This is a genomic window from Snodgrassella sp. ESL0323 (genome assembly GCF_013346865.1).
Taxonomy (GTDB): domain Bacteria; phylum Pseudomonadota; class Gammaproteobacteria; order Burkholderiales; family Neisseriaceae; genus Snodgrassella; species Snodgrassella alvi.
The window spans coordinates 115,343-173,013 of the sequence record NZ_JAAEDT010000015.1 but is presented as its reverse complement, the minus strand read 5'-3'; the positions used below and the strand labels follow the sequence as shown (position 1 = coordinate 173,013).

The following is a 57,671-nucleotide window of genomic DNA, read 5'->3' as shown; positions in this document are numbered from 1 at the left end:
AGGCATTAGGATTTAACGGGCCTGATGTAGATGCCGAACTGATTGCTATGACTGCAAACCTCTGGGAACGGCTGGGTATTAGGGAATATCTCACACTTGAATTAAATACTCTTGGTAATCAGCAGGAGCGTGCTGCTCACCGTACTGCACTAATTGCTTATTTACAACAGCATGAAGCCATTCTGGATGAGGATAGCCGGCGTCGTATGCATACTAATCCGTTACGTGTGCTGGATACTAAGAATCCTGATTTACAGGCAATGGCGAATGCTGCGCCACGTCTTATAGATTATCTGGGTGCAGAATCACTTGCACACTATAATACTTTAAAAAATATGCTGGACGGGCTCGGTATCACATATGTAGAAAATCCGCGTCTGGTTCGCGGTTTGGATTATTATAATCTGACCGTATTTGAATGGACGACAACTAAACTGGGCGCACAGGCAACAGTATGCGGTGGCGGACGTTATAACGGGCTGATCGAAGAGCTTGGCGGTAAACCGGCGCCGGCCATTGGCTTTGCTCTGGGTATTGAACGTTTATTACTGCTTGTTCAGGAATTCGGTAAACTACATGTGAATAATGCGCCTGATGTTTATGTAATACATCAGGGAGAAGGAAGTAGTCTCAAAGCTATGCAGCATATAGTATTATTACGGGCAGCAGGGCTGAATGTTTATTTACACTGTGGTGATCAAAGCCTGAAAGCTCAATTAAAGAAAGCTGATGCCAGCGGTGCGGCAATAGCAGTTATCGTGGCTCAGGACGAGCAATTAAACAATACGCTGACGCTTAAAAATCTGCGTACTCATGAACAACAGACTGTTGCTGCTGAGGCAGCTTTACAGTTAATCCAACAATGGAAGAATGCATAATGGTTGTACATATTCAGGATGAACAGGAAGTTGCGAATTTCAAATATTTCTGGCAACGCTGGGGACGCTGGATTTTTGCTATACTAGTTATATTGTCATTGGCATATTTGGGGTATGTGCTGTATCAGAGTCATTTACGCAGCAATGATGAAAAGGCAGCCGTTATATTTGAAACATTTGTTACTCAGGCTGGTGCTAATAATATGGCTGAAAGTAAAAAGGCACTCATACAGCTACAGGAAAAATATCCTGAGACTATGAATACTACCCAGGCAACACTGATGATGGCCGGTTCTGCATTTGATGATGGCAAATATGATGAAGCTATCCGTCATTTGCAATGGGTTAAAGCCAGACAGCACGATGACTTATTGCAAACAATCGTTGCGCAGCGACTGGCTAGCGTATATTTACAGCAAAGTAAATATAATGAAGCATTACAGGCACTGGATGTGAAAGTTACTGATGCGTTTAAACCAGTTCTGCTGGAAACTAAAGGTGATGTTTTACAGGCACAGAAGAAAAATGCCGAAGCTGTTGCTATTTACCAGCAAGCTTTGAATTTATTATCAAAAGATTCAGTACAACGCGAATTCATTCAATTGAAAATAAGCAGTTTGAGTTAACCAATGCTTAATAAAACCTGAAGTTCCGGCCGGAAAAATCGGCAGGAACTTCAGGTTTATCAGTTGTACTGAAAAGCTTGCCGCTGGCAGGCTATTGCTGTTTTAGAGCAATAGAAATTATCTGAAAGAATAAATATGAAACCAACGATTGTTCTGGTTGGTCGCCCGAATGTAGGCAAATCAACATTATTTAACCGCCTGACCCGTACACGTGATGCACTGGTTGCCGATTTACCCGGCCTAACCCGCGACCGGCATTACGGGCACGGCAGAGTAGGAAGTAAACCTTATCTGGTTGTTGATACCGGTGGTTTTGAGCCGGTAGTAGATAGCGGTATCTTATATGAAATGGCTCGCCATACTTTGCAAGCCGTAGATGAGGCGGATGCAGTTATCTTTCTGGTAGACGGACGTACCGGTCTGACGCCACAGGATAAGATTATCGCCAACCATTTGCGCCAGAGTTCCAGGCCTGTATATCTGGCAGTGAATAAAGGTGAGGGCACTAACAGACCGATTCTGGCAGCAGAGTTTTATGAATTAAGTCTGGGAGAGCCTATCGTTATATCAGGGGCGCATGGTGACGGCGTGTACGGGCTGATAGAAACTGTACTGGAAGACTTTCCCGAAGAAGAGGAACAGGTAAACAGTCATCATCCGGTTTTTGCAGTTATTGGTCGGCCAAATGTCGGCAAATCAACTTTAGTTAACGCAATCCTGGGTGAGGAGCGGGTTATTGCTTTTGACATGGCCGGTACCACACGTGACTCAATTCACATTGATTTCGAGCGCAACGGCAACCCTTTTACCATTATCGATACTGCCGGAGTACGTCGTCGTGGCAAAGTAGATGACGCCATCGAGAAGTTTTCCGTTATTAAAGCAATGCAGGCTATCGAAGCGGCTAACGTAGCTGTACTGGTACTCGATGCACAACAAGATATAGCCGATCAGGATGCAACTATTGCCGGCTTTGCATTGGAAGCTGGGCGTGCTTTAGTTGTTGCAGTAAATAAATGGGACGGAATAACCGAAGAGCGTAAGCAACAGGTTAAGCGTGATATAGCACGTAAACTGTATTTTCTTGATTTTGCCAAATTTCATTATATTTCGGCATTGAAAGAAAAAGGAATTGACGGGCTTTTCAGCTCAATTCAGGCCGCCTATGATGCTGCAATGATTAAACTGCCTACCCCGAAAATTACCCGCGTATTGCAAAGCGCACTGGAACGGCAGCAGCCTCCGCGCGCCGGCTTAATTCGCCCTAAAATGCGTTATGCCCATCAGGGCGGCATGAATCCGCCAGTTATAGTCATACATGGTAATGCCTTACAGCATATCAGCGATGCTTATACCCGATATCTGACACAAACATTTCGCAAAGCATTTCATTTACAGGGGACACCTTTACGTATTCAATATAATGTAAACGAGAATCCATATCAGGAAAATGACAGCAAACCAGCGCAGCCATTGCGTCGTGTCAAACTAAGTAACCGAATTGCCAAGCGTGAACAGATAAAACAATCGAAAAAGCAGGTAAAGCGTAAAAATAAAGTCAGTTCAAAGAAAACAAATGCCCATTAATGTGATAGCATTGACACTGCTTTCTAAATCGCTGTACGCAGGTGCAGCTAAGCGATAACATAATCAAAAAAACAGGAGTAGCCAAATGAGCGCCAAAGGACAAATGTTACAAGATCCTTTCTTGAATGCACTGCGAAAAGAGTATGTGCCAGTTTCAATTTATCTGGTAAACGGTATTAAACTACAGGGTCAGGTGGAATCATTTGACCAGTATGTTGTACTTTTGCGTAATACTTCAGTAACACAAATGGTATACAAACATGCGATTTCCACAATTGTGCCTGCTCGTGCAGTAAGCTTGCAGCATGAACCGAAATCTGCATCAGCAGAATAATACAGTCATACTGCATTAGCAAAAAAACCGTGGATTTCCACGGTTTTTTTGCTAATGAGTCATCGATTTGGAAAACAGATTAATCACAATAACACCCGCCAGTATCAGACCGATGCCAATAATTGCCGGCATATCCAGCTTTTGTCCGAATTTGATCCAGGCTATGACTGACACACAAACAATGCCCACACCGGACCACACTGCATAAGCAATGCCTACAGGCATAGTTTTCAGAGTTTGTGCAAGCGAATAAAACGAAATAATATAGCCCAGAACAGAGCAAATACTGGGCATCAGCCGGGTAAAACCATTACTCAGCTTAAGCATACTGGTTGCAAATATCTCAGCCAGTATAGCGATGGAAAGAAAAATCCATTGATTCATGTTTATCCTTCTCGTTACTGCATTAGTTTCCTTGTGCAGCTATATTACGTATGGTTTGTATAAACTGAGTACAAATTTATCGAGTTTTACATAATGTTCAACCAAAAAATTTCAATATCAGCTTGAATGAAAATAAAGCCATTCCTGAAAAATTTAACCTGAACACTTTCCACTTTCTCATATAAAAACGGATTCAAGTCTGAATCCGCTTTTAGAGAGTAATACTGATGAAGTGACTCAAAATACAACCAATGATTAGCAAAAATACTTAAGCCTTTTCTTCAGTACCATAAAATTTCGTTCCAATTTTAATGCTTTCTCTGCCATGCTCACGCCGCCAGGCATTGCTGTCACGTAAAGAATAAGCACAGCCACAGTATTCCTGCTGATAAAACTGCTCACGCTTACTAATCTCAATCATACGCTGACTACCGCCGCCTTTACGCCAGTTATAATCCCAGTAAACAAGATTAGGATATTTTTCTGCCGCACGTTTGCCGCAATCGTTTATTTGCTGCATATTTTTCCAGCGGGAAATCCCTAATGAGCTAGTAATAACCGAAAAACCGTTTTCATATGCGTACAATGCTGTGCGTTCAAAGCGCATATCAAAACACATAGTACAGCGAATGCCGCGTTCCGGTTCAAACTCCATCCCTTTAGCGCGTTCAAACCAGTTGTCCATATCATAATCAGCATCAATAAAAGGAATATTAAATTTTTCCGCAAATGCCTTGTTTTCATCCTTGCGGATTTCATATTCTTTTTTCGGGTGAATATTAGGATTATAGAAGTAAATCGTATAATCAATACTAGAGGCCAGCATTGCTTCCATAACCTCACCAGAGCAGGGCGCACAGCAAGAATGAAGCAATACTTTATTTTCCCCGTTGGGAGGAGTTAATTTCGGGCGTTGTATATCGGTAGTCAGTTTTTGTGGGTTCATTGATGTGATTTCCTGTTATTCTAGTTAAATATCTTTATCAGTAGATTTTAACAAAGCTGCCAGCGCAACGACATAGCCCGAAAGAAAAAAAGCGTTCAGATATCTGAACGCTTGTATAAAAAAGCCATTTTAAAGAGCGGCTAATGCCTGCTCATAATCCGGCTCTGTCGTAATTTCAGCCACTAACTGACTGTATAAAACTTGATTATTTTCATCCAGTACAATAACCGCACGGGCACATAAGCCGGCTAAAGCACCGCTGCTCAGTTTAACCCCGTAGTTTTCCTTAAATTCAGGATGACGGAATGTTGACAGAGTTTTTACCTGATCCAGCCCTTCTGCACCACAAAAACGAGCCTGCGCAAATGGCAAATCGGCAGAAATACACAACACAACAGTATTAGAAAGATTGGCCGCAGCTGCATTAAAATGGCGTACAGATGCAGCACAAACACCCGTATCTACACTAGGGAAAATATTCAGTACTTTACGTTTACCGGCAAAATCGGTAAGCGATAATTCATTTAAACCGGCATCAGTCAGCGTAAAAGCTGGTGCTGTACTGCCTGTTTTTGGAAACTGACCACTGACTTCAACAGCGGTACCTTGCAGAGTTACTTTACTCATGACTGCATCCTTCTGATGTTTAATTTGATTAACAATGTGCAGACTTATTGTGGGGGATTGGCAGGGAACTGTCAAAGATTATCTATGCTGATTATATGCAGTAAATAGCAGCAAATATAGCGCCTGCATAAACGCAGAAAACCAACATTTTTCTGACAATTCAGCAAAAACGTAAATCTTAGAAAATACTACTAAGAAAATTTACAGCATCATCAATCAGCCAGTTTGCATTACAGTCTCTGATTTCAGAGCAATCGGACTGAATACAAACTGGCTTGCGCAATAAAACTTACTCAACACCAGGCCGGCGTACATAATGCTGTAAATCATAAGCAATATTATTTTTACTGCTTACATGACTGCTGCTTTCAGTTTGCTGCCAGATATTCGTATCAATTGCCGGAAAAAAAGTATCTCCGGCAACATCAACATGAATTCTGGTTAACTGCAAATCGGTAGCCAGAGGCATCGCCTGAGTATAAATTTGTGCCCCGCCCATAATAATAATTTCAGGGCAACCGGCTAATTGCCTGAGCGCTTCTTCAACACTGTGACACAAAATTGCTCCGCTGAATGTCTGCGCATCCTGCCGGCTGATAACATAATTGGCGCGGCCTGGAAGCGGTTTTCTGGGCAGCGACTCCCACGTTTTACGTCCCATAACAACCGGCTTGCCCATAGTGTAACTTTTAAAAAATTCAAAGTCTTCGGGTACATGCCATGGAATACGGTTATTTTCGCCAATACAGTTATTATCTGAAAGAGCGGCAATCAACGTAATTTTATTCAGAGTATTCATACAGCTACTGGTGCTTTAATGTGGGCATCCGGATGATAATCAGTAAGCGTAAAATCTTCAAACTGAAAAGAAAACAGATTTTTTACATCAGGATTCAGATGCATTTGCGGCAGTTTTTTCGGTGTGCGGCTTAACTGCAGTTTAGCTTGTTCAAAATGATTACTATATAAATGAGCATCACCCAGCGTATGAATAAATTCCCCCGGCTCTAAATCACATACCTGAGCAATCATCATCGTAAGCAGAGCATAGCTGGCAATATTAAAAGGCACACCCAGAAAAATATCAGCACTGCGCTGATAAAGCTGACAGGAAAGCTTGCCTTCAACCACATAAAACTGAAACAGAGCATGGCAGGGCGGTAAAGCCATCTCATCTACCAGTGCCGGATTCCATGCAGAAACAATCAGGCGACGGCTGTCGGGATTGTGTTTAATCTGTTGCAGCAGATTACTGATCTGGTCGATATGGCGGCCATCCGGTGCCGGCCAGCTGCGCCACTGATAACCGTATACCGGCCCCAGATTACCATCAGCATCTGCCCATTCATCCCAGATAGAAACATTATGTTCATGCAAATAGCCGATATTAGTATCGCCGCGCAGAAACCAGAGTAACTCATAAATAATTGAACGTAAATGCAACTTTTTAGTAGTCAGTACAGGAAAGCCATCAGCCAGATTAAAACGCATCTGATAGCCAAAAACTGAGCGCGTACCCGTACCGGTACGGTCTGCTTTATCTGTGCCACGGTCTAAAACGTGTTGCATTAAGTCAAGATACTGTTGCATGCGGATTTATCCAAATAAAAACGGCCTAATTGTAACTTAAATCAACTCAGACTGGCTTGCGGCACTTTCTTTTACCGCCTGCCATGCTTCCGTAATCAGGCTGGCATCGTTATTTTTTAATAACGAAGCATCAGACAGCATCCTCCGCCACTGGCGCGCACCGGGTAAACCATGCATCAGCCCCAGATAGTGCCGAGCCATATGGCGCAATGAAATATCCGGATTAGCCAGCTGCCGACGAGCATAGTCAATTAACTGATTAACCAGGTCTTCATATTCAACAGCCGGCTGGTGACTGGCGTAAAATTCAGCATCCCAGCTGCGCATCAGCATCGGATTATGATAAGCCTCACGTCCGACCATTACCCCGTCAACATGCTGCAAATGCCGGTGAATTTGTGCATTATCAGTAACCCCGCCATTAAGAATAATTTCCAGATCAGGAAATTCCTGTTTCAGACGATAAACATAATCATAACGCAAAGGCGGAATATCACGGTTATCTTTCGGCGATAACCCATCCAGCCATGCATTGCGTGCATGAACAACAAAAATACGGCAGGGCGTTTTTTCACGTAGTGTACCGACAAAATCAGCCAGAGGCTGATAGGCTGTTTCCTTATCCAGACCGATGCGATGCTTAATCGTAACCGGAATATTAACCGCTTCCTGCATGGCATTTAAGCATTGTGCTACCAGTTCAACTTCACGCATCAGGCAGGCACCAAAAGCACCTTGCTGTACCCGCGGGCTAGGGCAGCCGCAGTTAAGATTAATTTCATCATAGTCATAACCGGCAGCAATTTTAGCAGCCTGTGCCAGAACTGCCGGCTCACTGCCGCCCAGCTGCAAAGCAACAGGTTGCTCCTGCGGATGATAGGCCAGTAATCTGTCACTGTTGCCATGGATGATTGCATTAGCATTAATCATCTCTGTATACAGCCACACATTTCTGCTAATCAGTCTGGCCATATAGCGGTAATGCCTGTCTGTCCAGTCCAGCATCGGCGCTACGGATAAAGTTCTTTTCGGTTTGGCATTTTGCCGGAGCTGGTGTGCATCACTCCCGGCTGAATATTCTGCGGCAATAAACTGTTTATGTTCCTGCATAATCCGGCACTCATATAACACCGCCAAAGAAATACCGAACGGATATTTCCGGCCGGTATTTAGTCGGTTAAATTTCTGATACAGGCAGATTATACATGGGATAACCGAACTGCTAGTTTAGCAATAGCAGTAAAGCTGATATTTTAATCAATCCTGCTGTTTTAGCCTGAATCAGCGCAACGGCATTTCAGATTTAATCAGCTTGATTTCTCTTTCACGCCGTTTCTTTTTAAAATGATTTTGCAGCCATATTTTATGCTGCATCTTACATTGCGGCCCCAGATAAATATTATCAATATATTCTTCTACATGCGTATATTCGACATACAAACTGTTAGCAGACTGATAATCTTGCGGTTCAACAATATTATCATCTGCGATATGAGTAATATAAATCATCCGGCACTCATCTTCATCTTCAAAAGCAGCATGTTTTATCAGGCAGGAAATGGGTAATACAGCCAGACTGAGTAGTTCGTCCAGATTGGAAATTTTTTTTAACTCGGAATTATTCGAAAGTTCTGCAATCAACTTTTGTATTGCTTCTAATTTAGTACGAATTTTACTAATTTTATCAGACTCATTTAATGAATTAATATATTCATCCCATTCACTATCAATGGCTTTTGCTGTTTTTTCATTTTTGTTTTCCAGATAAAAGGATTGTTTATTGCGTTTGGCTAACGCTAAATATCCTGTTTCTGGATCAAAATATAGGCAGCGGTATAAAGGCAAAGGATAAAGAGTATTGGCACTTTTAATCTCGATTTGCTCAGTTTCAAATTTTACTTGTTTATTTTCGAATGATTTGATTGATTTAATACTGTGGGATGAGATTATTTCGTTATTGATACTGCGTTGTGTATCCAGACCAAAAAAATTTTTATTAAAAGCAATACTGACACCGGAACCAACAATGTTATCTTCATTACCGTATAAACGAAACTGATTCAGACAATTATGATTAAAGGAAAAACTGGCTAAAAAGCTTTTAATTTCATTATCTGGATGATTGCTGATATTCAGCCAGCTGGTTAATACCTGATTTTCACTGGGATCATTCATAAAATCTACAATATTAAGCCGGAATTTACTGGGGTTTTCTCCTTTCAGCAGACTAAATAATACAGCTGGCTTGGTATAATGAGCGACCCGTCGTTCTTGCTCATTATTATCAAATGAACTAAAAACTAATAAATTATATTTTATATCATCAGTCAAATCACATATATTTTCAATTTTATCAAAGATTGTTTCATTAAGCTTTGCAAATTTCTTCTCATTAGAAATTAGACTGGAATTGCTTTGCATTAATTTTAAAATAAATTGAGCACAAATATAATAATATGGCTGACAATTAGAATAAGTAGCTATTTTGGCAGCTTCAAAAAAACAGCTTTGAGCTTTAGTGAAATTTTTAAGACTATTATTACTACTATATATTTTGCCTAATTCGAATTTAGCTTGAATATATGCTTTAGGACTATCTTGTTCAGAAGCATTGAGATAACGGGCTATAGCATCATTATATTTATTTTCTATTTTATAATAATAGCCTAAATTAACCTGAGCGTTGGCATAAGCTTCGGGATTATCTTCTTTAGTGATCTTTAAAAAAAATGTTTTAGCCTGATCATAATCGTTTTTTATTTCATCATATATACATCCTAAATTAAGCTGAGCATTAGCATAAGCTTCAGGATTATCTTCTTTAGTGATCTTTAAAAAAAATGTTTCAGTCTGATCATAATCGTGTTTTATTTTAAAATATATATTTGCTAAATTATACTGAGCTTTAGCATAGGCTTCAGGATTATCTTCTTTGTTGATATTTAAATAAAAAGCTTCAGCCTGATCATAATCGTGTTTTATTTTAAAATATATATTTGCTAAATTATACTGAGCTTTAGCATAGGCTTCAGGATTATCTTCTTTGTTGATATTTAAATAAAAAGCTTCAGCCTGATCATAATCGTGTTTTATTTTAAAATATATATTTGCTAAATTATACTGAGCTTTAGCATAGGCTTCAGGATTATCTTCTTTGTTGATATTTAAATAAAAAGCTTCAGCCTGATCATAATCGTGTTTTATTTCTTGATATATATATCCTAAAGCAAATTGAGCTTCGGCATAAGCATCAGAACTATCTTCTTTGTTGATATTTAAATAAAAAACTTCAGCCTGATCATAATCGTGTTTTATTTCTTGATATATATATCCTAAAGCGAATTGAGCTTTAGCATAAGTATCAGGATTAACTTCTTTGTTGATATTTAAATAAAAAGCTTCAGCCTGACCATAATTGTGTTTTATTACTTGATATATATATGCTAAATTAAATTGAGCTTGAGCATAAGCATCAGAACTATCTTCTTTGTTGATATTTAAATAAAAAGCTTCAGTCTTAGCATAATCGTGTTTTATTTTATCATATATATATCCTAAATTAAGCTGAGCATTAGCATAAGCTTCAGGATTATCTTCTTTAGTGATCTTTAAAAAAAATGTTTCAGCCTTATCATAATCGTGTTTTATTTCATCATATATATATCCTAAATTAAGCTGAGCATTAGCATAAGCTTCAGGATTATCTTCTTTGTTAATATTTAAATAAAAAGCTTCAGCCTGATCATAATCGTGTTTTATTTCTTGATATAAATATCCTAAATAAACCTGTGCTTCAGCATAGTTTTCAGGATTGTCTTTTTTGTTAATATTTAAATAAAAAGCTTCAGCCTGATCATAATCGTGTTTTATTTCTTGATATATATATCCTAATTTAACCTGTGCATAAGTATAAATTTCAAGATTATTTTTATTAGTAATATTTAAATAAAAAGCTTCAGCCTTATCATAATCATGTTTTATAAAATAATATATATATCCTAAACCAAACTGAGCTAGAGCATAACGTTCTGGACTATCTTCTTTGTTGATATTCAAATAAAAAACTTCAGCCTTATCATAATCGTGTTTTATATCTTGATATAAATATCCTAAATTACACTGGGCTAGAGCATAAAGTTCAGGATCATCTTCTTTGTTGATATTTAAATAAAAATCTTCAGCCTTATCATAATCGTGTTTTATATCTTGATATATATTTCCTAATTTAAACTGAGCTTGAGCATAAGTTTCCTTACCATCCTTACGGGTAATTTTTTCTAATCTTTTGATTTGTTGATCAATATTTTTTTCTTCCATTACTATTCCTGATTATTTATGGCTAAGCAATTAATTTGTATGCTATTTCGTAATACTGTTTGATAGTAATCAAATAAATTGAAAATTTTAAATTTGTCGAAAAAGGAACAAATTTATTAATTTACAATTTAACTAATAATAACAAATATTAAATTTAATATCATAAAATTCATAATTATCTACAGCTATATTTAACCAGATAGATTTTTATTTCTAGATAAAGAAAATTGTAAATAAATTGATATTAAGTTAATTAACTGCATGATTTACCAATAAATTATTTTTATATGTAATTAGCTGCAAATATTGGCGTTTTCCATTGCTTACTGCTAATTGTCTCTCTAAGATAAATCATTGAAGGATAAGAATTTACTTGTGTTTAATTGAATACTGTTGCATGCAGTAGACATACAGAATGGAGATGGTTATGAGCGATAACGGATTTGTAGATAAAGCCAAAGGCGAAGTAAAACAGAACGTGGGTAAAGTAGTGGGTGATACTAAAACCCAGTCTGAAGGAATGGTAGATAAGGCCGTTGGCGGCGTGAAAGAAGCTGTGCATGATGTGGCTAATGCTATAGATGGTGCAGTAGATTCAATCAAGAAAAAATTTCAGGATTAATTCTGAAAAATGTGCACAAGGCCGCTTATTTCAGCGGCCTTTGATTTGAGTTTATATTTCTTTTAAATCAGACAAATTAGCTACAGCTTAAATTTTTCTGCATTGGCGGCATTAGATATAGAAATGTATAAGTGAAATATATTGGTTTCACTGCGCCGGCTTATGCTTCGTTTTGCTGATTAGTAACTGCAACAAACTGAATAAAGTGATCAAAGAGGCAATTAAATAAAGCATTTTCATATTGCCGAAATCAATAATTCCTGCGCCGATAATTGCCCCAATGCCTACGGCTCCATTAAAAATAGCTGCATAAATAGCAGAAGCGGGTAAAGCGTTATCGTTTCCTGCCAGCCGAATTACCCATGCCTGAATACCAACAAATAATATGGCTACACCTAAACCCCACGCAAACACTAATACCATCAGCATGATTGGATTATGTGACAAGACTGCACTCAGTAGAATCAGACTGCCACAAATCAGCACTAAGCCTGCACCAAGTATACTTTTCAGATATCTGTCTATAAACAGACCACATAACAGATTACCAGCTACACCGGCTATACCGAATACAAACAGACAAACAGCAATCCAGTTGGCAGAAATAGCCATTTCTGCGGCCATAAATACTTCAATATAGGTAAAAGCAGCAAAATGGGCGATGATGGCAGCAGTAGCAATCAGATAAACTTGGCGTAACTGCTTAATCTGAAGAACTGCTGAAAATTGTTTTCTCCCCATTCGGGAAGTACCGGATACAGCCGGCAGGGTAAAAGCCAGAATAATTGCGGTAATTATGGCTAATACGCTCAGCAATAAAAAAGATAAACGCCAGCCAATGGTGCTGCTAATCCAGTTAATAAGGGGAACACCGAGTATACTGGCTATCGAAACACCGCTGAATATAATTGCTGTGGCTCTGCCGGTATATTTGTCTGATACCAGTTGCGCCCCCATAGTGCCAGCCATCGCCCAGAATGCACCATGTGCAACTGCACCGGCCAGACGAGCGATTAAAAGTACAGAAAAATGCTCACTAATAGCCGCAATACCATTCGATGCAGCCATCAGCAACATTAATACAATTACTGCTAGTTTACGAGGCAGATGGCTGAATGTGGTAACTGAAACAAGGGCAGCAACAGCCCCCAGCCATGCATACAGCGTCACAACCAAACCGGTAGTGCCGCTGTTTTGTCCCATAGATGAGGCTATAGCGGATAACATACCAATCGGTGCCAGCTCGGTACTCACCACAATAAATGACGCTATTGCAAGCATGCAAACAGCCATCCAGTTACGCCATTGTGTCTTATTTTCTAAATTATTCACTAAATCATTTCCTCTTTTGCAATCAATTTTTCAAACAGATAGAGTTCGGCCTGATATACAAACCTAAAAAGGTCGGCAATTGTTCACAGCCGGCTGAAAACAGATGGTATTGAGTTGTTATAAATCTGCTTTTAAACATAGTTATTAGCTTGGTGAAAGCAGCGTTAATTCAGTATACTTTGCGAAAATTGACAGATATATAGCTAAATCTGGTAACTGGTTTTCCAGAATCGGAAATCAAATATGAACAAAAAACTATGCTGGGATGATACTAAAGTATTTCTGGCAATCGTACGTGAAGGCACATTGAGTGGTGCTGCAAAGACATTAAAACTTGGCATTGCTACAACTTACCGCCGTCTGGAACGTATGGAAGAAGTGCTGGGATATAGGTTATTTATCCGCGATCAGCAAGGGTATAAATTAACAGATGAAGGCAGAATACTCGTTTCGCAGGCAGAAATACTGGAACAGGCCGGACACGCGTTTGATGCCATGGCTACCGGAGTCAATGCCGGTGTCACTGGGCACGTGCGTTTGGCTACGGCTCAGGGGCTGGCTGATCATCTTATTATTCCGGCTTTACCCAAGCTCTATTCAGCACATCCTAATTTGACCCTGGAACTGGTTACCGGAGTATCAACTATCAATTTGCAAAGAAGAGACGCTGATATGGCCTTGCGTCTGGTTCGCCCGGAGCAGGGTAAAGTAACCATCCGCCGATTAGGCGAGCTTGGTTTTGGTTTGTATGCCTCTGAAAGCTATTTACAGCGCAAACCGCTAAACAGAGAAGAAACAATGTTAAAAAACGCTGATTTTATCGGCTGGCCGGAAACACATCAGAACTTGCCGGCAGCAAAGTGGATAGAAAAAAACAGCCGTGGCAAATGTTGTCTGAGAGCCGGCAGCATGTCTGCACATATCAGTGCAGTTGAAGCATGTATCGGAATGGGTGTCTTACCGAATTTTATTGCCTTAACCAAAAATCTGATTTGTATTCACAACGATATTGGCTGTAATCAACCCATTTGGCTAGTCATCCACTCCGACCTTACTAATTCCGGAAGAATAAGGGTGGTAGCTGATTTTCTGAGTAATTTGGTGCAAGAAAATCAAACTCGGCTTGCTTGAGTGGTTTTGTAAAGCTTTCTTTAGTACAAATCATTTTATATATTAAAATTTTGCGTAGTTAATTGCACATTAAAAATGTATATATTCTGTTTCTTCTGTTTCTTCTGTTTCATCATCAAGTTGCAAGTCATCTTCCTTTACTTCTCCCTGATATGCTTTTTTACCCATTGCTTCTTCTATAAGTGCTAATAGTTGTTTTTGTCTATCTTCAATAAATGCAGTGAAATTATCTTCCCTAAGTAGTACAGGGTTAATACAATGTGATTTTAAATATATATCTAAATCAGCTGGTTCTATTTTAAATTCTTTTTCTATTTTTTTTAAATAAATGGAAGGAGCAGAGCTACCAATAATACGGTTGGTTTTATAGCTTAAAGGAGTTTTATTAATAACAGAATCAAAAATCTTAGAGCTAAAGTTCTGCTTTCTACACCATTCTTTAGGAAAGATATGATGGATATCTACATTTTCGCCAAAAAACACAGTATGGCTATACTCTTGGCTTGAGATAAAATCTTTTGCACCTTGTTTCATTAAAAGTGCATTAATCCCTTTATATGCCGCAGATAAACGGGTTTTCATAGTTTTTAATCTGTCTGGTCTGAACAATGCCTCGCTAACCGTCGATGGTTCTGTAGCACCCTTTAACCATGCTGGTACTTCCATGAAATCCCTTGCAATGCGTGTATCTACAGCAGATCCGTAAAGCTCACCAAATACACCATTCCAGTACCATTGAGTTAATTTTCGTCTATTAGTTTCATGTTTCCATTCATCGCCTATATCTGCTAATATAGCTGCTAAAGGAACTATTTGTGATTGATAAGGTAGGTCACTTACTTGGTAAATATGCAGCATATGTAAAAATTTAGCTGCTTTTTTAAAGCCTTCTTCTACTTGTTCTTCATACTTTAGATAAGCTGATAAGGGAAGATCTAGTAAGGCGTGGCGATTACCAGATACTGTTGGTAATTCATTCCCTTGTTTACCTGTTTGTTCTGCTTCTCGTCTACGTTCTCTTGTATAGAACAAAGAGATCGCTTGTAAAAAATCTGTATTGGAAACTTTACTAATAATACCTTTCTTGTTTTCTGAAATACTGCAAGCATTATTAAAACGTATTTGTCGACCTGTATTTTCATCATTATCATACCAGTCTTTACGCAATTCATACCCTTGAGCTGCATAAATTGCTGTAACTAATTCAAAAGCTTCAAGTGCTTTTCCTTTGGTATTTACTTTTTCGAATACCACACATACAGCTTCTTTACTGGTTTCTCTGTCTAAAGCGATAACAGGTACACGATAAGATTTAAAATTCTCTAAAATTTCTCGTTTAAATTGTCTGAATATTTCTCTTTGGTGCTTATTATTATCACCTGCCCAGTAGCTATCAAAACCATCTTGCCATTCATCCCAGTCAAAAACTTCAGTCATCGGAAAAATAAAATTAGCATATTCTTTTTCAGGTGAAGATATATCTAACACTATTTCTCGTCCAAATTGACTAGTTACTTTTTTATCTTCGGGGATACTTAAAATAGCTTCATCTCTGTCTATCTTAGGATCTAATGCTCTTTTTATATCAATGTAAAACCAGCGTTTAACCTTTTTATTTTTAGGCGTCACTGTCTCAACAACTTTTTTGCGTAAAGTTACTAGATACATTGAAGTAATACGTTGTTGACCGTCTAATAGTAAGGATTGAGGTGTTTCCGTTTTAGCACTTTCTGGCACTCCCTCTATTAATCTAGGTTGAAATTCTACAGATCCCCCTGTATAGAGCGTCATCAATGCTCCTATTGGAAATGATCGGGATATAGAGGCAATAAGACTTTTTATTGTATCTTCATCCCAAACCCAACTTCTTTGGAAATCAGGTAATTGAATTACGCCATTGTGACAATCGTTAAGAAGTTTCGAAAGATCAATCGGATTTGTTTGAAATGTTGGGCCAGACATATCTAAATATCCTTTGTTAATATTAGTTTAACTTAAACAGTATTATTTACTATTTATTATATTAATATCAAGTTGTATGTAATTTTTAATTATGAGTAAATAAATTGTTTGCATCTTGCTCAATTCATTAAGAATTGGTTTTAGTTTATAAATTTATTAAAATGTGGTTTTATATCTTAAGTAATGTTTGTAATCATATTAATTAATTATAAGCATTAAAAAATTAAAAATTATGGCACAAGTTTTTAATTTATAATAAAAAGAAAAAATATTTAAACTTTTTTATTTAAATAAATGTTTTTTATTTCGTACACCAACAACCACACCCTAACCAATATCTCTTTAAACAATCCAGCAGCGCATAGAAAATGCATTTTTAATGCATTTTTAACAAAAAGAAAGTTACAAATCCCCAGTCTTGATAACAAAATTCAATCTATTTGTCTAATTATAAATATGTTAAATTTATAATATGCTTTCTTACTACAATAAGAAAACTAATTAGGTATAGCTTCTATTCCTTTGTTATCTTGTTCGCATAATGGCTTAATTCCCAAATATTTAGCGTAGATATGTTATAGAAACAAAGCCCAGCTGATCTATGAATTCTTACACAACAAGGACACAGTTCAGAAAATTTAGCTGTAAGATTTTAATAAATTGTGTAAGCTATTCTACTTTGATACTGGGGAATTGTAAAAGCAAGCGATGAAGTTAATCCTCAGATAAAAGTGCGCTGCACAAACTAATAAGCAGGGATGTGAAAGCATGGTCAATCAGAATCCAGAACAAAAAGCCCGTGATCAAATAGATGCATTGCTCGCGTAAGCGGGATGGGTAGTACAAGACAAACAGAAAATCGATTTTTCTGCTTCTACTGGTATTGCAGTTCGCGAATTCCCGACAGATACAGGACCTGCTGATTATGTATTGTTTGTTGACAAGAAAGAAGTAGGCGTAATTGAAGCTAAACCTGAAACTTGGGGTGAGAAAATCACTATAGTTGAAGAGCAATCACAAAAATATGCTAACTCTACTTTAAAGTGGGTTAATAATAGCCAGCCTTTGCGCTTTGTTTATGAAAGCACTGGTATCATCACTCGCTTTACAGATAGACTAGACCCGCGCCCACGCTCCCGCGAAGTGTTTAACTTCCATCGTCCGGAAACTATTGCAAAATGGAGCAAAGAATCTAAAAGTCTGCGAGGACGCTTACAAGATTTTCCACCGCTGATAAAAGAAGGTTTGCGTAATTGCCAGATTACGGCTATTACTAATCTGGAAGAATCGTTGAAACAAGATAAACCTCGCGCTTTGGTACAGATGGCTACAGGTTCTGGAAAAACTTTTACCGCGATTACAGCCTGTTATCGCCTGTTACGCGAACCAATAAGTGTTAGTCGCATTTTATTTCTGGTAGACACTAAAAATCTTGGAGAACAAGCAGAACAAGAGTTCATGAGCTTCATGCCGAATGATGATAACCGCAAATTTACTGAGCTTTATAATGTTCAGAGATTGAAAAATCAATACATCGCCAAAGATACTCAAGTCTGTATTAGTACCATTCAACGTATGTACTCCATTTTAAAAGATGAGCCATTGGACGAATCTCTTGAGGAACAAAACCCAGCAGAGCACCAATTTACCAAGCCTAAAAAACCATTGCCAGTGGTATACAATAAAAAAATTCCACCTGAGTTTTTTGATGTAATCATCATTGATGAGTGCCACCGCTCTATTTACAATCTGTGGCGGCAGGTTCTGGAGTATTTTGATGCTTATCTGATTGGACTAACCGCTACACCAGACAATCGTACCTTTGGTTTTTTCCGTAAGAATGTCGTAAGTGAATATAACCATGAAAAAGCTGTGGCCGATGGTGTTAATGTTGGTAATGAAATTTTTATTATTGAAACCGAAAAGACTACGCGCGGGGGAAAGATTGAAGCAAAACAGCTTGTGGAGCGTCGCGAGCGTACAACCCGGCACAAACGCTGGGAGCAACAGGATCAGGATGAAATTTATACGGCGAAGCAGCTCGACCGCAATATTGTAAACCCAGATCAAATTCGCACAGTTATCCGTACGTTCAAAGAATCACTGCCAACCATCTTTCCCGGCCGTAAAGAAGTGCCCAAAACCCTGATCTTTGCCAAAACCGACAGTCATGCCGATGACATTATACAAACCGTCCGCGAAGAGTTCGGTGAAAGTAATCAGTTCTGCAAAAAAGTTACCTACCGAGCCGCCAATGACAAAACCAACTCTGAAGGCAAAGTAACTGAAAAAGGTGAAGATCCCAAATCCGTGCTCACCCAGTTCCGTAATGACTATTATCCGCGTATTGCAGTCACTGTTGATATGATTGCTACTGGTACTGATGTCAAGCCGCTAGAATGTCTACTGTTTATGCGTGATGTAAAAAGCAAAAACTACTTTGAACAAATGAAAGGGCGCGGTACCCGCACACTGGATAAAGACAGTTTGCAAAAGGTCACGCCCTCCGCGCAGAGTGCTAAAACACACTATGTTATTGTCGATGCTATTGGCGTCACCAAGTCGGTTAAAACTGCAAGCCAACCTTTGATTACCAAACCTAGCGTGTCGCTTAAAGACTTAGCGATGAGCGTCATGTTGGGTGCGAGTGATAGTGATACTGTTTCATCGCTAGCTGGACGCCTGGCACGATTAGACAAACAACTTAATGACAGAGAGCGTGCCCGCATTACTGAAAAAGCCGGTGGCACGACACTCCTTACGATTGTGAGTGATCTTTTCAACGCTATTGATGGTGACAGTGTAGAGCGAAAAGCCTTGGAAATCGTTGACCAACCTGTCGGTACCGATCCTGGTGATGATGCCCGTAACCAAGCTCAACAACAGCTGGTTAGTGTGGTCGCAAACGTGTTTAACGGTGACTTGATAGAGCTAATTGATTCTATCCGTCGGGATAAAGAGCAAATTATTGTTCATGATGACTTGGATACAGTACTTAAAACTGGTTGGGGTGGGGAAGTAACCGAAAACGCCAAGGAACTAGTACAAGAATTTACCGATTATTTGAAAGATCATGCAGACGAAATTGATGCGCTTACCATCTATTTCCATACTCCTGAACGGCGTTCTGAGGTCACATACTCACAAATTAAATCCCTGTTAGAAAAGCTCAAACAAGATCGCCCTAAGCTGGCACCACTGCGTATCTGGCAGGCTTACGCCCATTTGGATAACTACCAAGGTGAAAATCCGCTTACGGAACTCACTATTTTAGTAGCACTGATTCGCCGGGTGTGCGGTATTGATAGTAAAATTAAACCTTTTAATAGCACTGTAAGAAAAAATTTTCAGGATTGGATTATGAAGTACCACTCAGGAAACTCTGAAAAATTTAATGAACAGCAAATGCAATGGTTGCAAGCCATTCGCGACCATATCGCTAGCTCTTTTCACTTTGAGCGAGATGATTTAGATATGACACCTTTTGATGCCAAAGGTGGTTTGATGGGCATGTATCAGCAATTTGGTGACAGGATGGACTGGGTGATTGAAGAATTAAATCGGGAGTTGGTGGCGTGATAAATCATTTAAAAAGCATGCTACCACCCTCTTGGGAAAGCGTTACGCTTGGAGAATTTGTTGAAAATGAAAAAGGGAAAAAACCTAAGAAGCAAGCAATAGAAAAAAATGCCGAGTGTAATCTTCCTTATATTGATATAGAAGCTTTCGAAGAGGGAAAGATTAAGTCTTGGACTAATGGTGAAGGCTGTCGAATTTGTTATGAATCTGATTTTTTAATGGTTTGGGATGGTTCACGTTCTGGTTTGGTCGGAAAAGGAATGTATGGTGCGTTGGGAAGCACACTTGTCCGTATCAATTTCCCTAATATGAATAACCAGTATGCGTATTATTTTCTTCTGTCTAAATATCAGGAAATCAATACAAGAGCTAAGGGCAGCGGAACACCTCATGTGGATCCAGCTCTTCTTTGGAATTATCAATTTCCTATTGCTCCTTTCAACGAACAAAAACGTATCGTCGCTAAAATCGAAGAACTGTTCTCTGAGCTGGATAACGGCATTACTGCGCTAAAAATCGCCCGCGAACAACTTAAAGTCTACCGCCAGTCTGTGCTTAAACACGCCTTTGAAGGTAAGCTTACTGCGAAATGGCGTGAGGATAATGCAGATAAACTGGAATCCCCAGAACAACTTCTCGCCCGCATCCAACAGGAACGCGAAGCCCGCTATCAAGAACAACTGGAAGATTGGAAGGCGGCAGTAAAAGAGTGGGAAGCTAATGGTAAAGAGGGGAAAAAACCGGGTAAACCTAAGAAATTGATTCAACTTACTCTGCAGTCTGAAACATCAAATCTAAAGCTTGCTTTCCTACCATCTGGCTGGTTTCACATCAAACTGGGAAACTTAATTGACGAACCAGTTTACGGTACATCAGCTAAATGTGATTATGAAACTGGCGAGCAAAGTGTACTTCGTATTCCTAATATTTCAGCGGGAATAATAGATGACACTGATTTGAAGTTTGCTAACTTTGAAAAAGGTGAGGTCGACCATCTTCGCTTAATGATTGGTGACATATTAGCTATACGTTCCAATGGGAGCATATCACTAGTTGGCAGTTGTGGGCTTGTCAAAAAAAAGGATACAAAACACATATTTGCTGGCTACTTAATCAGATTGAGACCCAATAAAAAAATGATAAAATCAGAATATTTATTGGCAGCCATGAGTAGTCATCTTATTCGCCAACAAATAGAGTCAGCTGCAAAATCAACTAGTGGTGTCAATAATATCAATAGTAGTGAATTGCAAAATCTAATTATTCCTCTGACTTCAATACAAGAACAAGAAGTTTTGATATCATTGTTGGATTCTATACTTCCGATGATTAAATCAACTGAAATTGAAATCGATAAGCAGCTAGCAAAAGCCGAAACCCTACGTCAATCCATTCTGAAAAAAGCTTTTTCTGGTCAATTGGTACGACAAGATCCAAGTGACGAACCAGCTAGTAAACTGCTGGCTCGTATTCAGGCGGAAAAAGAGTTTGTCAACACTCAGAAAACCTCAAAATCAAACAAGAGACATTCAGTGTCCAGCCATTAGATGACAGGAAAAATCAATTTTTATATAAAAGCCACATTGATGCGCTTTTTATTTATCCAGTTAGAAATATATAATTATGAACACATCAACAATCATTTCCAAAGTCTGGAGTTTCTGCACCACTCTGCGTGATGACGGTGTAGGTTATGGCGACTATCTTGAACAGCTAACCTATTTAATCTTTCTTAAGATGGCGGATGAATACGCCAAACCACCTTACTCTCGTGATGTGGGTATTCCGGAAAAATACAATTGGCAGGCGCTTACTAGTAAGAAAGGTGCAGAGCTTGAAGTAATTTACGTGGAATTGCTACGTGAATTAGGTAAGCAGAAAGGGATGCTCGGCCAGATTTTTACCAAAGCACAAAACAAGATTCAAGACCCGGCCAAGTTATACCGTCTGATCGATATGATCGACAGTACCCAGTGGATCATGATGGGGGCAGATGTTAAGGGTGACATCTATGAAGGGTTACTAGAAAAGAACGCTGAAGATACCAAGTCTGGTGCAGGACAGTATTTTACACCGAGGGCATTAATCCGCGCGATGGTTGAGTGCATTCGACCAGAGCCGGAAAAAACTATTGCTGACCCTGCCTGTGGTACAGGTGGATTTTTTCTCGCTGCTTATGACTTTCTAACAAATCCAGAAAATACCGCTCTCGACAAAAAGCAAAAGCAATTTCTAAAGCACCGCACATTTTACGGTAATGAAATCGTTGCCAATACCCGTCGCTTGTGTTTGATGAATATGTTCCTGCATAACATTGGTGAAATCGATGGCGATACACTGATTTCTCCTAATGACGCGCTAATAGCAGCCAACCCTGTTAGTGTAGACTATGTGCTTGCCAATCCACCCTTTGGTAAAAAAAGCTCAATGAGCTTTACTAACGAAGAAGGAGAGCAGGAGACGGATGAACTCACTTATAACCGGCAAGACTTCTGGGCTACGACTTCCAATAAGCAGCTTAACTTTGTTCAGCATATTCGCAGCATGCTGAAAACCACCGGTAAGGCCGCCGTAGTGGTACCGGATAACGTGCTGTTTGAAGGGGGTGCAGGCGAAACAATTCGCAAAAAGCTACTAGAAAACACCACTCTGCATACCATTCTGCGCTTACCCACAGGCATATTTTATGCACAAGAGGTTAAAGCGAACGTTTTATTTTTTGATAACCAGCCCGCCAGCCCAGAGGCATGGACAAAAGAAGTGTGGTTTTATGATTACCGTACCAACATTCATCACACCCTGAAGAAAAAACCAATGCGTTTTGACGATCTGGCCGACTTTATCGAATGTTACAACCCGAAAAACCCTGCCAAGCGCAAAGAAACTTGGCATCCTGAAAATAATCCAGAAGGTCGCTGGCGTAAATACAATGTTGAGGAATTGCTTACACGAGACAAAACTAGTCTGGATATTTTCTGGTTGAAAGATAAAAGCTTAACCGACCTTGATAATTTACCAGAACCAGATGTAATCGCAGAAGAAATTATCGAAAATTTGGAGGCCGGTTTAAATAGTTTCAGAGAAGTACTTAGCGCACTATCTAAACAATCAACATAAATAGTAAAACCTATTTGGACAGGATGCTTCTGGTATCCTGTTTAAAAAAGCTTCATGAATTCATAAATAGACTGAGCTGGCAAAATCCAGCTTTTCTAATTCAATTTTATTTTCTGTCAGTTTTAAATTATTAAAAATAACTTTTAATAAATTTTTTAATAAATAAAAACAGTTAATTTGTTAATATAAATGGTTTCAATAAAGAAATTTTAGAAATCGATAAAAACTAAAATTTTCCCAATAATTCTGGTACCGACATACTGGATATAATTCTGCTATTGCTAATTGTTCGAAAAATTTTAGTCAAAATACTTTAAGCTCTGTATTACCTTTCTCAAGCTGAATAGACATTCAAAGATTATAGCTATAATTTATGCCTTTTAAGACATGAATTTCTTTAAGTTGGTTACAAATCAGGTAGTATTTTATTTATATAAAATATTTCTAATTAATCAATTTATAGTAAAAATATAAACAACATATCATTGGTTTAGTTAATGCTGTTTACTTATAATATTGAGTAAACTATGTTATATTTTAGGTTAATGCTCTTAACTATAAACGATGTATGGATATTAAACTTGGCAAAAACGATAAGCGTTATATAGAAGGTTCAGATGATGTATTCAGCATCATGCAACGCGTACTTCTTCGTGAAAATAAGATAGACAAAGAAAAAGAGCATTTCTGGATTATTGGCATGAACGAAGCAGGGTATATCCTCTATATCGAGTTAATTGCCTTAGGTTCAGTAAAGGCCGTTAATATAGAGCCTATGAATGTATATCGTGTTGCCGTGATGAAAAATGCGACACGTGTTATTGCTATTCACAACCATCCTTCAGGGCGTCTTGTTCCTTCCAAAGCAGACTTAGATATCACTGACCGTCTTATCCAGGTAGGCCGTATACTTAATATTGCACTCGTTGATCATCTTATAATCAGCACAGAAGCCTATGAAAGTTTCAGAAGCATGGGCATTATGGATGATTTAGAGAAAAGTCTTACCTATATCCCGACTTATCAGGTGGTTGAGCAGATTAGGAAAGAAGAAAAGAAGATTGCTAGAGAAAAACTAGCTTTGGAGAGAGATAAAACAAAATCTGCCCAAGAAAAAGCTAAATTAGCTAAGGAAGCTGAGAAACTGGCTCAAATACAAGCAAAGGCCCTTGCCAATGCACTGCTTGATAAGGGTGTCGATTTAAAAACAATTGCTAAGATTATGGAAATTACACCTAAAGCAGTTGAAAAAATGATTAACAATACACAATAACTATGTGTATTGTCTCGTACTTGATCTAACATCTTTGTTATTCAAGATGTAATCAGATCAGAAAGTCGGCTCTACGCCATAAATGGGCATTGCTAACGCTATAGGTATAATTATCCATGGTAGTAGTCACTCTTGACCTGCCCAAGTATCGATACAACGCGGCCAGTCAATTAAGTAAAACTCAATAATGCTCCTCTATATACCCGTAAGCCTTTTGGAATAGTTCCTTATCTTTACCCAATCCAAATTGGGCCAGAGTCAGCAATAACGCCTTTTGGATTTCACGCGGGCCGCTATTGGAGTTCTGCCAGCCATCAAAGCGGGTGGCTTTGACGATTTTGTCGATTTGTTCAACCACATCGCCGATTAACTTAGGCGTAGACTCTGGACGGGTTTCCAGAAAAAGCTTGGTTAAGGCCTGCCTGTTATCTGCTTCTGTGACTGGGTGTTCACCAGTTTCGCGCTCTGCTTGCACTGTGTCCTTCGCAGCATCCAACAAGCCCTTTAACCACTCAATGGCTTTAATAACACCGGCCTCATAGTCCTGGCGAAGTTTTTCCAGTCGCTCGCCTAACTCCACAAATTTAGGCTCATGACTGCCCCGCAAGCGGCCCATAAGATCAATTTCCAATCTTTTAGCACGTTGCTCTTGCTCTTTTTCTGTCAGGGTAAAAATGGCGTGTTCATCCATGATCAACTCGTCGATATCATCGCGAATTCGATTAATATCAGTATGCTCATGGATCATCTTGATAGTTTCGGGGCCTAAAGCAGCCCAAATAAGCGCCCCCGTCTGGCCTACTGGACGCACTGACTCGTAAATTTGCGCTAACCACTTATAGTTTTGACGATACGGGCTTAAAAAAGGATCGGGGCTAATAGCCGACCATAACTTAGATAACACCCCAAAACAAGCGGCGAATTCATCGCGTTTTTTGTTAGTCGGTAAGCACTCTTGCGCAGCCATAATGCCTTCGAAACCCTCTAAGGTGCGGTCCACATTGGGGAAGAAGGACAAACATTTATCCAGTTGTGCCGGTAATAATTTTTTAAAGGCCTCGATACCCTCTACGACACCATCAATTTCTTCCGGCTTATAAGCCAATGCGGTACGCAGATTTTCAAATACGCCGAGGTAGTCGATAATTAACCCCATATCTTTGCGAGTATCATCGGTTTCGTACAATCGGTTAGTCCGACACATGGCCTGTAAAAGAGTGTGATCGCGTAAAGGTTTATCCAAATACATGCAATAACAGATAGGGGCATCGAAACCAGTTAACAATTTGGCAGTAACGATGATGAGCTGTAAAGGATGTTTTGGATCTTTGTAGCATTCGATCAGTTCTTTTTGTACTTGGCTTTCCGCATCAATATTCTGCCAGCGCTCGAAATCCTCTTGTTTGATGGGTAGCTTTAACTCATCGTGCCACTTACGCCAATCGTTGTTGACCTTGTCTTTTTTATCGCCCGCTTTGGCTTTTATAGGGGATTGATCAACGTTCATAACCACTTCAACTGCATTAAAGCCAAGCTTTTCACCGAGCAAGTAGTACATTTGCACACAAGCTTCGCGATCATATACCACTACCATACCTTTCATTTTTTTTGGCTTTACGTGGCTGGTAAAGTGTTTGACAATATCGCTGCTAATGGCCGCCATGCGCTTGGGGGCTTTCAACATTAAAGCCAACTTACCAGCACGGTTAGATAATGCCGCTTTTTCTTCATCGTCTAAGTCGTTTTCTTTAACCAGTTGCTCGAACTCGTCATTGATAGCATCACGATCCACCCGCAGTTCAGCAAGGCGCGGTTCAAACTTAACCGGATTGGTGGAGCCATCACGAATTGATTGCTTATAACTGTAACGGTTCATATAGCGACCGGGATCTTCGTCGGCGCCGAACAATTTGAAAGTATTGCGATCGATGCCTGATATGGGTGTGCCGGTTAAACCATAGAAGTGGGCATTAGGTAATGCCCAACGCATTTTCTCGCCTAAACCACCTTCCTGGGTGCGGTGTGCTTCGTCTACAAGTACAATAATGTTATCTCGGCTGTTCAAGCCATTAGGGTTGCTATCGTCAATCTCGACATCTTTAAACTTAAAGATAGTAGTAATTAAAATGCCTCGGCTATCTTGTTCGATATACTCACCTAGCTTTTTGCAGCTTTGCACTTTGACTAGGTTTTTAACATCGGCACCACCAAAAGTTTCGCTGATCTGGCTGTCTAAGTCTCGCCGGTCAACCACAACCAATACGGTTGGATTTTTTAACGCATTGTCAGCACGCAACATTTTAGCTGCATAGAGCATCAGCAATGACTTACCGGATCCCTGAAAATGCCAAATTAGGCCTTTTTTCGGGTAGCCTTTGCGAACTCGCTCAACAATCTGTTTCGCTGCTTCAAATTGCGGATAACGTGGCAGAAGCTTAATACATTTAGGTGGGGTATTTTTACCGGTTTTGACAGTTGAAAATAGCGCGAAGGATTCCAGTAATTGTAATAAAGTCTGCGGATTTAACAGACCCTCGCAGCTGTTAAGTACCGATGCCAATCCCGGCAGAATCTCATCACGAAGCTCAGTATTGTGCCAAGGCCCCCAATCTTTAACGCGGGCATTAATTGCACCATATGCAAAGGTTTTTCCTTCACTGGCAAAACACAGCAAGTTAGGAACAAAAAATGATTCTACATTTTTCCAGTAATACTTTTTGCCGCCCATAAAATCGGCAGCACCATCTTGCCATGACACGCTGGGGCGCGTCGCAGTTTTAACTTCGCCTATTACTAAAGGTATGCCGTTCACATACAGCACAATATCAAAATAGACTTCGGTGGCTGCGATATAATGCACCTGTTGCGACACTACAAAATGATTGTTCTCTATATTATCAAAATCAATCAGATTAATGGTGATATGGTCGCCGTTCTCGCCAAAAGGCAAAGTTTTCTCAGCCAATAGCCATTCATGGAAGTTTTCGTTGGCCTTTACTAAACCAGTATGGCGGGCTTCTAACACCACGCCACGCAATTTATAAATTACTTCATCAGCATAATCCGGCTGCTTGGCGATATCGGGATTTAACGAACACAAAGCGTCTTTTAGCCATTCATCGACAAAGATATCTCGCGCTTGCTTAGGCAGGTTCTCGCCGTGGCAGTAACTCCACTTGGTTCCGCTTAGCCCTTTTAAGCGGTCGATAATTCCATTTTCTGTGACGGTTTGTTCGTTAAACATAGCCTAGCTTCCTAATATTGTTTCACGCAAAGTCCTTTGAATAGTCTTATGCTGAGCGTTAGCTACAGTCAAAGAGTGAAAACTTCCATTTATTGTTCTTAAAAGCGCATCTGTCTCTTTAATTTGATCTAAAGGTGGCAACAAAAAAGGTAGTGATTTTAAACTCTTAGGGTTAATATTAGCCTGACTAACGCCTGGTGTAGCATAGGCTTTAAGTCGATATTGAACTAATGGAAGATTCAAATAACTGTTTACAAATTCTGGTGTTACTAGATCTGTATTTACATTAAGCCTTAGCATATAAGATGCAAAGGCATAGTCGCCTTCCAACATAAAAATTCCAGTTTTACCAACTAAATCAATACTATTTGTTCTATTAAATAGAATATCGCCTTTGTACAATTTTATTGATTCAAATTCATTTATACTGAGTTTTGAGTACCTTAATTCAGAATTAGTAACTCGCCCATCTTCAATATTCATCATTCTAAGAACAGGGATTTCTCCAGTATCATGAAGCGCTTTAGAAGTTCCGTATTGAACCCGTGTTAATACGTCACCAAGATTAACAAATCTCCATCCTTTTGGAATAATTTGTTCCTCTTTTCCAAAAAAGCTTCTATAATTATTTCCACCTAAAATTTGTCTGCTTGCAACTAGGTTATATAGTTTTTTTGCTGAATTAATAGCAGAGTTTAATGCTAATTCTCCACTCAAGAGTCGATTACTAACATCAATGAAATATTGTTGTTCTTTTTTTGATGGAATACAGAATTCTTGTTCAGATAGAGCCTTCCATTTTACTCTAGAGGATAAAGAGCCAGCTGAAATGCTAATTGCTCTATCCATAAAAGTATTTGTCTGCATAAAAAAGGGAAGAAAAGCAGGTTCAATAAAACGTCCTAACGGTCGGATAACCATTGCATCAGCAGAACAAATGCCATTAATTGGAGAAATTGCTACTCTCTTTAAATAGGTATTTCTTCTAGCAAAAATAATATCACCTTTATTTACTTTGAATGCTTGGGTAGATAACTCTACATCATCCCCCCACTCATTTATGTTCAAACTCTCTGACTCTAAGTGCTGTAACCCAATGAAGCTCTTTTCATCCCCTTTTTGAGGGGTAACTCTTTCTATCACTTGCTCAGCAATATCACCAAATTTAACAACTTGTTTATCAGTCATTTTTTTCTACCTCATAACCTAGTTGCGCGAGGCTTTTGAATAATTTATTAGTCTGTTTTTTTAATTGGATACGGCTGACTTTCCACGCCTCAATGGCATGTTCAATATCGTGTACTTCGCCGTTACCCTGTGCTTGCACATATAGCGGAATCGACAGGTTATTAAGATTCTCTTTAATAGTTTCGATATCCACCAACGCAGTCATGTCGCTTCGCTTTTCAGGTGCAAAATATGCTTCGCATAACGATGCTAAATCCTTATTGGATAAACGGCTATGAGCGCGTTCACGGGTGACATGTTCGACTCCATTGATAAATAACACCTTATTTTTGCGCTCGACGGACTTATTGCAATTGAGCACTACCACGCAAGATTCCATTGATGAGTTGTAAAACAGATTTGGTCCCAACCCAATCACTGCTTCGATGATGTCTGACTCAATTATCTGTTTACGAATAGTTTGCTCAGAATCTCGAAACAGCACTCCATGTGGCCAGAGCATAGCGGCACGGCCAGTATCAGGTTTGAGACTTTTGATGATATGAGTATAAAACGCATAGTCGGCACAGCCTTGCGGCGGAACACCATAGAGATTACGGCCGTAGGGATCGGCTGCAAACTTGTCGCGGTTCCATTTTTTAATGGAGTACGGCGGATTGGCAAAAATCACATCAAACTGCTTGAGCCGATCGTTTTCAATAAATTTAGGCTCTGCTAGGGTATCACCACGCAGAACATCAAACTCTTCGATATCGTGCAAGAACATATTCATACGGGCAATAGCGGAGGTAAGTAGATTAACTTCCTGCCCGTAAAGATGTACCGACCGCCACTCTTTGCCTTGGGAACGTAAATCCATCACCGCATTAAGCAACATGCCGCCAGTGCCACAGGTAGGATCGTAAGCGGTTTCACCGGGCTTTAAGCCCATGATGCGTGTCATCAAATGGACTACAGTACGGTTGGTATAGAATTCTGCTGCTGTATGACCGGAATCGTCAGCAAATTTCTTAATCAGGTATTCGTAAGCTTCACCAAGATCATCTTGAGCGACAGATTTAATACCAAGCGGAATTTTGCTGAAGTGTTCGATAAGATCTGTTAACAGATGATCGGGCAGGCGTTCTTTATTGGTCCACTGGGCATCACCAAAAACGCCATGCAAGCGCGGATTATTAGCTTCAATTAAACGCAGTGCATTCTGAATAGCTTCACCAATATTTTTGCTAGTATTGCGTACCTTCTCCCAGCTCGCTTCTATAGGTATATCAAAGCGGTGGAACATGGGCATGGCAGCGTATTCGACGTCGCCTTCATGAAGTTCCAGTGTTTCATTATATTCTTCCAGATAGACATCTGACAGGCGTTTGTAAAAAAGCAGTGGAAAAACATACTGTTTGTAGTCTGAGGCATCGATTTGTCCCCGCAAGAACTCAGCCGCCCCCCAGAGCAAATCTTCCAGCTTTTTCTTATTCATTATATTCATATCTCAAACCCTTCTTTGACTAACAGGGCTTCTAACTCTTCTTCCGTTTTTTCCAGGGCAGCTAGTTTTTTCTGGAAATCTTTGAGTGCATCTTCTACTGCGATGGTTTCTTCTTCGAGTGGCTTTTGCACATAACGAGCGATATTAAGATTGAAGTCATTTTCTTCAATTTCGTTTAAGGGTACCCAACGTGCAACGCCTTCAATTTCTTGTGCTACCGGCCCTTGTTGTTTCTGGCTCTGATAGATGCGGTAGATTTCATCGGCCTGAGCGTTGGACAAGGTATTCTGAGCCCGGCCTTTGGTATAGATTTCTTCAGCATTAATGATGAGTACATGATTTTTGTGTGACGCCGGCCGTGATTTACGTAACACCAGAATACACGCAGGAATCCCCGTGCCATAGAAAAGGTTTGGAGCAACGCCAATAATGGCTTCAATGCAGTTTTCTTGCAGTAATTTAGTACGAATTGCGCCTTCAGCACCTCCACGAAACAGTACGCCATGGGGCAAGACTACTGCCATACGGCCTGTATCGTTGAGTGAGGCAAACATATGCTGCACCCAAGCAAAGTCACCATTAGTTTTAGGAGCCAGACCATACTGCTTACGCCCATAGGGATCATTTGACCACAAGTCATAACCCCATTCTTTTAAACTAAACGGTGGGTTAGCGATAACACAATCAAAAGTTTCTAAACGATCATTTTGCAGAAACTTAGGCTCACGTAGAGTGTCTCCCCGTACAATATCGAAATCTTCCTGCCCGTGTAGAAAAAGGTTCATACGCGCAATAGCTTCGGTGGTTAGGTTTTTTTCCTGACCTTTGATTTTTAGCAGGCGCGGGTCGCCGCCGCTTTCTTTCACATGGTGAATGGTTTCGAGCAGCATACCGCCGGTACCGCAAGCAGGATCATAAACGCTCTCACCGGCTTTTGGATCGAGTATATTGACCATTAAACGAACGATAGTACGTGGAGTGTAGAACTCACCAGCTTTCTTGTTAGCTTTGTCAGCAAATCGTTTGATCAGGTACTCATATGCTCGTCCCATATTATCATCACGGACACTGGCAACACCGAGATTTACTTTATTGAAATGATTAAGCAGCGTAGCCAGCAATTCGTCAGAAAGACGTTCTTTATTGGTCCAACTGGCATCGCCAAAAATGCCATGCAATTTGGGATTTGCTAGTTCTATGCCGCGAAATGAGTCTTTTAAGGCTTGGCCTACATCTTTAGGCTTGGCAAAAACGTCACGCCAATGACAGTTTTCAGGTATTTGAATACGGTGGAACATCTTGCCTTTGGCAAGTTCTTCATCCCCAACGCTCTCCATCGCATCGACAAACTCTTCGTCATACACGTCGCAAATACGTTTGAAAAACAAAATTGGGAAAATATAAGTTTTATAATCTGATGCATCGATAGGCCCAGTGATGATGTGGGCTGCATGCCAGAGATGGGCCTCGAGATCTTTTAGGTTAATCAGTGTCATTAATTTTTCTCTGTACGATTCTGCGATGTTGGAACCTTTTGTAGCAAATCGTTTATGCCACAGTCAAAAAACAAGCAAAGCCTGTCCAATGTATTCAGGTCAACCTTCTGGACAATCTCCCTGTAAAGTAAAGTTATGGTGTTGCAACTAAAGCCGTTTCCCTAACCGCATCGGCTATCCACATTTTGTGTTCGCCCATGAGTCGAGCAAGATGGCAACGGATCATAACAGTCCTTATCGTTGTATCTGATGATGCGAATTTTACACTAGGACTTTGTATCAAACGAACATTTTTAAATTGAAAGATTATTTATACGTATAAAATAGTGCTACAACCTGCAGCGCTATTTTTAAGTTATATCTGATAGATCGCTATTTATTTTTCTCCTTCTTAGCCAAATGCCTATCAATCCAAGCATCAATATCACTCTCTAACCATGCAACAGCTCGTTGACCTATCTTGAACTGCTTATAGATATAACTACTGATAAAAGAAGAATCGGTAAGAAGAAGGTATTATCCAAATTTTTCACTTCAACAAAGGCACAGAAATAACAATATTGGCATTTTCTGAACATATTAAGTTTTTTACCGTTTAATTTACGATAAAAAATAGTAGTGGATATTACCAAGCTTTAATAAATAGAAAAACCAGCTAATCTAATCGATATAACTGGTTTTAAGAAAGAATATTAGGAGTTAATAAAAACTAAATTTCTATTCCCACTCAATAGTGGCTGGCGGTTTACCGCTGACATCATAAACAACACGGTTAATGCCGCGGACTTCGTTGATGATGCGATTGGAAACGCGGCCGAGCAGGTCGTAAGGGAGGTGGGCCCAGTGTGCTGTCATGAAATCGCTGGTAATTACTGCTCGCAGGGCTACTACGTATTCATAGGTGCGACCGTCTCCCATTACACCTACAGATTTTACCGGCAGGAATACAGCAAAAGCCTGGCTGGTTTTATCATACCAGGATACACCGTCTTCGTCGCAGGTATTACGCAACTCTTCAATGAATATATGGTCAGCACGGCGCAGTAAATCGGCGTATTCGCGTTTTACCTCACCCAGAATTCGCACACCCAGACCCGGACCGGGGAAGGGGTGACGGTAAACCATATCACGTGGTAATCCCAGCGCAACACCCAGTTCGCGTACTTCATCTTTGAACAAATCGCGCAGTGGTTCCAGCAATTGCAGATTAAGTGTTTCAGGCAGGCCGCCTACATTATGGTGGCTTTTAATAGCATGTGCTTTTTTGGTTTTAGCACCGGCGCTTTCGATTACATCAGGGTAGATGGTACCTTGTGCCAGCCATTTTGCATTTTGGCGTTTGCCGGCTTCTTGCTGAAAGACTTCGACAAATTCGGCTCCGATGATTTTACGTTTACGTTCAGGATCGGTTTCACCGGCAAGTTTGGCTAGAAAATCGGCAGAGGCATCAACGTGAATCACATTGACGCCAAGGTTTTTGCCGAACATATCCATGACCATTTGCGCTTCTTGATAACGTAACAGGCCATGATCTACAAATACACAGGTGAGCTGGTCGCCAATGGCGCGATGAATCAGTGCCGCAGCTACTGATGAGTCTACTCCGCCGGAAAGGCCAAGAATAACTTCATCGGAACCAACCTGTTCGCGAATTTTGATAATGGCTTCTTCGATATAGTTAGGCATAGTCCAGCTAGGTTTGGCCTGACAGATATCAAGTACAAAGCGGTTGATTAGTTCACGTCCCTGTTTGGTATGGGTAACTTCAGGATGAAACTGAACACCGTAAAAGTGCTTGTGCGGGTTTTCAATGATGGCATACGGACAGCTTGGTGTATGTCCGATACTTTTAAATCCTTCTGGCAGTTTGCTTACTTTATCGCCATGGCTCATCCACACATCCAGTGTGTTAGGCTGGTTATCAAAAATGCCATTGGTAAACTGGCTGTCTTCTGTATGTACCTGAGCATAGCCGAATTCGCGCTGATCGCCACCGCTGACTTCGCCGCCCATGGTATGTGCCAGCCATTGCATGCCATAACAAATGCCAAGAATGGGTATACCGAGATTGAGTATTTCCGGGTTAGCCTGATAGTCTGATTCATAAACTGAATTGGGACCACCGGACAGGATAATGCCTTTAGGGGCGAATGCCTTAATATCTTCAATAGGCATGTCAAATGAATGTAATTCACAATAAACATGAGCTTCACGTACGCGCCGGGCGATAAGCTGGGTTACTTGTGAACCAAAATCGAGAATTAATATTTTATCCTGATTCATGCTAGGCTCTTGACAGGTTTTATGTATGAAGCCAGCTATTTTAACACTTTTCCGGTTTTATTTCTGCAAGTGCTTTGTTCTGGAAAAAACAGTTTTTGAAAACCAGACATCAGGTTTGGATAAAGATATTTAATAAATTGATATGTGATTGTATTTTAGGTTATCTGCTCAGAATATTGGTGGTTATATTGCTGTGCTTACACACTTTAATGATTCTCTTTTTTCTTTTGCAAAAAATTTCAGAATGTTGATAAAGTTGTTTTGATAGTCGTAATCAGCGATATTTTCTATATTTTCATTACTAAATTGTAGATAAAAATGTATATCTTCTTTTATATTTGAGTTTTCATTAAATGTCATAACGAATTCAAAAGCTTTGATATTATCAGGATAGCTTTCGCTAAGAAGTAATGCGTTAGCTTTGATTATATGTTGAACAAATGTAATAGATTCCAGATAGGATATATCTATTTTTTCATTTTCAATATAGATTGCTTCTGGTGTGAAAAGAACCTTTTTAATTAATTCGTCAGTTTTTTTGAATTTAATAATTGCAGGTATTACTAAGAATAGAAGTATTGATGACAAAAAGTATTGCCCATAGATGAAAGGAATCAAATAAGCACAAAAATAAACAAAATATATGAAATAATTAATGTGCATAAAAAATTTATTAGATGTAACTTTTTTAGATTCACATTGCCATTTTTGTAAGAATTCTAAATTTTGTGATTGATCATTCATAAATTCTCTGTATATAGTTCTATAAAATTAGCTGTGGTTTAAAACTAACTTCATTTTTGTAGCCTTCGCAATATCATTAATAACAATACTATTTGTATTCAGAAGATAATATTAATTTAACAAAAATTAACTGTTTTTGTCTGGTAAATTTGTAAATTTGTATAATCAGTGTAGTTTTAGAAAAAGTATATATATATATATATATAAAGCTGATTTAAATGAGAATAGGGTTACTTTAATTAAAGTAAGATTTATTATTTTACTGATAATGTGAAAAGCTATATCAACGTTACATATTCCGGAATTCTTCGTTATTTAATATGCACAGAATCGGTTTTTATGTGGTTTGATGTAATGGGTAAATTAGTATTATGAGTATTATGGCTTGGTTTTTAAGTTAAAAATATGTTGGGGGATATTATTTTCCTTATTCAGATTCTACTAGCATGAATAACCTATTATTCAGAAATATTAGTTTGTTTTACCGGAATCTTTTAGTTGCTCTCTTCTTTCTTTTGCTAAAGTTTCTAGAATAGTGATAAAACGGTCTTCAAAGTTATAATGCTTATACCTCCTTAGTAATGACTTTCCAAATGCCATGTAAAAATATATATCTTCTTTAATTATTGGGTTTTCTGTAAATTTTATGCAGAATTTAAATATAGATCCTTTGTGAGAAGGGTATTTATAATTAATAAGTGTAATTGATTCAAGATAAGATATATCTATTTTTTGTTCTTCTATATATATTGCTTTTAATGTGAAATAAACCTGTTTAATGTTTTTTCTTTGAGTTTTATAGAGTTTCCAGAAAATAAAAGTCACTACTGCTGCTGATAAAGCTATTAATATGATAGTAAAATTTTGATTTTTAAATGATATATTTGATAGGTATACAAAACAAACATATGCACTTAAAGCTGCAAAAAACAAATAAATATATGCATAGTCATTTGAACAACAATGCCATTCTTGCATGATTTTTAAATATCTGGATCGGTTATTCATAAAATTTAAGTACTCAGTTTTCTTAAATTAGGTGTGGAATGTTAGTAATGCTTGCTTATATTGGTAGATTAATGCAATTTAAACACAACTTAACTTTTTTGTATTTGGTCAGATTATAAAGTTCATTGTTATTTTAAGTGCGCAGGAGTGGTTTTTATGTGGTTTGATGCAATGGGTAAATTAGTAATATGGTTTGATTTTTAAGTTGAAAATATATTGATGGATATTATTTTCCTTATTCAGATTCTACCAGCATGAATAACTTATTATTCTAAAATATTAGTTTGTTTTACCGGAATCTTTTAGTTGCTCTCTTCTTACTTTTGCTAAATCTTCCAGAATAGTGATGAAATAGTCTTCATAGTTATAACGCCAATACTTCCATCGAAATGGCTTACCGAATTCCATGTAAAAATATATATCTTCTTTAATTACTCGGTTTTCAGTAAATTTTATGCAGAACTTAAATGTAGATCCTCTATTACAAGTAGGGTATATAAGTTTAATAAATGTAACTGATTTAAGATAAGATATATCTATTTTTTTGTTTTCTATATAAATTGCTTTTGGTGTGAAATAAACCTGTTTGATTTTTTTTCTTTTAGCTTTAAAGAGTTTCCAGAAAATAAAAGTACTTATTGCTGCAAGTAAAGCTATTAATGTGTTTAAAATTTGATCTTCAAATAATATATTAAATTGTTGACCTTTAAATATTATATTTAATAGGTACATAAGGCAAATATAAGCACCCGTAGCTCCAAAATACAAATGAATAAATGCATGATATCTTGAACAACAATGCCATTCTTTCATGAATTTTAAATATCTGGATCGGTTATTCATAAAATTTAAGTATTCAGTTTTCTTAAATTTAGTATGGAATCTGATGGGTAGATAAACTATTTAATTATTAAAATTTAGCGGCATTTTCGCGGACTTTCTCCTTTTAGTTCTTCATTTGTCTTGATATCATAAATCCGGACTGTGGCTTTAGGAAATGCCTTACATAGTACAATTTTTGAGCGATAAATCCCTGATCCGTGAGCCAGCATTTGTACTCTAGGTGCCAGGTCGTTACCATTTTCATCCAATGCAACGAGACGGTAATCTCCGTTTAATGTCATACAGCCGTTTAGCAATAAAATTACTGATAGCAGACCGATTTTCTTCATCATTACACACCCTATATTGTTAATAATGCTTGCCTGTATTGATATAGTAATACAAGTTTAACATAAATTAACTTTTTTGTATCTAGTTAAATTATAAAATTCAACGTGATTTAAAGTGCAGAGGGTCGGTTTTTATGTGGTTCGACGCAATGAATAAGAATCTATCAAAACTGAATTATAAGTGAAATTATGCTGGTGGATATGTTTTTTAGGTTCTGACTTTACCGGCACGAATAATTTATCATTCTAAATATTAAATTGAGGTATCTGAATTATTTAATGATTTTCTTCTTTCTTTTGCAAAAAAATTCAGAATGCTGATAAAATTGTTTTGATAGTCGTAATCAGCAATATTATCTGCAATTCCGTCACTAAATTGTAGATAAAAGTGTATATCTTCTGTTATATCTGAGTTTTCATCAATTATCATACTGAATTCAAAAGACTCTACAAAATCAGGATAATTTTCAATTGAAGCGAATGAACTGTCTTTAATTATATGTTGAACAAATGTAATAGATTTCAGATTGGATATATCTATTTTTTCATTTTCTATATAGATTGCTTCAGGTGTGAAATGAACCTGCTTAATCAAATTTCGGGCTGTTATTTTTATGTATTCATTAATTTGATATATTACGATCAATAAAAATATTGTTATAAAAAAGAATTTCCAATTATTATTAAAAGAAAAAAATAGAATTAAAACCATAATAAAACAATAAACAGAAACAAGTATAGTTCCACGAAGCGCGTCAGATGTGTATTTTTTTGAAGCACATCGCCAATTTTCCATCATTTCTAAATCTTGTGGCTGATAATCCATAAAATCTCTGTATGTAGTTCTATTAAATTAGCGATGGTTTAAAATTGCTATCTAAAAAAATTAGATATTTATTAATGATTAAGATTTACAGGCATTTTCATACATTCGTTTTTTTATTTCTCTCCTGTTCAGAGTATTGTAAATGCAAATATTAATCTTAAAAAAATGTACATAATCAATATTTACACGATAAATACCAGATTCGTGTATAAGTATTTTCATATGGGACTTTCTCAATATTATTAATAACAATACTATTTTTATTCGAAAGACAATACAAATTTAACAAATATTAACTAATTATCTGGTTAAATTATAAATTTGTATAATCGGGAAATAGTGATATAAAAAGCTGATTTGAATGGGAATAGGATTAATCTAATTAGAGCAGAATTTATTATTACTGATAATGTAAAAATCTATATTAACGTTTATATATTCGGGAATTCTTCGTGATTTAAAATGTACAGAATTGGCTTTTATATGGTTGATGCAATGAATAAAGTGGTAATACGGTTCGATTTTTAAATAAAAATATGCTGGCAGATATTATTTTCTTTGTTCAGATTCTTCGCATTAATAACTTATTATTCAGAAATATTAGATTGCTTTGCCGTAATCTTTTAGTATTTCTCTTCTTTCTTTTGCTAAAGTTTCCAGAATAGTGATGAAAAAGTCTTCAAAGTCATAATGCTCATAACTGTCTTGATATGGTTTACCGAATTTCATATAAAAATATATATCTTCTTTAATTATTCGGTTTTCAGTAAATCTTATGCAGAACTTAAAATATGTTCCTGAACGACGAAAGCTTTTTATATGATCAATAAATGTAATTGATTTAAGATAAGATATATCTATTTTTTTGTCTTCTATATAAATTGCTTTTGGTGTGAAATAAACCTGTTTAAAATTTTTTCTTTTAGTTTTAAATCGCTTCCAGCCAAAAAGTGTACATATTGCTGCAAGTAAAATTATTAATGTGCTAATAACTTGATCTTTAATTAATATGTCTAATAGTTGGCCTTTAAATAATAGTATATTTAATAGAAATATAAAACAAATATAAGCCCCCGTACCTACAAAAAACAATTCATGAAATGCATAGAGTCTTGAACAGCAACTCCATTCTTGCATGATTTTTAAATATTCGGATCGATTATTCATAAAATTTGAATATACAGTTTTTTAAATTAGATATGGAATGTTAATAATGCCTGCTCATCTTAATACAGCAATATAAATATAATTTTAACATAATTTAACTTTTTTGTCTCTAGTTAAATTCAGATGGTTTGTATGCTGAAATTGGCTGGTAAACTATACTTTATAAAATACGGATTTAAATATGATTAATTTGATTTGACTTATATGAAATATGATTTTTTCTGAAGTTCTTTGGCTGTTTTATTTTAACTGAAGAGACGAGCTACTTTTATTAGCTTAGTTTTAATTTTTATTCAAACGGGAAATTAATGAATTCTATTTCCCGTTTAAATATTTTAAATTTTGCCAGGATTTAGCGTGTCTGTTTAAGCAGGCGTTGTTTTTCACGGTTCCAGTCTTTTTCTTTGCTGCTTTGGCGCTTGTCATGCTGTTTTTTACCTTTGGCCAATCCCATATCAATTTTTACACAACCATGGCTGTAATGCATGTTAACAGGCACAAGGGTATAACCACTGCGTTCTACTTTGCCTATCAGTTTGTTGATTTCTGATTGTTTCAGTAATAGTTTTCGCTGCCGTACCGGATCGGGTTTTACATGATTGGATGCAGTGGGTAGTGCAGTAATATGACTGCCAATCAGGTAAAAAGCACCTTTTTTCCATTGAATATAGCTTTCTTTGATTTGAACTCGTCCTGCACGAATAGCCTTTACTTCCCAGCCTTCAAGAACAATTCCGGCTTCTATCTGTTCTTCGATAAAGTAATCGTGAAATGCTTTTTTATTGTTGATAATGCTCATTTTAGATATCTGCTACATAATATTTTTGTGTCTATTTTAGCAGAAAGATTTATTATGAAAAGAGATTGAAGTAATAATAATGTGAATTAACTGGAAAAATTAAAAAACCGATTGGTTAAATCGGTTTTTTATCTGCTTTAATTTTCAATTTCCTGTTTATGTGTTTCTGGTAGCAGTAGTACTGCAATCATACTCAGTATACAGGCGGCAATCAGAAACCAGCCTATATATACTGTACCCTGTAAACCATATGTTTCAACCATCCATGCGGCAGCAAACGGGGTCAGTGATCCGCCCAGAATACCTCCAAAGCTAAAGGAGATAGCTGCACCGGTATATCTTACGTTGGTAGGGAATATTTCAGGTAAGAAAGCCGCTAAAGGTGTCCACAAGATACCCATTATAAACAGTGCAGAGGATAAGAAAATGGTAGTTGTAATGGCACTGGCAGAATTGATTAAGTCGCCAAAAAAGAAACCGATTATGATTGTGGCTATACCACCAATCAGAAATACCGGGCGACGGCCGATTCTGTCTGAAAGCCATGCAGATATCGGGGAGCCGACTGCCATAAATACAATGGCACCCATGAGAATGGATAAGTAATCAATTTTATTAAATAATGCTGTACTTTGCCACTCATGCTTTGTAGTAGCATATTGCAAAGAAAATACGGTTGTTAAAAAGAATAGGGTAAAACACGACGTGGCGGCCAAAGAGCCTAAAATAAGCTGATTGTAATGTTTGCGTACAGTGTCAGTCAGAGGGATTTTTACAGCACTCTGTCTGGCAACCATGGTACGAAAAGCATTACTTTCAATAATGGACATGCGAACATACATACCTAGACCAACCAGAACTATGCTCAGTAAAAAAGGGATACGCCAGCCCCACGACATCATTTGTTCATTATTAAGATTTTTGGATAAAATAATGAAGATCAGGCTGGCAGTAATGAAACCGATAGGAGGTCCAATTTGCGGAAACATGGCAAAAAGAGCACGTTTACCTTTGGGCGCATTTTCGGTAGCCAGTAAAGCGGCTCCGCCCCATTCACCACCTAAGCCAAGACCCTGACAAAAGCGCAGGACGCATAAACAAACCGGTGCAATAATACCTGCCTGCTGATATGTCGGCAGAACACCGATCAGGGTTGTACTGATACCCATTATCAATAATGATGCTATCAAGGTGGTTTTACGGCCAACTTTATCGCCAAAATGTCCGAATAATCCGGCACCAATAGGGCGGGCAACAAAGGCTATTCCAAAAGTAAGAAATGAGGACATGATAGCGATTGCCCGATCTTCGGTTGGAAAAAACAGGTCGCTTAATACGAGTGCAGCAGCAAGCCCGTATATGTAGAAATCGTAAAACTCTACGGCTGTACCTACGAGGCTGGCAATCGCTACTTTGGTAGGGGAGTTCTGAGTAATTTTGTTTGCAGATTCAGACTGCTGAGCGGGTGGAGTAGTCATATTCTTTCTTGAATTCGGGGTTTAAAAAAAGCTTGTATATGAAAATGCATACACAAGCTTTTTGCTTTGTTACAAACAGACTTAAGCAGCTATATTAGTTTTTATCCTGATCAACCAGTTTGTTTTTAGCAATCCATGGCATCATGCTGCGTAATTGGTTACCAATGATTTCGATCGGATGATCAGCATTCTGGCGGCGGCGGGCAGTCATAGACGGATAGTTGGTTGCACCTTCTACGATAAATGATTTGGCATAGTCACCATTCTGAATGCGTTTTAATGCCTCACGCATAGCCTGACGTGAATGTTCATTTACGACTTGTGGGCCGGTGAAGTATTCGCCGTATTCGGCATTATTAGAAATAGAGTAGTTCATATTTGCAATACCGCCTTCGTAAATTAAATCTACGATCAGTTTCATTTCGTGCAAACATTCAAAATAAGCCATTTCCGGAGCATAGCCTGCTTCTACCAGTGTTTCAAAACCGGTTTTGATTAATTCAACCAGCCCGCCGCACAATACGGCCTGTTCGCCGAAGAGGTCGGTTTCAGTTTCTTCTTTGAAGGTTGTCTGAATCACGCCGCCTTTGGTACCACCATTGGCTGCAGCATAGGATAAAGCGATGTCGCGAGCACGACCGGTTGCATCCTGATGTACTGCAATCAGGCTGGGCACACCACCGCCTTTCAGGAATTCACTACGTACTGTGTGACCAGGGCCTTTGGGTGCAATCATCACTACGTCAAGATTTTTAGCCGGAATAATCTGGTTGTAATGAATATTAAAACCATGAGCAAAAGCTACTGTGGCATTGTCTTTCAGATTAGGCGCGATTTCATTTTGATAAACTGCCGGCTGAAATTCGTCAGGTGTCAGAATCATCACTACATCGGCTGCTTTTGTGGCTTCTGCAACTTCCCGTACGTCATGACCGGCATTTACAGCTTTATGCCAGGAATTACCACTTTTACGCAGCCCGACGATTACGTTTACACCTGAATCTTTCAGGTTGGCAGCGTGAGCATGACCTTGTGAACCATAACCGATGATGGCTACGGTTTTGCCTTTGATTAATGAGAGATCTGCGTCTTTATCGTAATAAACTTGCATTGCTATTCCTTCAATTTAATGTGTTGATTTTTAAAATCAGGGTTTTAATATGTTTTTAGGTCGGATAATGCTTTAAAAATGTCCGGCTTAAATACGTAACATGCGTTCGCCGCGACCTATGCCTGCTGCACCGGTACGTACGGTTTCCAGAATAAGTGTTTTGCCCACGGTATCCAGAAAGGCATCTAGTTTGCAGCTGGTGCCGGTGATTTCTACTGTATAGGTTTTGTCGGTTACATCAATGATGTGTCCGCGGAAGATATCGGTCAGACGCAGTATTTCATCGCGATCCTTGCCAGTAGCACGCAGCTTAACCAGCATTAATTCACGTTCAACGTAGTTGCTATCGTTCAGATCGATAACTTTGATAACTTCTATCAGTTTATTAAGCTGCTTGGTTATCTGTTCCATTACTTTGTTATCGCCGCTGGTGACAATTGTCATTCGTGACAGGGTTTTGTCTTCTGTTGGAGATACGGACAGGGAGTCGATATTGTAAGCACGGGCTGAAAACAGACCAACAATGCGGCTCATAGCTCCGGCCTGATTTTCCATCAGAATGGATAAAATGTGTCTCATGATGTGCTCCGGCTATTCTTCTCTCATATGTGGCGGTAATACCATTTCATCCAAACCTTTACCATTGCCTACCATGGGATAGACATTTTGAGTACGGTCGGTAATGAAATCCATGAATACCAGTTTGTCTTTGAGTGCAATGGCTTCTTTCAGTGCACCTTCGATGTCGGCTGCTTTTTCCACTCTGATGCCAACATGCCCGTAGGCTTCAGCCAGTTTGACAAAGTCAGGCAATGATTCCATATAGGTTTCAGAATAGCGGTTGTCATAATAGAGTTCCTGCCACTGACGAACCATGCCAAGGAAGCCGTTATTAAGATTGATCACTTTAATCGGCAGACGATACTGATAACAGGTGGAAAGTTCCTGGATATTCATTTGTATAGAACCTTCACCGGTAATACAGAATACGTCTTCTTCCGGTTTAGCCAGTTTGGCACCCATAGCATAAGGTAATCCGACGCCCATTGTGCCCAGCCCGCCGGAGTTTAGCCACTGGCGCGGGCGTACGAATGGATAGTACTGTGCTGTAAACATCTGGTGCTGACCAACATCCGATGTGATGAGGGCATTGTTGTCGGTCAGTTTTGCCAGTGTCTGGATTACTTGCTGAGGTTTGATAATTTCATCTGAACTTTCAAACCAGATGCTGTTACGGCTGCGCCAGTTTTCGATGTTTTTCCACCATCTGTCCAGTGCATTACTGTTAAAGTTCAGATTCTGCTTCTGCCATAGGGCAAGTAAATCAGCCAGAACGTTTTTAACATCACCAACAATGGGTACGTCTACTTTTACGCGTTTGGCAATGCTGGACGGGTCGATATCAATATGGATGATTTTTTTGCCATCGTCAGTGAATTTATCGGGTACAGAAATAACACGATCATCAAAACGTGCACCGACAGCAAGTACTACGTCGGCATTTTGTAAAGCAATATTAGCTTCGTAGCTGCCATGCATACCTACCATGCCAAGAAATTGACGGTTGGTGGCAGGAAATGCGCCTAATCCCATCAGGGTAGAGACACAGGGTGTACCAGTAGACTGAATAAAATCGGTAAGGATGTTGCTGGCATTACCCAGGATTACGCCTCCGCCGTACAGTACAATTGGTCGTTTAGCTGCAGCCATCACTTGTGCTGCTTTTTTTATCTGACCTGTATGTCCCTGCGTAACGGGCTGGTAGGAGCGGATATTGATGTCTTCCTGCGGATAGCTGAATTTCGCCATTGCCTGGGTCACATCTTTAGGTACATCAATCACTACCACACCGGGTCGGCCGGTACGCGCAATCTGAAAGGCTTTTTTAACTGTTTCTGCCAGCTCACTTACGTGGGTAACCAGAAAATTATGTTTTACACACGGGCGGCTAATGCCGACGGTATCGACTTCCTGAAAGGCATCAGTACCGATAGCAGGTGAGCCAACCTGACCGGATATGACCACGAGCGGGACAGAATCGGAATTGGCGGTGGCTATGCCGGTTATGGCATTGGTAGCACCCGGACCTGATGTTACCAGAGCGACTCCAATTTTTTCTCCGTTGCTGGCGCGTGAGTATGCATCAGCAGCATGAACTGCAGCTTGCTCATGACGGACAAGTATGTGGCGGAATTTTTTTAATTGAAAGATGGCGTCGTAGATTTCGAGAACTGCTCCGCCGGGATATCCGAAAACATATTCTACATTCTCGGCTTTAAGACTCTGCACGAGTATTTGTGCACCTGAAAGTTGCATATCAACCTCTTATGTTCTAGTAGTCCGACTGATACATTGCCAATGCATCTTCATCCGGTAAGATTAATAAGTGTAAACGGCGGTTTAGGGTACGCGAATATACTTATTGTGATGATCTATTGGCTCTGCATCCGGTAGTCGGAATAGCAGGTTTGGGTTAGCTAAATGAGTGTTTACGATAAAACAGGTATAGATGTTAAGCAAGCGCTAATTTTGAAAAGAATGCTAGTTATATGATTATATTAATTTATTTTATGCTAAATATTTTATATTTTGCGCAATATTATACTTGTTTTAGACAAATTTAACGTTTCAAATGATTAAATTTGTCTAAATTTATAAATAATATATGTTTTTATAAAATTATTGGTTTTGGACTTATTGTCCAGTTAATGTATGACAATATGAGCACCTGCAGCTTGTGCCAGTTGCATAAGTGTTGCACTGTCCATATAGGCATGAGCGAGGCGGGAAATATTGGCCACAATGGGCAAATGAGTAATCTGTCTGGCTTTAACAATGGCTTCTACATCAAGCCGGTAAGGAGCGTTTCGCTCCAGACTTAATGTACCTGCTTCACCCAGCATCAGATGATGATTGCCCTTTAAGGCAATATGCTCAGCTGCAATCAACCATTCATCTACCTGATGATGTTTGTCTTTGCAGAGTACAACCGGAATATTCAGACAGCCTACTTCGTTAAGGAGGGTGCGATTAGACATTAACTCTCCGCCCAGATAGATAATATCTGCTTCTGCCTGTAAAGCTGGTTCTAGCTGGCGCACATCCCTGATACGCAGCCAGACGGGTTTGTTGGTTGCATGTGCTTGCTTAATTTGTTGTTGCATGCTGATATTGGTTTGCGGCACTGTCGAATAGGGTGAAAATGCCTGATAAAAAGGATCGATAAAGACATTAGCTCTTTGCGGAAGCCGGGTGCCGCTCATGCTGTCGACTATATGAAAATGGTTGCCGCCAAAGTTCTGTCCTCGTACGGTAATGACTGTATCCTCCGGCTGACTTTCACGGCTGATGATGCGCCAGTCTTGTAGTATGCGCATGGCTTTTTCAACGCCGGCAAGTGCTTCAAGTTCGCGTGGTTCGAAGACTCTTTCATCACCAACAGCCCCGATGATGGTGCGTTCTGCGCCACGGGATAAATGTTCGTGCAATCCGCGTCCACGGATAAAACTGATGACATTGCTGATCTGTGTTTCGGTTGCCTGACGCTGCATTACGATAATCATATCCGAATTCCTTGAAAACAGTATTCTGATTGTCAGAAAAAAACAGAATGCTGACAAGTGGCAATTATTTGTTCAACATTCAGAATTTGCTTGGCGAAATTTTCGCAAATATGTAACAGTAATAGTAAACTATTGTTATTGATGAAATGAATGGATATTTTATGTGTTAAATTATGTGAGCAGGATATGGCGAGTTTCGTGATGCGGAACCAATAAAACAGTTTGTTCAGGGAAAAATAAATGAAAACAAAAAAACTGTTGTTTGTGTTGGTGGTACTGGTATTAGCCGGACTGGCGGTGTGGATTAATATGCGCAGCCATACTGATTTACCTGATGGTTTTGCCGGCGGTAATGGCCGTATGGAACTCAAGCGGCTGGATGTGGCTACTTTATATGCTGGTCGTGTCATTGAGATGAAAGTGGATGAAGGTGATGTAGTTGCTAAAGATCAGGTTCTAGCTGAGCTTTCATCTGATCAGACCAGTAGCAGGCTGGATGCTGCCCGTGCAGATAAACAGCGTGCACAGGAAAATGTCTCTAAAGCAGAAGCAGAAATTGCCGCTCAGCAGCAGATACATAAGGTTGCTCAGATGGATTTGGATAATGCGCGTCAGCTTAAATCAGATGAGCTGGTATCCTCACCTGAATTACGCCGGAGACTGGCTGAACGTGATGCTGCAATAGCCAGAGTTAAATCTGCTCAGGCAGCCCGCGCTGAAGCTCTGGCAGCAGTACAACAGGCTCAGGCTCAGATTAATGCTACTTCTTCTGCTAATAACGATATGCTGATACGTGCGCCTAAAGCCGGGCGTGTAGAGTATCGTATTGCCGAGGCCGGTAATGTACTGGGTGAAGGTAATAAAGTTGTGTCATTACTTGATCCGTCTGATGTAACGCTGTCGGTGTATTTACCCACAGATACTATCGGTAAATTAAAGCTTGGGGATGAAGCAAGGATTATTCTGGACGGAATGAGTGCAGTCTGGCCGGCTAAGGTGGATTTTATTGATTCCAATGCTCAGTTTACGCCTAAGTTTGTAGAAACTCAGAATGAACGGCAAAAGCTGATGTATAAGGTTAAGCTAAAAATTCCGCCTGAGATTGCATTGAAATACAGTGGTCTGCTTAAGGGCGGGCTGACAGGTAACGGATATATCCGTTTTGATAACAATAAAACATGGCCGCAGCAATGGCAGGTAAATTTACCCAGTATAAAACAATCTGCCAAAGGTGCCTGATATGGATAGTACGGCCAAAGCGCAGGCTGTAACAGGAGAGGAATGGGCTGTAGATTTACGCCATGTTTTTCATCAGTACCGTCAGACGAAGGCATTGCAGGATGTATCATTGCAAATCAGGCGCTGTGCAACGGTAGGTCTGATTGGTCCGGACGGGGTGGGTAAGTCTACTTTGCTGTCTCTGATAGCCGGTGTAAAAATTATTCAGCAGGGCGAGGTACTGGTATTTGGCGACAGTATGGCGGACAAGCATAGCCGGCAGTCGCTAAGCCACCGGATTGCGTTTATGCCGCAAGGGCTTGGTCAGAATCTTTATCCAACATTGTCGGTTAATGAAAACGTAGATTTTCATGCTCGTTTATTCGGTTTGCGCGGACGTATGCGTCACGAACGCATTGCGCGTTTGTTGCGGGCAACAGGATTATCACCTTTTGCTGACCGGCCGGCCGGTAAGCTTTCCGGAGGCATGAAACAGAAATTAAGTTTATGCTGTGCACTAGTGCACAACCCGGAATTACTGATTCTGGATGAACCAACTACTGGGGTGGATCCGTTATCGCGCCGGCAGTTCTGGCAGTTGATTGATGAATTGCGGGCAGAAAATCCAGATATGACGGTGATTGTGGCCACGGCGTATTTTGATGAAGCAAAGCGTTTTGAATATCTGCTGGCAATGGATAATGGTCGTCTAATTGTCAATGCGCCCACTCAGCAGGTTTTAGATGATACCCATACGGATACGCTGGAACAGGCTTATGTAAAACTTTTGCCCGAAAATAAACAGAATAAAACGGGCAGTCTGCAACTAACGCCGTTTGTTCCGGATAAAGACTCTCCTCCGGCGATTGAGGCAAAAGATTTAACCAAACGGTTTGGTGATTTTATTGCTGTCAATAATGTTAGTTTCAGGATTGAGCGAGGCGAAATTTTTGGTTTTCTTGGTTCAAATGGCTGTGGTAAATCAACAACCATGAAAATGCTGACGGGGCTGTTGGATGCCAGCTCCGGTTCTGCTGAGCTGTTAGGTCATACGGTTAATGCCAATGATATGACGACACGGATGAAAATCGGTTATATGTCGCAGTCGTTTTCTTTATATGAAGAGTTAACGGTACGACAGAATCTGGTACTTTCAGCCCGATTATACCGTATGGATGCTGCCCAGATTGATTCTGCTGTTCAGCAGTCTTTGCAGGAATTTGATCTGCTTGAATTTGCAGATATTCAGCCCAGTGAAATGCCGCTGGGTATCAGGCAGCGTTTGCAGCTGGCAGCAGCCTGTCTGCATCATCCTCAGGTATTGATTCTGGATGAGCCTACATCCGGGGTTGATCCGGTAGCCAGAGATATGTTCTGGCATCATCTGCTAAATTTGTCGCGAAATCATCGCACTACTATTTTTGTCTCTACGCATTTTATGAATGAAGCGGAGCGTTGTGACCGGATATCATTCATGCATCAGGGGCGGGTGCTGGCTATCGGGACACCAGAAGAACTGTGTGAAAGTAAAGATACAGATGATCTTGAAACCGCATTTGTTGATTATTTGCAGGAAGCTTTAGATAAAAATCAGCCTAAATCTCCTGTATCTGCTTCGGATACAGGGGAAAATGCAAACACCGTGCAAGAAAGCGGATTTGGACAATCTTCGGGTAAAACAGCGGATGTTGATAGCCTGGCTTACTGGCTACAGACTATATGGACATTTGCTGTACGCGAAGGCAAGGAATTACTGCGCGATAAAATTCGTTTATTCTTTGCTTTGTTCGGACCGGTGGTGTTAATGATGATGGCTGCATGGTCAGTATCATTTGATGTTGAGCATGTGAAATTTGCGGTAATAGACCGAGACCAGACGGTAGAAAGCCGTGCTTTGATTGAGCAATTTCAAGGTTCACGATATTTTACTTTTACCGATAATCTTCACAGTGCTGCCGAAATTGATAATACGCTTAAGGTTTCCAATGCCAGAATGGTGATTGATATCCCGCCGCATTTTGGCCGTGATCTGATGCGTGGCAATCAGCCGGAAGTGGGCTTTTATGTTGATGGCACGATGCCGTTTATGGCAGAAAATATTAAGAGTTTTATTTTATCGATATTAAATAACTATACAGCGGTGAAATGGGCTGAAACAGGTTTGCCGATATCTCTTAAACCGGCTGCTCAGATTGCGCCACGCTATGTTTATAATCAGGATTTTAAAAGTATCTTTGCAATTACTCCCGGTATGATTATGATGGCAATGATGCTGATACCGGTAATGATGACGGCTCTTGGGGTAGTCAGAGAACGGGAAATCGGTTCAATTACTAATTTGTATACTTCTCCTGCATCAGTAAGACAGTTTCTGATTGGTAAACAGCTTCCTTATGTTTTTGTTTCTTTTCTCAGCTATCTGATTCTTGTATGGCTCGCCGTAGTGGCATTGGGTGTGCCGGTGCGTGGTAGTTTTCTGGCAATGAGTCTTGGTGCGCTGGCATTAATATTTGCAGCGACAGCTTTCGGCTTATTAATTTCCAGTTTTGTAAAATCGCAGGTGGCCGCCATTTTCGGTTCGGCAATCTTATCATTAATTCCGGCGCTGAATTTTTCTGGTCTGCTGTATCCGTTGTCCACACTCAGCGGGTTCAATTATTGGTTTGGCTGGAGTTTTCCGACTGCATGGTATCAGTTAATCAGTTTAGGCGGTTTTACTAAAGGCTTAGGCTTTCTGGACTTTATTAACTATTATTTGGTATTGATGGTATTTTGTCTGGTATACGTTTTTCTGGCCGGCTGCTTGCTGAAGAAGCAGGAGGTATAGATGCTGCAATGGTTTAAAAATGTATGGGTGCTGAGTGTAAAGGAACTCAAAAGTCTGCTGAGTGATGTGGTTTTAATTGCATTAATGGTGGTCGTGCTGTCTTTAGCCATTTACTCAGTTGCAACCAGTATTACTACCGAAGTGCGCCATGCTTCAGTTGCCATTATGGATGCTGACCACAGTGTCTTGTCATATCGGATTCGTGATTCTTTGCTGGAACCTTATTTTAAACCGCCGGTAGATGTAAAGCGTGAAGAAATTGATGCGGCTATGGATAAAAGCAATTATGTCTTTGTACTGGATATTCCGGCCAATTTTGAACGCGATGTGGTGGCAGGACGTTCTCCTACCATTCAGGTGCTGGCTGATGCGACGTCAGTAACTCAGGCCGGTATAGGTTTTAATTATTTAAGCCAGATAATTGATGCACAGACGCGTTCTTTTTTACATCAGCAGTCTGCAGTGAAGTTATCTCCGGTAACGCCGGTGTTTAATATACAGTTTAATCCTAACGGCGAATCCTCATGGTTTATCGCTACGATGAATGTGGTATCTAATCTGACTTTATTGGCGATTATTCTGGTCGGAGCAGCGGTAATCCGGGAACGGGAGCACGGTACGATAGAACAGTTGCTGGTTATGCCGGTACGACCCAGTGAAATTGTGATGTCCAAGATTTTTGCTAATGGCGCGGTTATCTCAATTGCTTCTCTGCTTTCTTTATGGCTGGTTATTCAGGGCTGGCTGCATATCCCGATAAACGGCTCAATATTTTTATTTAGTATGGGCATGTTTATTTATTTGTTTTCTGTGGCGTCTCTGGGTATCTGGTTTGCAACGCTGGCTCCGACTATGCCGCAGTTCGGTTTGTTATGTTTGCCGATTTATGTAGTAATGCGTTTGCTTTCCGGTTCTGAATCACCATTGGAAAGTATGCCGGCATTTTTTCAGTATATAACTTGGTTTTCACCGGAAACTCAATTTACCCAGTTTAGTCAGGATGTGCTCTTTCGCAATGCCGGTCTGGATATTGTCTGGCCAAAAATTATGATGATGAGCATAATGGGTGTGTTGTTTCTGGCTCTGGCGCTATCGCGATTTCGTGGCATGCTGGCACAGCATTCCTGATGCTTACACCGGATTTTAGGGAAGTATGGTGATGAATAAAACATGGTTGTCTGTATTACTGGCTTTAGGATTGGTGGCAGGTTGCAGCAGAACTGATATTCAGGTGAAATCTACTGTCGGTATGCCACAGCAGTTTGATCAGAATGCGGCAGCACGCGGCTCAGCTGATATCAGCCGCTGGTGGCAAAGCTGGCCGGATCCGGTAATGAATGATTTAATCGAAACCGGATTAAAAAATAACCGGAATCTGGCTAAAATGAAAGCAAATATGCTTGCAGCTCGAGCCAGTGCTGCTATGGCTGAGTCTGATTTAGGACCGCAGGCAGGTGTGGAAAGTAGCGGAGGATTACATCGTTACAATGGTGATAATTCACTTAAAGATTTAAATTTACCGGCAATTGGTAATGCAAAGGATTACTTGCAGGCAACTGGTTCGCCTCTGGGTAATAATCGCCGGCATGTTCATGGTAATACGGTTCAGGCAGGTTTTACTGCCAGCTGGGAGCCGGATGTATTCGGACAAAAACGCAGTGATGCTGATGAAATGCATTATCTGAGCCTGAGCGAAACAGAACGCTGGCATGGTGCGCAGATAATGCTTGGCAGTGAAATTGCCGATAATTATCTGAAAATGCGTGCGATGCAGCAACGGGTAAAAGTAGGAGAGCACAGTGTTGCTACTCTTAAGCAATTGCAGCGATATACGGAAGGGCGTTTTCGTGCAGGTCAGGCATCCGCTTATGATGTAAAAGAAGTTGCAGCAAAACTTTCAGCTATGCAGGCAAAAATTGCTACTTATCAGGCACAGGCTGATGTTTATCAGCGCAATATAGCAGTATTGACCGGTCAGCCTTCGCAAGGATTTGTGGTTGCGCCTGCGTCTTTGGATATTTTTCAGCATTTACCTTCTGCTCCGGCGGGACAGGTTCCACTGGATCTCATTACCCGGAGACCGGATATCCGTACCCAGGAAAATCTGGTGAAAGCGATGAGTGCCGGTTTAGCCAGTGCTAAAGCTGACCGTCTGCCACGATTTTCGCTTAATTTTTTATGGCAGACCGGACAAATACATTTAGACAGCAGTACTTCATATTTAAAAAATACGGCCGGTTTGCTGAATGCAAGTATGACTATTCCTGTGTTTACTGCAGGCAGAATCAAACATAATATTGAGCGGGCTGATGCTCAGTTACAGGCAGCTATTGCCGGATATGACCAGATGATTTTACAGGCTCTGGCTGAAGTAGATAGTGCATATCAGATGCAGTTTAGTCTGAATAAACAAAACCGGTTAATGCATCAGGCTCAAATGCAGGCTGCCAGTCAGGCCGGAGCGGCTGAAAAACTGTTTCGCTATGGCGATATGACCCTGGACCGCAGTTTACGGGCACGCCTGAATGCCGAGGATCTGGATGATCAGCAAATTCAGGGCAAGCTGGAAGAGGCGCGTAATCTGGTTAATCTGTATAAGGCATTGGGTGGTGGTTGGCAGATTAATGATGAAAACTGATTTAAGATAATCAAGCTGAAAATTATGTTATCGTTTAATTTTCTGTTTCTATGAATGAATGGCAGTACTAGTACATTGATAAATTACCTGATAAATAGCAATTATTAATTAATCAATTTATATCAGGTATCCTGATATTTTCTGCTCCGGGAGCTGTAATGCCGCTAAGTATTACGAGATCTGTTAGATGGTACCTGCTGACACTGATTGCTGTATTGGGCCTGAATGCCTGTTCTACCTTGCAATATCAGCCTATAGACACAATTGATCATATTGATGAAAAGCAAGGTTATCGTTTACAACGTGCATTGTTAAACAATAATGCGAATAAAAGAGACGATGTAATCGGTATTGTGATGCTTTCCGGTGGCGGAACCCGTGCAGCTGCGTTTGGTTATGGGGTTTTGGAATCTCTGAAAAAGCAGCAAGTAAAAATAGACGGTAAACAGGTAAGTCTGCTTGATACGGTTGATGTGGTTTATGGTATATCCGGAGGCTCAGTTTTAGCTACTTATTTTGGATTACACGGAGCCGATACAATACCGAAATTTGAGCAAAATTTTCTCAATTTAAATTTGCAGAAAATGTTAGTTGGTCAGGTTTTTTCGATGGCTAACTGGTCGCGGCTGGCTTCACCTGAATTTGGCCGTGGTGATTTATTACAGGAACAGCTGGATTTACATTTATATCACGGTGCCACTTATGCAGATTTAAATAATAAACGTAAGGGGCCGTTTGTAGTAATTAGTGCTACAGATATGAGTTTAGGTAGCCGGCTGGATTTTACGCAGGAGTATTTTGATTTACTCTGCATTGATTTAACTAAATTACCCATTTCCCGTGCCGTAGCGGCATCTAGTGCTGTGCCACTGGTTTTTGCACCAGTAACTCTAAATAATAATGGCGGTAATTGCCATTATCGGTTACCGGATAATCTGGTTGATAGTAATAATGCTGATGCTACCGGCACGACAGCTTTCCGTGCTCAGACACGCTCAGCTTATCGCAATAACCTCAAGCAGTACCAGGATAGTCAGAAAAGACCTTATATTCATTTGCTGGATGGTGGATTAACGGACAATCTGGGATTACGCAGTTTACTGGATGCTACTGAGCTATATAGTAATAAAACTTTGTATGACCGGCTGGAATCAGCGAATATTCATAAAATTATTATTATTAATGTCAATGCTCAGACACAGCGCAAAAATGAAATTGACCGTAGCGCCAGTGTTCCCGGTACAACTGAAGTGGTGAGGGCATTAACCAGTATCCCGATTGAAAAATATTCAGAAGATACTCAGAATCAGTTTCAGAAATATGTAGACTGGTGGAATGAAAATCGCAGTGAGGGTACACCGCGTGTTTATTATGTAAGTGTGAATTTACTGGATTTACCTTCTTCCCCTTTAAGGGATAAAGTAATTCATATACCAACAACGTTTTATCTGGCACGCAGTGAAGTAAATAACCTGCGCAAAGCTGCAAAACAGTTGTTAGCTCAATCTGCAGAGTATCATCGGCTGATTAAGGATATCGGTGTATCTTCACCTGAAAGTGAAGTAAATACATTTTCTTTATATGATGATGAAACTGATGATGCTGATACAGACTCAACAGATCCTGCAGATTCTACTCAAGATCCGGATGTTGAAGATAATCCACAAAATAATTTAAATAATGCAGTTAATTTTATCAATACCGAATCAATGCCTTTATTTCGCTGAATATTTTATAGCTGAGCCTCGACAGGTATATTTATCTGTATGTAATTTAAAAAAAAGCCTGAATAAATTTATTCAGGCTTTTTCTATAATTTTTTTTTAAAGATAAGCTGTTTTAATAAATAAGCTTTTCTAATTGCTTTATATTTGATTTATAAATAGTTTTAAAAAATATTGATACAAATACAGCTTAAATAAAATTTTAATCTTTAAATGCGAACTGTTTGTATTCAGTTTTCAGGTATAAAAATATTTATGTAAATGTTGTGTAACAAAATGGATTAATTAGTCATTTTTTTGATTAGATATTTTAATTAGTAATTTATGTTAATTTCAATATCATTTTTATTTAAAAAAAAAGGGGAGTTTGTTGTGAAATGGCTACAGGATTTTTAATAATCGGCTAAGTTGTTAAACAGGATTCTTATTATCATTTCAATATGTTAGAAATTATCACTTGCATTAAAAAAATATTTATTTAGCTTAATAATTAAATATTCAATATGAATAAATATATTCAGTTAAAAATAAATTACTTCAATGATGGTTTGAATAAGCTGATATCAGGATATATTTCAATATTTATTCATATTGAATTTTTTATTATTGTGTTTGTTTATATATTAATAAAAAAATCTAAACATAATCTTAACTTTTCTCTTTTAAATCAGAGGAAAAACACCCTAAAAGCTGCTTATTACACTAGTGTGAAATTAATCTTACATAGTAATTAAACGTGGTTAATTTGATTAATTAAATGCCAATGTTGTTAACAAAATACCAAAATTATCATTAATTTTCGAACATATGAATATTTAGACAAAAATTAAAAGCGCATAAGCGCACACTAGCCTTCGTTCTTTCAGGAGAAGGTAGACATATGTTGAATTGGGTATTGACTAATATTAAGGAATCACCGGTTATTCTGATGTTTCTGTCGTTAAGTCTGGGATATTTGCTGGGCAATATACGCTTCGGTAAGTTCCAGCTTGGCGGGGTTGCCGGTTCCTTGCTGGTGGCAGTGGTCTTAAGCCTGCTCAATGTTCACATTGATTCTGGCCTTAAGGCATTGCTGTTTACTTTATTTATTTACGCTGTGGGTTATGAAAGTGGTCCTCAGTTTTTCCGTTCACTGGGTGTAAAAACTCTGCGTGAAATCTTTCTGGCATTGTTTATCGCCATTACCGGCTTTATTACGGTAATGATTATGGCACGCCTGTTCCATCTGGATAAAGGTCTGGCCGCTGGTCTGGCTGCCGGTGGTTTAACTCAGTCAGCAATTCTGGGTACGGCTGCTGATGCTCTGACACATATGGGTCTGCCTGCCGATCAGTTACAGCAGTTACAGGCTAATGTAGCTATTGGTTATGCGGTGACATATATCTTTGGTTCTCTGGGCGCAATCATAATTTGTATGAATGTGTTACCGAAAATCATGGGTCGGGATATTCGCGATGATGCGGTAGCTGCAGAAGCTGAACAACTGAAAGGTGCTATGGCACTCGAAGGTAATCAGGGGATGGCAATTACGCAGATGGTGGGACGTATCTATGTGGTTGAACATGATATTCAGAAATCTATTAAAGATATTGAATTAGAAAATCTGGGTATTACGATCGAACGCATTAAACGTCACGGTAATCTGATTGACTGCACTCCATCTACGATTCTGAAACCGGAAGACATCATTCTGATTGTTGGTCGTCGTGAAGCTGTTACTTCTGTCAGCACTTTATTCGGCCGCGAACTGGATGCCGAACCGGGTCTGGAAGTCATTGTTGATACTAAAAATGTGGTTTTCCGCAATCCTGAGTATGCAAATAAAACCATGGCTGAAATTCGTTCCAAAGTTCATATGAGCGATAAAGATTTTGAAATTCAGCATGGTATCTATCTGATTGAACTGCATCGTAATGGTGAAAAACTGGATCTGACACCTGATACAGAGTTCAAACTAGGCGATGTAATGACCATTTACGGTTCTACCAGTGATATTAACCGTGTCGTACACATCATCGGTGCACCTATTACGGTTAATAGTAAAACTGACTGGGCTTATCACGGTCTGGGCGTAGTACTTGGTCTGATTATCGGCTGGGTAGTAATTCGTATCGGCAATATTCCGATTACGCTTGGTGCCGGTGGTGGTGCATTGTTATCTGGTCTTTTCTTTGGCTGGCTGCGTGCCCGTAAACAGACATTCGGCAATATGCCTGCTGCGGCTTCTCAGTTTATGAAGGACTTCGGTCTGGCCGGCTTCGTATCTGTTGTGGGTCTGCAATCAGGTTTACAGGCAATTACCACTATTAAAGAACATGGTCTGACTCTGTTCCTGATCGGTGTGGTGGTTACTCTGGTTCCGATGATTCTGGCTATTTTCTTTGGTCGCTATGTGCTTCGTTATGACAATGCAGCTGTATTTGCAGGTGCCTTGGCTGGTTCACGCAGTGCCAATCCTGCATTTGGTGAAGTTCTGGATAAAGCAGGAAATGCAATTCCGACTACTCCATTTGCCGTTACATATGCATTAGCCAATGTGTTCCTGACATTGTTAGGTCCGTTGATTGTGGCTCTTGTTTGATATGTGCTTTAACTTCTTGAGGAAACTATTATGACTTCAAAACATGATTTTGAAAAATATGCTAATTTAAGCCCGTTTGAGTTGAAAAATCACTTGATTGATCTGGCACAGAGCCGCAACGATCGGATGATGCTGAATGCCGGCCGTGGTAACCCTAATTTTCTGGCTACTTTACCACGCAATGCCTTTTTTGAATTAGGTTTGTTTGCTGCGGAAGAGTCTGAAATTTCTTTCTCTTTCCTGGATCAGAATATCGGTGGTATGCCGTTTAAAGATGATCTGATGGCACGATTTGATGATTTTATCCGTCGTAACCGTCACAAACCAGGTGTTGATTTTCTGAGCAAAGCCATGTCTTATGTACGTGACCAGCTTGGTTACAATCAGCATCAGTTCCTGCTGGAAATGACTGAAGGTATTCTGGGTTGCAATTATCCTGTACCTGACCGTATGCTGCGCTTGTCTGAAGAAATCGTTAAAACCTATATTCTGGAAGAAATGGGTGCTAAAACGATGTCTAATGATGATATCGATCTGTTTGCAACTGAAGGTGGTACTGCTGCTATGGCATACATTTTCAGTTCTCTGAAACAGAATGGTCTGATTCGTCATGGCGATAAAATTGCTCTGGGCGCACCAATTTTCACACCCTATCTGGAAATTCCTGAACTGAACGATTATGAACTGGAAGAAGTTCTAATCAATGCTGATCCGAAACTGGACTGGCAGTATCCTGAAAGCGAATTGCGCAAACTGGAAGATCCTTCAATCAAAGCATTCTATCTGGTTAACCCATCCAATCCGCCTTCAGTG

At 39.5% G+C, this 57,671-nt stretch carries 45 protein-coding genes (2 of these 45 running past the window's edge); 17 read left to right on the top strand and 28 right to left on the bottom strand.

Annotated features, from left to right (window positions below; translation table 11 throughout):
* The 4 genes from hisS to hfq all read left to right on the top strand — a co-directional run.
* Positions 1–878, top strand: the 3' portion of a protein-coding gene (gene hisS / locus GY065_RS06210) for a histidine--tRNA ligase (RefSeq protein ID WP_174833464.1). The gene continues 415 nt to the left of window position 1, outside the view; 878 of the gene's 1,293 nt are visible here — the last part of the coding sequence; the start codon falls outside the window, past its left edge; its stop codon occupies positions 876–878.
* Positions 878–1,504, top strand: coding sequence for a tetratricopeptide repeat protein (locus GY065_RS06205; protein ID WP_174833463.1), 627 nt, complete (start codon positions 878–880; stop codon positions 1,502–1,504). The genes hisS and GY065_RS06205 overlap by 1 nt, the downstream gene beginning before the upstream one ends.
* Before the next feature lie 135 nt (positions 1,505–1,639).
* Positions 1,640–3,091, top strand: a complete 1,452-nt coding sequence (der, locus tag GY065_RS06200) for a ribosome biogenesis GTPase Der (RefSeq protein WP_174833462.1) — start codon at positions 1,640–1,642, stop codon at positions 3,089–3,091.
* A gap of 85 nt (positions 3,092–3,176) precedes the next feature.
* Positions 3,177–3,425 carry an RNA chaperone Hfq gene (gene hfq / locus GY065_RS06195; protein WP_037395054.1) on the top strand — a complete coding sequence of 83 codons (249 nt, stop codon included), beginning with the start codon at positions 3,177–3,179 and terminating at the stop codon, positions 3,423–3,425.
* A gap of 51 nt (positions 3,426–3,476) precedes the next feature.
* Here the strand turns inward: hfq and GY065_RS06190 are convergent, their stop codons facing one another.
* The 7 genes from GY065_RS06190 to GY065_RS06160 form a co-directional block, all read right to left on the bottom strand.
* Positions 3,477–3,809 carry an SMR family transporter gene (locus GY065_RS06190; RefSeq protein ID WP_037476230.1) on the bottom strand — a complete coding sequence of 111 codons (333 nt, stop codon included), beginning with the start codon at positions 3,807–3,809 and terminating at the stop codon, positions 3,477–3,479.
* A 268-nt stretch (positions 3,810–4,077) separates the two neighbouring features.
* Complete coding sequence (locus GY065_RS06185) at positions 4,078–4,755, bottom strand: epoxyqueuosine reductase QueH (RefSeq protein ID WP_174833461.1); 678 nt, start codon at positions 4,753–4,755, stop codon at positions 4,078–4,080.
* Between the two features lie 129 nt (positions 4,756–4,884).
* Positions 4,885–5,382, bottom strand: a complete 498-nt coding sequence (tpx, locus tag GY065_RS06180) for a thiol peroxidase (protein ID WP_078474892.1) — start codon at positions 5,380–5,382, stop codon at positions 4,885–4,887.
* Between the two features lie 289 nt (positions 5,383–5,671).
* The gene (locus tag GY065_RS06175) at positions 5,672–6,172 is read right to left on the bottom strand and encodes a dihydrofolate reductase (protein ID WP_180214768.1); all 501 of its coding nucleotides are present in this window, start codon (positions 6,170–6,172) and stop codon (positions 5,672–5,674) included.
* A gap of 5 nt (positions 6,173–6,177) precedes the next feature.
* Entirely contained in the window at positions 6,178–6,972 is a 795-nt protein-coding gene (locus tag GY065_RS06170; protein ID WP_100116552.1) for a thymidylate synthase, read from the bottom strand.
* Between the two features lie 36 nt (positions 6,973–7,008).
* A complete protein-coding gene (dusA, locus tag GY065_RS06165) occupies positions 7,009–8,082 on the bottom strand; it encodes a tRNA dihydrouridine(20/20a) synthase DusA (protein ID WP_174833459.1) in 1,074 nt (357 codons plus the stop codon).
* Between the two features lie 171 nt (positions 8,083–8,253).
* Positions 8,254–11,289 (bottom strand): lipopolysaccharide assembly protein LapB, encoded by a 3,036-nt coding sequence (locus GY065_RS06160; protein ID WP_174833458.1) that lies wholly within the window; start codon positions 11,287–11,289, stop codon positions 8,254–8,256.
* A 427-nt stretch (positions 11,290–11,716) separates the two neighbouring features.
* On the opposite strand from GY065_RS06160, the gene GY065_RS06155 reads away from it, so the two are divergent.
* Positions 11,717–11,911, top strand: coding sequence for a CsbD family protein (locus GY065_RS06155; protein ID WP_025330793.1), 195 nt, complete (start codon positions 11,717–11,719; stop codon positions 11,909–11,911).
* A 147-nt stretch (positions 11,912–12,058) separates the two neighbouring features.
* Here GY065_RS06155 and GY065_RS06150 read toward each other — a convergent pair whose 3' ends face one another.
* A complete protein-coding gene (locus GY065_RS06150) occupies positions 12,059–13,243 on the bottom strand; it encodes an MFS transporter (RefSeq protein WP_174833457.1) in 1,185 nt (394 codons plus the stop codon).
* A 243-nt stretch (positions 13,244–13,486) separates the two neighbouring features.
* On the opposite strand from GY065_RS06150, the gene GY065_RS06145 reads away from it, so the two are divergent.
* A complete protein-coding gene (locus GY065_RS06145) occupies positions 13,487–14,374 on the top strand; it encodes a LysR family transcriptional regulator (protein ID WP_174833456.1) in 888 nt (295 codons plus the stop codon).
* Positions 14,375–14,443: 69 nt separating this feature from the next.
* Here the strand turns inward: GY065_RS06145 and GY065_RS06140 are convergent, their stop codons facing one another.
* Entirely contained in the window at positions 14,444–16,336 is a 1,893-nt protein-coding gene (locus GY065_RS06140) for a DUF262 domain-containing protein (protein ID WP_174833455.1), read from the bottom strand.
* 930 nt (positions 16,337–17,266) lie between these two features.
* Here GY065_RS06140 and GY065_RS06135 point away from each other — a divergent pair.
* The 4 genes from GY065_RS06135 to GY065_RS06120 all read left to right on the top strand — a co-directional run bounded on the left by GY065_RS06135 (position 17,267) and on the right by GY065_RS06120 (position 24,305).
* Positions 17,267–19,915, top strand: a complete 2,649-nt coding sequence (locus GY065_RS06135) for a DEAD/DEAH box helicase family protein (protein WP_202984040.1) — start codon at positions 17,267–17,269, stop codon at positions 19,913–19,915.
* Positions 19,912–21,462 carry a restriction endonuclease subunit S gene (locus GY065_RS06130; protein ID WP_174833454.1) on the top strand — a complete coding sequence of 517 codons (1,551 nt, stop codon included), beginning with the start codon at positions 19,912–19,914 and terminating at the stop codon, positions 21,460–21,462. The genes GY065_RS06135 and GY065_RS06130 overlap by 4 nt, the downstream gene beginning before the upstream one ends.
* Positions 21,463–21,538: 76 nt before the next feature.
* Complete coding sequence (locus tag GY065_RS06125; protein WP_174833453.1) at positions 21,539–23,032, top strand: class I SAM-dependent DNA methyltransferase; 1,494 nt, start codon at positions 21,539–21,541, stop codon at positions 23,030–23,032.
* 568 nt (positions 23,033–23,600) lie between these two features.
* Positions 23,601–24,305 (top strand): JAB domain-containing protein, encoded by a 705-nt coding sequence (locus GY065_RS06120; protein WP_078474886.1) that lies wholly within the window; start codon positions 23,601–23,603, stop codon positions 24,303–24,305.
* A 181-nt stretch (positions 24,306–24,486) separates the two neighbouring features.
* Here the strand turns inward: GY065_RS06120 and GY065_RS06115 are convergent, their stop codons facing one another.
* The 19 genes from GY065_RS06115 to GY065_RS06025 form a co-directional block, all read right to left on the bottom strand.
* The gene (locus GY065_RS06115; RefSeq protein ID WP_174833452.1) at positions 24,487–27,549 is read right to left on the bottom strand and encodes a type I restriction endonuclease subunit R; all 3,063 of its coding nucleotides are present in this window, start codon (positions 27,547–27,549) and stop codon (positions 24,487–24,489) included.
* Positions 27,550–27,552: 3 nt separating this feature from the next.
* Complete coding sequence (locus GY065_RS06110) at positions 27,553–28,737, bottom strand: restriction endonuclease subunit S (RefSeq protein WP_174833451.1); 1,185 nt, start codon at positions 28,735–28,737, stop codon at positions 27,553–27,555.
* Positions 28,730–30,223, bottom strand: coding sequence for a class I SAM-dependent DNA methyltransferase (locus GY065_RS06105; RefSeq protein ID WP_174833450.1), 1,494 nt, complete (start codon positions 30,221–30,223; stop codon positions 28,730–28,732). Before GY065_RS06105 ends, GY065_RS06110 begins: the two co-directional genes overlap by 8 nt.
* The gene (locus GY065_RS06100) at positions 30,220–31,719 is read right to left on the bottom strand and encodes a class I SAM-dependent DNA methyltransferase (RefSeq protein ID WP_174833449.1); all 1,500 of its coding nucleotides are present in this window, start codon (positions 31,717–31,719) and stop codon (positions 30,220–30,222) included. The genes GY065_RS06105 and GY065_RS06100 overlap by 4 nt, the downstream gene beginning before the upstream one ends.
* Positions 31,719–31,835: a helix-turn-helix domain-containing protein gene (locus GY065_RS13580; protein ID WP_371731945.1), complete on the bottom strand. Its 117-nt coding sequence runs from the start codon at positions 31,833–31,835 to the stop codon at positions 31,719–31,721. The genes GY065_RS06100 and GY065_RS13580 overlap by 1 nt, the downstream gene beginning before the upstream one ends.
* Positions 31,836–32,091: 256 nt before the next feature.
* The gene (locus tag GY065_RS13575) at positions 32,092–32,196 is read right to left on the bottom strand and encodes a helix-turn-helix transcriptional regulator (protein ID WP_370530644.1); all 105 of its coding nucleotides are present in this window, start codon (positions 32,194–32,196) and stop codon (positions 32,092–32,094) included.
* Between the two features lie 240 nt (positions 32,197–32,436).
* Positions 32,437–34,002, bottom strand: a complete 1,566-nt coding sequence (gene guaA / locus GY065_RS06085; RefSeq protein WP_084551170.1) for a glutamine-hydrolyzing GMP synthase — start codon at positions 34,000–34,002, stop codon at positions 32,437–32,439.
* 183 nt (positions 34,003–34,185) lie between these two features.
* On the bottom strand, positions 34,186–34,746 hold the full coding sequence (locus GY065_RS06080; protein ID WP_174833448.1) for a hypothetical protein: 561 nt from the start codon (positions 34,744–34,746) through the stop codon (positions 34,186–34,188).
* A 471-nt stretch (positions 34,747–35,217) separates the two neighbouring features.
* Complete coding sequence (locus tag GY065_RS06075) at positions 35,218–35,724, bottom strand: hypothetical protein (protein WP_174833447.1); 507 nt, start codon at positions 35,722–35,724, stop codon at positions 35,218–35,220.
* A 309-nt stretch (positions 35,725–36,033) separates the two neighbouring features.
* Positions 36,034–36,567, bottom strand: a complete 534-nt coding sequence (locus GY065_RS06070) for a hypothetical protein (RefSeq protein ID WP_174833446.1) — start codon at positions 36,565–36,567, stop codon at positions 36,034–36,036.
* A 104-nt stretch (positions 36,568–36,671) separates the two neighbouring features.
* A complete protein-coding gene (locus GY065_RS06065) occupies positions 36,672–36,929 on the bottom strand; it encodes a hypothetical protein (protein ID WP_174833445.1) in 258 nt (85 codons plus the stop codon).
* Positions 36,930–37,179: 250 nt separating this feature from the next.
* Complete coding sequence (locus tag GY065_RS06060; RefSeq protein WP_037476264.1) at positions 37,180–37,752, bottom strand: hypothetical protein; 573 nt, start codon at positions 37,750–37,752, stop codon at positions 37,180–37,182.
* A 600-nt stretch (positions 37,753–38,352) separates the two neighbouring features.
* Positions 38,353–38,889, bottom strand: coding sequence for a hypothetical protein (locus tag GY065_RS06055; protein ID WP_174833444.1), 537 nt, complete (start codon positions 38,887–38,889; stop codon positions 38,353–38,355).
* Between the two features lie 382 nt (positions 38,890–39,271).
* On the bottom strand, positions 39,272–39,718 hold the full coding sequence (gene smpB / locus GY065_RS06050; RefSeq protein ID WP_037476266.1) for an SsrA-binding protein SmpB: 447 nt from the start codon (positions 39,716–39,718) through the stop codon (positions 39,272–39,274).
* Positions 39,719–39,855: 137 nt separating this feature from the next.
* Positions 39,856–41,196, bottom strand: coding sequence for an MFS transporter (locus GY065_RS06045; RefSeq protein ID WP_174833443.1), 1,341 nt, complete (start codon positions 41,194–41,196; stop codon positions 39,856–39,858).
* A 94-nt stretch (positions 41,197–41,290) separates the two neighbouring features.
* The gene (ilvC, locus tag GY065_RS06040) at positions 41,291–42,307 is read right to left on the bottom strand and encodes a ketol-acid reductoisomerase (RefSeq protein WP_025330776.1); all 1,017 of its coding nucleotides are present in this window, start codon (positions 42,305–42,307) and stop codon (positions 41,291–41,293) included.
* An 87-nt stretch (positions 42,308–42,394) separates the two neighbouring features.
* Positions 42,395–42,886, bottom strand: coding sequence for an acetolactate synthase small subunit (ilvN, locus tag GY065_RS06035; RefSeq protein WP_174833442.1), 492 nt, complete (start codon positions 42,884–42,886; stop codon positions 42,395–42,397).
* A 12-nt stretch (positions 42,887–42,898) separates the two neighbouring features.
* The gene (ilvB, locus tag GY065_RS06030; protein WP_174833441.1) at positions 42,899–44,623 is read right to left on the bottom strand and encodes a biosynthetic-type acetolactate synthase large subunit; all 1,725 of its coding nucleotides are present in this window, start codon (positions 44,621–44,623) and stop codon (positions 42,899–42,901) included.
* 389 nt (positions 44,624–45,012) lie between these two features.
* Positions 45,013–45,870 (bottom strand): chorismate mutase, encoded by an 858-nt coding sequence (locus GY065_RS06025; protein WP_174833440.1) that lies wholly within the window; start codon positions 45,868–45,870, stop codon positions 45,013–45,015.
* A 240-nt stretch (positions 45,871–46,110) separates the two neighbouring features.
* On the opposite strand from GY065_RS06025, the gene GY065_RS06020 reads away from it, so the two are divergent.
* From GY065_RS06020 to GY065_RS05990, 7 genes are all read left to right on the top strand, one after another.
* Positions 46,111–47,109, top strand: coding sequence for an HlyD family secretion protein (locus GY065_RS06020; RefSeq protein WP_174833439.1), 999 nt, complete (start codon positions 46,111–46,113; stop codon positions 47,107–47,109).
* 1 nt (position 47,110) lies between these two features.
* Positions 47,111–49,915 (top strand): ribosome-associated ATPase/putative transporter RbbA, encoded by a 2,805-nt coding sequence (gene rbbA / locus GY065_RS06015; protein ID WP_174833438.1) that lies wholly within the window; start codon positions 47,111–47,113, stop codon positions 49,913–49,915.
* Positions 49,916–51,043 (top strand): ABC transporter permease, encoded by a 1,128-nt coding sequence (locus GY065_RS06010; protein ID WP_174833437.1) that lies wholly within the window; start codon positions 49,916–49,918, stop codon positions 51,041–51,043.
* 31 nt (positions 51,044–51,074) lie between these two features.
* Positions 51,075–52,553: a TolC family protein gene (locus tag GY065_RS06005; protein ID WP_174833436.1), complete on the top strand. Its 1,479-nt coding sequence runs from the start codon at positions 51,075–51,077 to the stop codon at positions 52,551–52,553.
* A gap of 158 nt (positions 52,554–52,711) precedes the next feature.
* The gene (locus GY065_RS06000; RefSeq protein ID WP_174833435.1) at positions 52,712–54,280 is read left to right on the top strand and encodes a patatin-like phospholipase family protein; all 1,569 of its coding nucleotides are present in this window, start codon (positions 52,712–52,714) and stop codon (positions 54,278–54,280) included.
* Between the two features lie 877 nt (positions 54,281–55,157).
* Positions 55,158–56,858, top strand: a complete 1,701-nt coding sequence (gene aspT, locus GY065_RS05995) for an aspartate-alanine antiporter (protein WP_037476278.1) — start codon at positions 55,158–55,160, stop codon at positions 56,856–56,858.
* A gap of 30 nt (positions 56,859–56,888) precedes the next feature.
* Positions 56,889–57,671, top strand: the beginning of a protein-coding gene (locus tag GY065_RS05990; RefSeq protein WP_025330768.1) for a bifunctional aspartate transaminase/aspartate 4-decarboxylase. The gene runs 810 nt beyond the window's last position; only the first 783 of its 1,593 coding nucleotides appear in the window; it begins with the start codon at positions 56,889–56,891; its stop codon lies off the right edge, out of view.

Excerpts from the sequence above, each read along its gene's own strand:
- ilvN (WP_174833442.1), bottom strand. The coding sequence starts at position 42,886 with ATGAGACACATTTTATCCATTCTGATGGAAAATCAGGCCGGAGCTATG.
- GY065_RS06070 (WP_174833446.1), bottom strand. The coding sequence starts at position 36,567 with ATGAAAGAATGGCATTGTTGTTCAAGATATCATGCATTTATTCATTTG.
- GY065_RS06205 (WP_174833463.1), top strand. The coding sequence starts at position 878 with ATGGTTGTACATATTCAGGATGAACAGGAAGTTGCGAATTTCAAATAT.
- rbbA (WP_174833438.1), top strand. The coding sequence starts at position 47,111 with ATGGATAGTACGGCCAAAGCGCAGGCTGTAACAGGAGAGGAATGGGCT.
- tpx (WP_078474892.1), bottom strand. The coding sequence starts at position 5,382 with ATGAGTAAAGTAACTCTGCAAGGTACCGCTGTTGAAGTCAGTGGTCAG.
- GY065_RS06125 (WP_174833453.1), top strand. The coding sequence starts at position 21,539 with ATGAACACATCAACAATCATTTCCAAAGTCTGGAGTTTCTGCACCACT.
- GY065_RS06145 (WP_174833456.1), top strand. The coding sequence starts at position 13,487 with ATGAACAAAAAACTATGCTGGGATGATACTAAAGTATTTCTGGCAATC.
- GY065_RS06010 (WP_174833437.1), top strand. The coding sequence starts at position 49,916 with ATGCTGCAATGGTTTAAAAATGTATGGGTGCTGAGTGTAAAGGAACTC.
- GY065_RS06075 (WP_174833447.1), bottom strand. The coding sequence starts at position 35,724 with ATGCAAGAATGGCATTGTTGTTCAAATGACTATGCATATATTTATTTG.
- GY065_RS06080 (WP_174833448.1), bottom strand. The coding sequence starts at position 34,746 with ATGAATGATCAATCACAAAATTTAGAATTCTTACAAAAATGGCAATGT.
- GY065_RS06020 (WP_174833439.1), top strand. The coding sequence starts at position 46,111 with ATGAAAACAAAAAAACTGTTGTTTGTGTTGGTGGTACTGGTATTAGCC.
- GY065_RS06105 (WP_174833450.1), bottom strand. The coding sequence starts at position 30,223 with ATGAATATAATGAATAAGAAAAAGCTGGAAGATTTGCTCTGGGGGGCG.
- dusA (WP_174833459.1), bottom strand. The coding sequence starts at position 8,082 with ATGCAGGAACATAAACAGTTTATTGCCGCAGAATATTCAGCCGGGAGT.
- GY065_RS06185 (WP_174833461.1), bottom strand. The coding sequence starts at position 4,755 with ATGAACCCACAAAAACTGACTACCGATATACAACGCCCGAAATTAACT.
- hfq (WP_037395054.1), top strand. The coding sequence starts at position 3,177 with ATGAGCGCCAAAGGACAAATGTTACAAGATCCTTTCTTGAATGCACTG.
- GY065_RS06055 (WP_174833444.1), bottom strand. The coding sequence starts at position 38,889 with ATGCAAGAATGGAGTTGCTGTTCAAGACTCTATGCATTTCATGAATTG.
- GY065_RS06190 (WP_037476230.1), bottom strand. The coding sequence starts at position 3,809 with ATGAATCAATGGATTTTTCTTTCCATCGCTATACTGGCTGAGATATTT.
- GY065_RS06025 (WP_174833440.1), bottom strand. The coding sequence starts at position 45,870 with ATGATTATCGTAATGCAGCGTCAGGCAACCGAAACACAGATCAGCAAT.
- aspT (WP_037476278.1), top strand. The coding sequence starts at position 55,158 with ATGTTGAATTGGGTATTGACTAATATTAAGGAATCACCGGTTATTCTG.
- GY065_RS06120 (WP_078474886.1), top strand. The coding sequence starts at position 23,601 with ATGGATATTAAACTTGGCAAAAACGATAAGCGTTATATAGAAGGTTCA.
- GY065_RS06115 (WP_174833452.1), bottom strand. The coding sequence starts at position 27,549 with ATGTTTAACGAACAAACCGTCACAGAAAATGGAATTATCGACCGCTTA.
- GY065_RS06005 (WP_174833436.1), top strand. The coding sequence starts at position 51,075 with ATGAATAAAACATGGTTGTCTGTATTACTGGCTTTAGGATTGGTGGCA.
- ilvC (WP_025330776.1), bottom strand. The coding sequence starts at position 42,307 with ATGCAAGTTTATTACGATAAAGACGCAGATCTCTCATTAATCAAAGGC.
- GY065_RS06140 (WP_174833455.1), bottom strand. The coding sequence starts at position 16,336 with ATGTCTGGCCCAACATTTCAAACAAATCCGATTGATCTTTCGAAACTT.
- GY065_RS06110 (WP_174833451.1), bottom strand. The coding sequence starts at position 28,737 with ATGACTGATAAACAAGTTGTTAAATTTGGTGATATTGCTGAGCAAGTG.
- GY065_RS06155 (WP_025330793.1), top strand. The coding sequence starts at position 11,717 with ATGAGCGATAACGGATTTGTAGATAAAGCCAAAGGCGAAGTAAAACAG.
- smpB (WP_037476266.1), bottom strand. The coding sequence starts at position 39,718 with ATGAGCATTATCAACAATAAAAAAGCATTTCACGATTACTTTATCGAA.
- GY065_RS06100 (WP_174833449.1), bottom strand. The coding sequence starts at position 31,719 with ATGACACTGATTAACCTAAAAGATCTCGAGGCCCATCTCTGGCATGCA.
- ilvB (WP_174833441.1), bottom strand. The coding sequence starts at position 44,623 with ATGCAACTTTCAGGTGCACAAATACTCGTGCAGAGTCTTAAAGCCGAG.
- GY065_RS06060 (WP_037476264.1), bottom strand. The coding sequence starts at position 37,752 with ATGGATTATCAGCCACAAGATTTAGAAATGATGGAAAATTGGCGATGT.
- GY065_RS06065 (WP_174833445.1), bottom strand. The coding sequence starts at position 36,929 with ATGATGAAGAAAATCGGTCTGCTATCAGTAATTTTATTGCTAAACGGC.
- GY065_RS06160 (WP_174833458.1), bottom strand. The coding sequence starts at position 11,289 with ATGGAAGAAAAAAATATTGATCAACAAATCAAAAGATTAGAAAAAATT.
- der (WP_174833462.1), top strand. The coding sequence starts at position 1,640 with ATGAAACCAACGATTGTTCTGGTTGGTCGCCCGAATGTAGGCAAATCA.
- GY065_RS06000 (WP_174833435.1), top strand. The coding sequence starts at position 52,712 with ATGCCGCTAAGTATTACGAGATCTGTTAGATGGTACCTGCTGACACTG.
- guaA (WP_084551170.1), bottom strand. The coding sequence starts at position 34,002 with ATGAATCAGGATAAAATATTAATTCTCGATTTTGGTTCACAAGTAACC.
- GY065_RS06170 (WP_100116552.1), bottom strand. The coding sequence starts at position 6,972 with ATGCAACAGTATCTTGACTTAATGCAACACGTTTTAGACCGTGGCACA.
- GY065_RS06045 (WP_174833443.1), bottom strand. The coding sequence starts at position 41,196 with ATGACTACTCCACCCGCTCAGCAGTCTGAATCTGCAAACAAAATTACT.